Source organism: Bacteroides caccae (assembly GCF_002222615.2).
In the GTDB taxonomy this organism is placed as follows: domain Bacteria; phylum Bacteroidota; class Bacteroidia; order Bacteroidales; family Bacteroidaceae; genus Bacteroides; species Bacteroides caccae.
The window spans coordinates 2,652,889-2,705,878 of record NZ_CP022412.2 but is presented as its reverse complement, the minus strand read 5'-3'; the positions used below and the strand labels follow the sequence as shown (position 1 = coordinate 2,705,878).

Genomic DNA, 52,990 nt, shown 5'->3' with positions numbered 1-52,990 from the left:
TTTTGATATGTAAAGATACAAATAATATATTGAATATCAATATATTACATCTAAAATATCATCTTATTAAACTTTGTTTAACTATTTCATTTTCAGATACTTGGAAGTCAATATATACTTGCTTTTTTCAACTTCTTTGTCGGTATCAATTCCAAGTTGACGATAGAACGAGGAATTTCCGGAAAGACTTTCATTTGCAATTTGCAGTGTTCTGCGTTCTTCTTTGGTGAATCCGATGCGAAAAGTGCAAAAGATCGCCAATGCTTCTTTCAGGCGACCAGAGCGGAACTGGGATATGGCTTTACTTGTTTTCGTTTGCATTGCTGTTTTTAGTAATATCATTGCACCCCATTCAATAGTTTTCATCTACTTTCTTTTCGACACGTTTGACAAACCTACCTATCATCTTTTCCAACTCATATCGCAAATCATCCTTATCTAGATACGAACAGAAGGTCTTAGCATTATCCAATGATTGCAGAATATTACTTACCGCATACTCTTGTTTGTCAGTAAGGCTTAATAATGATATGTTCATACTTGTTCTCCCCATAACTTTTTAGCCAGTTCGTATTTCTTTTGCAGTTCGTTCACCTCTTTCTTGGCATAAGTGAGAGTATACGCATGTTCACGTGGATATTTGCCAGACTTTACACCTTCATGGTATTCTTTAGCTTGTTCCAACTTGTGTTCGTAGAAGTCGATACTTTCTGGCATTGAGAGATTAATCGTATTGGCTCTTTCTTCCCAATATTTGGCTACTCTTTCATGTTCGGCAGCTTTATTACTAAGCTCAACGCTTTTCCCCATGTTATTCCAAGCATCATCTATCATTTTGCGATGTCCTCGTTCGCTATGGTGTCCAACTTTGATAGGCTCACCCAAAGAAAGGAAATCGCGATGTTTATTTGATTTCTGAAAATACTCATTACTTTTTTGTACTGCCGATGACGCCCATTCATGCCTGCGTTCCGCTCTTTGCTTCGCCCATTCCTGAACATTGAATCCGTCAGCTCTTACGATAGAGTAATAGTAAAAACCGTCTTTCTCGAAAATCAGATTGAAAACTATGTTTTCGTTTTCTTTGCCATACTTGGTGGTAACTAGAATTACTTCACCTCTCTTGTGCTTTTCTTCGCACCTTGCCAAAAATACGTTTGGCGCAAATTTGTAATATGTGTTCATTGCTCTTATATATTAAATCGTTATGCTATTTCGAATTTGCAGTTAGGATTATATGTTTCTAGTCTTTTGAGAATGTCTTCTGCACTCTTTTCTAAACCGATAAAAGTGTAGAATGTAGGTTGGGCGTATCTTTCGCCATTCTTCTTGATTGAATAAATAAATGCTCCTTTAGATAAACCTTTCGAATTTGTGTACTTTGTTGCTTTCATTGCTCTTGTCTTTTAATTGTTAGTAATATTGGTTTCTTTTAGTATTGTAAAGATACTCATTATCAGTGATTTAGCCAAATATTTACACAATTATTTTAAGTATAAAACACTCATAATCAAAGATTTAACTTTTGCTTACAATACAACCAACACACACCAAAACAATAGTAGCCTATGCGTTTAACCCTTATTTTTCATCCATTTCTTTGCGCATCTCTGCAATCTATTTAGTATATCCGTTTCCGTTGCGTCAATCTTCTTGTATTTCTCCGGGATGCATGTATTCTTATTTCTAATTATCCTTTCAGTTTTTCTCATGATTTTTTACATTTTTCAGACCATTCGTCAAGTAAAAGTTTGGAAAACTTGTACATTAACACAATTATAAGTACTATTAGTATAAATCCAAATACAATTCTAGCTAACAAGAACTGTTCAACAGACCAACGTATAGCAAAAATCGCAGGTAAAAATAGTGTAGCTATAACACCCGCTATGATCTTATTCTTCATTTCATATCTCCTTCCGACTATTTATCCTGTTCACTTTGATTTTTTTCTTTCTCAAATATTGCCAAGCAGCAATTATTGACCAGAATAGATTGAATGACGTTACAATTACAAGAATACCTGTCAACCATGATATGTTCAAGTGATAAGATATCAGGCAACATATAAATGACAACCAAAACGTTATCTCTTCAAATTGATAATCTTTCATTTTATTCCTCCTTTTTTAATTCTTCACAATGCAACTTATAAGCATAGGCAAACATCTTCAAAGTAATAGGTTCAAAGTGAAAGTCTGCCTGCTTGCCCTCTACCACAACAGAGACACACAAATCTCCATCACAAAAATCGAAATACGCCACAGCATCGTTATCTCCTTTGATAGAAAAGGTTTGTGTCTGTACGCTATCCATGGTTCACCTCCTTCTCTTTAAAGTGTTCGATTAGCTCTTTTACGGTTGCCTTGTGAATGGTATCTGTGTTAACATCAATATCATTGTAAGCCCAATAAGTAGAGAACTTGATTTCCGGACACATAATCCATTTATCCCCATCCGTAAACCATTGGTACTTGTCTGTATCATCCCTGAGTGAAGCGATAGACAAGAAAAGTTCCTCGTTGGCTCCGCAATCAATAGAACGAGATAGTTCTTCCAAATACCCTAAAGGTCTATTTAAATAATATTCTCTATTTACAAATAGATAATTCCCTCTATCATCGTCTATACATTCAGGATGCAAATAATATCCCAACTCTTCCAACTTCTTCCTAAGCTCCGGTGTATTTTTGCGTATAAAGCACGGTGTAGTAAATCCCATAATTTGCTAATTTAATCAATCCATATAACTTTAAGAATTAACACAAGAAAGGACAATCCGATTGCTCCTAATGTAAAAGCACCGAATGTTTTTACAACATTGTTTAGCTTTTGGCTATTCCTAGATTCTTTGTCCCAGTTAACTGCTATTGTTAGTCCTAATTGTACAAATATCATTGTTATTGCTATTGAAAATAACACTTTTAATAAGTAATCCATAGTTATTCCTCCTTCTGTTCACTCACTTCCTTAACAAACTCATCAAACTCGACTTGTAGGCGATTCATTTCTTTTTTCGCTTCAACCACTTCTTCTAGAGTATAATCTTGCTGATTTTCAATCACGCCAAAACATTGAAACACCAAGTCTTTATCTCGCTTTTCAAGAATTTCAGAGAACGGTCTGACAAAGAGAGGATTCTGCAAATCTAACCGTGCTTCTTTTCTTGCGCACTCGGCACGATATTCTATATAATCTTCCTCAGTCATATCGTAATGAGTGAGATTATCCACTATACTACTCCAACGGCAGAGCAATCCGTTAGGTTGTCTTGCTATAAATGATCCCATAATTATTACTGTTTCTTATATGTTTCTTTTAGTATTGTTGGCATAGTTAATCCTCCCATTCTTCGTCTTCGTATTGCATACAATATCCTAATAAGTTCAACTCTGGATCGTCCAATAAACATTCTTCTTGGTGTACACAATTCATGCAGCACCATTCGTCTGATAATATACTCATTGTTATTCGTTTTAACTACTTTGTTACTATTGTTCTATCACCCCTTACTACTTTCATCTTAGGCTTCTTAAACTGTTTGTCGCACGATGTATAAGGAAGCCAATACGATCTATCTTCATAATAATCTAAGTCAATGGGAACAAGATGAAATAATTCGTGATCAAAGTCTAGTCCTATCAACATACATTCAATATCTATTTCTGGGTGCTTTTGGTGCCAGATAATGATTTCGCTATGCCGATAAGAGTAATGAATAAATTGATTGCGAGTCATGATTAAATCATTTTTTGTTTTTAATTGTTACCTTAGTTATTCCCATATTAATCTCCTTTCTCTTTAATCCGTTCTAATACATCTCTGTTGGCTTCAAGTATTTCATCGAAAGAAGGGATAGGCATCCATCCGACAACATCATATACATATCCAAATCCATATATAAGCCAGCTCTTGTTTCTTAAATTGCAACAAGATTCACAGATTGACCCATTATTACGGACAACTAAAACACGTTGTTTTTCTTCCGGCAATCGTTCTTTCACGCTTATCCACGGTGATTGCTTCGACTGCCATTCTGCACCACACTGAAAATCCTCCATACAATTATCATGTCTGGAAACATAGTTATCTGCGTCCACTTCTTTTAGAACGTCTTTTCTGAATTTCGTTTTATGAGTAGCATAATCATACGCTGCTTCTTCTAATGTCTGTTTCATATTATGGTTTATTAGATTAATATTTCTTCCCGTGCATTTTTTCACGGAGTTCGTTATACTTCATTTTCTGCTCGATGTGCCACATAAGGTCAATACTAAGATATTTAGCAAGTCCAAAGATTTCAAGCAGAAGCATTTCTGGTACGACACACGAGCGTATAAAGACTTCATTATTTGAAGTAATAAACTTTATGATATGGAATATTGATTCTGTAAATGATTTATTACAGTAGGTCGCAGAATATTCTGATATTGTTTCCTCGTCGAATGCATCCTCGTCTAAGTCAATTCCTAGAAGTCCATATAAATCAAGCAGGCGTATGCAGGCATCGGCAAGCTCTTCGGCAACTGTACCTTTAATGCAGTAGTCATATACCTGCTTTAAGTTATTCTTTGGATATGATATACCGCAGTTAAATTGCTCTATAAGAGGCTGTTTCCCTTTTCTATCCGCTTCCACAGCCTCCATTAGCTCCGATATTACTAGGCAAAGACAATGTTCATTGCTCAACTCCTGATCGTGAAATCCATGCTCACAAGCGTTTTTGTAGGACTTATCTCTTAATTCGTTTAAATTCATTTCTATTTTATATTGATAAAAGGGCACGATTTCCAAGAGAAGTATAAATTGTCACATTTAAAACTTTATCGTCAAAAATGGAGAACGTGCCCATATTATTATTACTTTTGTTATGTCACATTTAAATATTAATTTATCGTTATGAAATTAACAGAAGAACAAAAATTAAAACTTCAGCAAAACCTAAAAGGAAAAGGAATTTGCTCTAACTGTGGATTTGCTGGCGGCATAGAGCCTCTAAATGCACAATTTCAACTGCAATCCCCTGTAATTAACAATGGAGTGATTGATCTCAATTCACCAGTTAATTCATGGCCTGTTATTGCCGTTAGATGCCCTAAATGCGGATTAATTTCGCTTTTTGACGCTAACTTCCTTGACATTTAACCATTGTAGTACTCGCAATGGTTGCAATCTTTTGGACTGCCGTACTTGTTTTAAACTTGTACGGCTTTTTTCTATATTCTTCATTTCTATTTTGATTTGAATTAAACTTCTTATTCGCAAAGTCCATGATAAAGGCTCATGCAACTATATCCGCCTTCTGGTTCAAACATATCATCCATACCTACATCGTTACGGTTTACATACTCGAAAACTTCCTGTACTGTTGGATAAGTCCTATTCTTGCAGAAGCGATTGGGGATGTAACCGGGTGAGAAGAAAGACGAACCTTTTGGAGTTTCTTCTTTCATCCTTTGCTCTGCATCTATCAAGCGGTTACGCCCGAACTCTTCTTGTGAAATGAGTTTGACTTCCTGCTTTCGACACATAATACAAGGATAGCAACCAACACGGGAAAATCCACGAGAATACAAAGGATTTGGCTTTTGTCCGGCAGATAAGATATGATTTATTACTTCTTGTGCCGACCACTGAAAAATCGGACGGGAAACGCTTGCATCATAGTGTTCACACCATTTAAGTACATCTTTTCTACGATAATCCTGCTTCCATACTTCAACAATCTTTCCTTTGCGATTCTTTTTAATGCGTTCGTAATACTCCCCAAAGTAATTGCATTCATAGGGAAGTTTAGCACGCTCTTCACTTTCCTTTGCCCGGATGCCTTGTATAATCACGCAAGGTTCAGTAAGTGAGAGAATGTAATCAATCATCGGTTTAATTTTCAATTCTGAAGTACAAAACCTTCTTTGGGAAGACGGGAACCGGGAGCGCTTGATAGACATATCTACAAAATCAGTATATTTCTTGCTTCTCAAAACTACTAATTTAACATCAAGCTGTTTGCACACGTCACTAATATGTTGATAGGTTTCGGGATGCTCCCAACCAGTATCACAGAAAACAGCTTCTATTTTATCGGCTCCGTATTTATTGGCAGCTTGGATCAAGCAAGCTTGTGAATCCTTTCCGCCAGAAAAACTTACTATTATCTTCATTTGATTCCTTTCTAAATTTATTTAAATTACACAAATAGCGATTGCTGGATACGTGATAACACAAATTTATTCGCATCAGCAAAGAACTTTTTTTTAATCTCAAATCCGTATGCCCTGCGTCCCAACTGGGCAGCAGCTAATAAGGTAGAACCGCTTCCGGCACATGGATCAATAACGACATCACCTTTGTCGGTGAATATCTCTATCAGCCTACGAAGCAAAGGAACCGGTTTTTGCGTGCTATGAACCTTCGGAGTTTCATTGTCCACCACCCAATCAAAGCAATTGAAGATCATCCGACCATCGTTGTTAAACTTTGGAAGTTTATCGCGGTAAAGCAACAATCCATATTCACAATTGCCGACTATCTTCATATTGGCTTTCAAGACTTGCGCTGAAAAGTTCTTTCTAAATACAAGATTGATGTAATTATTCAGCCCATATCTTTTACCCAGTTCAATATACCGGAACTGGTCTTCAAATTCACAAAATATTATCATGCAAGGCGCCTTGCCTTTTTCCTTGGGTTCCTTTACAAGCATCTGGGAGCAGAAGTGCATAAACTCGGCAGGGCGAAAATCTTTATCGGTATCAAAGAATTCTTTACCCGCTTTATCGCTTTCTCCATTCTTATTATCACCATCCACATACCATGAAGGGTTAGAAGCATAAGCACTATTGCCTAAATTATAAGGGACATCGGCTATAATTAACTGGGCTTTTGGGATTCCATAAGAACGGAAATTTTGGAAATGGTCATTGAATAACTTAGGTTTTATATTTTTATCCATTTTAATCCTCCTGATGTTTTACTCCTGCCATTTAATACTTGAGATATAGCCCCTTTACATAAACCTTTTGATTTTTCTGCTAATCTTACAGATTCAAAAACCTCGCCTGTGTTAACACATTTTACCATTGTATAAGAATGTCTCTTTTGATGTAATTCCCTATATGCATGTTTTAAATTATCACTTCGGCTACACCACTCTAAATTATCAACATGGTTATTGCATTTATTACCATCTTTATGATTAACTTGTTCAAGGTTTAAAGGGTTATTTATAAAGGTTTTTGCAACAAGTCTATGAACTGTGAAAGCCTTAGTTTTATTCCCTATTCTTAGCCAAACGATACAATATCCATTATTTTGAATACCGTATTTAATAATTCTTCCTTTATGTATACATGTATGTCCATTTTTACAATATCTTTTTCTATCAACAGATTTTATTCTACCAAAAGAAGATGCTTGGTATGAATAGTCTGTTTCAGGAATAATTTTCCAAACTTCTTGGAAATGATCATTATATAGTTCTATTTCTTTCATTTCTATTCTGTTTTACTCTATTTGACTTCTACTTTAAACGGAAGAGGATAACCGCCAATCAAACGATTGTAGACATCTTCCCAGCAGTACGGCATATTGGCATTATTTGCCAATTCCTTTGCTATCTCTTGTAACCTTTCTTTGCTCATTACTATTCTGTTATACGCAAATCCTTGATAATCATTCAAGAACTTGCAAGGTTAATTAATTGTATCCATTAAGTAGTCTGATATTGCGTAGACTACCAGATAAAATAAGATGTTAACTCCTAGGAGAAGGAGGATGTTTAGCAACACTCTCATAACTAATCCAGCTCCTCACTACTTTTGAAAATATGAGCGAACGTACTTTTTTCGTCTGATAGATTGAGACCAAGTTGTGACGGAAAACGCTTGATGTAATTATAAAATTCAAACATCTTTTTGTCATCATCTCCGCACCGGTCTACCAATAGACGGATGAAAGCTAGAAGACAATCGGAGTCGTTGCCGAAATTTTCCTGAGTGGAGAACTGGGTTTTGTCAACATCTTGTTTTAATTTACGGATAGCGGCTATTGCAGTGTTGAAATTACGTTTTGCATCGTAACGCAGTTCATAGCCTTGTTTACCCATTTCACTTCTCAAGTCATAGAGAAGGGTTTCTACAACATCTGTCAACACATAGGTTAAGTTGAGTGTTGTATTAAGATTTGTTGTTCCTACTAACATGATTTATTATACATTTATCGATTCCATTTATACGCCATGACTTATGAAATGGCTGCTTTACTTTTGTATATAACCGGCACCGTTTGCATATTGGTTTCAGATGCCTTCCGTCGTAATGAATACCGTTACAGATTACCGGATAACCTTGGAGTATCATCTATTCGGGTATTAGCATTGTCATTTAGTAGGTAGATCACAAGCATAGATTGTGTGAGCCTGTTAAGTACCACTTCTTTTTCTGTTAATTTTTTAATTGTTTTCATTGCTCTTATATTTTTATTTATTGATAAGCATTGACTTAGTCTTAAATCCAGACATTGTATTGACTATTTTCCCATAAAGAAATAAAGCGTTGGAACAATCGATTTCAAGACTAGAATTAGATGATTTTACAATATCACTTCTTAAATCTTGATTAGCGATAAGGAATGCTTCTTTTTGACTTATAGAATCAAAAGTTAATTGAACTGCAATAATTACTCGACAAGGAGCATTTAATTTACTAGCAAAATCCATAGCCGACACTTCGTCATCAAAACTTTTTGGTTTATTGGGGCTATAAACTTTATAAATACATCCCTTAAAATAAGAACAGTTTTTTAAACGTTTAATGTTGCTTGATTTCATAACTTATATAATTTTTAATTTACAGGTATAAAGTTACTCATTTTGCTAATTGTAAACAAACGTTACTTTCCTGATTTATATGGCTTTATATTAAATTAACTTGCTGTAAATCAGCTATTTTCTTCTACTATTCCCTCTAAGGGGGATAAGGTTGAAACTTTTAAATCGGTCAACAAGTCGATCAGCAAAACGCTTTTTAAATTCTTCTGCATCAAGATTACTTGTTATGTGATACATCTTGCCAAATTGTTGGTAAATCTCATATCTTGCATATAAAAATTCATCTATCACACTATTTAGACTAGTGCCATAACTTTTCTGATTCTCCGTTTCCAGTCCTATATCGTTTAAGCAGATATTAAAAGGTTCCGGTTTAAACCCTTTCGATTGTCCTTCATTGAACGTATGTCGGTCGATATGACCATTCATCTTGTAATAGTTCATCATTTGAGTAACCGATAGATTCTCAAAAGTATTCGGGTTATGAGTCAATCGTAAATAATCAGAAAAAATCTGCATAAGCATCGTTTTACCAGTACCGGGTTCTCCGACAAGTAGCAGGTTTTTATGGATTTTGTAATCTTCATCTGGAAAAACTTGTTCTGCATACCGGCATCCATTGAAGTAGTAAAGCAGGAAAGACAACACTTTCGAGTTGTTTTCGTCTACTTCAAACTCTCTGAATTCACGCCCCATATAGTTATTCCCGATATACCTGATAAAATCACGATGGGCATAAAACTCATTGGGATTCGTCAAGTCATATTCAAAATCTTGAAGAATAGTCTTTCTGTGGCGCTCTATCAGATTCCCTATCTGCTCCTTTTTCAGCTTTGCTGCAAACGAATTTCTCTGTTGAACCTGTTGTAGTTGATCCGATAGTTCCTTTTCCTGAATTTCCATTTTTTGCCTTAGAAACGATTTCGTTATACTTCGAGTTAATATTAGCTACGCTAAAGTTATCCAGTAACCAACTATCCTTGACGGAAGTGAGGAACACTTGGAGAGCGTACAACACAGAGGCATCATCAACGGGCATCTGTCTTTGTTCCCGTGAAAATGTTAGCTTACGAAGCAACTGGGACATATTGCCAGCATCTTTGGCAGTCCAGTAATATTCTTCGCCAAAAGTATTTCTGAAATGTTCTTCAAAAGCCTTTCGAGCGTTAGCATTTAGGATATTAGCCCGTTTAGGCTTTGCAGGATTGTCTTTAGCAATCTTTTCTTCAAGTTCCTTAATTCTGGCTAAAGCCTCATTCAAGGCATGATCTTTTTCAGAAATAGCTTTTTCTAAATCCTCAAACCCCTTGGGGGGTGTGGGGGGAATAATAATATTCTCTTTACTTTCCTTTACTTTACTTTGTGTGATTACTTCGGAGTTTATTGGCATTTCTTCCGAATTAATAGCTATTTCTTCCGAAGGAATTACAGTTTCTTCATCAGGAACAATAATAGAGAACTCTTCGACTCTACTTTTCCGCTTCGCTTGTCTGCATATAAAGTTGTACTGTTTCTGAATTCCTTTAGATGTTAAAATCTTCTCCTTATCATATAATTCTTTGGATAATAACCCTAGTGCCATACAGCATTTAATGACCTCAAGTATATACGACTCTTCAAACCCGGTTTGTTCCGATATAATGAAAGCCAACTCTTCATCCCACCTCACGTAGTACCCACTTTTGTAGATAAGACATAGCAGGAGAGCATATACAGTTATAGCCTTGCCACTCTGGTACTTGATTAGTTTCCTTATCTTTATGTCTTGAAAGAAATTTATATCAAAAGGAAAGTAGTCCAGCCCAACTTCTTTATTTCGAGCCATATTAAGTATTCATATATTAAAAACAGCGGCTTTCAAGTTTCTATACCTTTGATGTGGGATTAAGGTATGTACTCCAAGAAAGCCTGTTTAATATCTTGTTTATCATCAAATCCCACTAAGATGATTAATTATTTTTCACGGTGTAAAGCTAAACAAAAGTGACATAAAAACAATCACTTAATATCTATTATTTTTCCGTTATTAACTTTTTTTCTAATATCCAGTCTTATTTAGCCGTAAAGCTTCCTTTTCATAACTCAATAGAGTGCGTAATGCGTCTAACTGATGCGTTGCTGAAGCGTTAAGTCGATCTAGTCGATCAACTAAGAATGATTCGTTTTCTGCAATACTATCAAGTAGGGCATTTTGTACTTTTGCAGACAAACAGTTTTCCTGCGCTATCTTAATAATGGTGTTTTGTATTTCATCCGATTTTCTTTTGCGAAGCATTCTTTTAGCATCTGCAAGCATTTCACCGGTTCTTACTACATATACCATAGTAGCCGCAATCCTTTCCTGTATTTCTGTAGGGTTGTTTTGGCATGTGATATTCAAGAATCCACTTATTTCTTCCATTTCCTTTATGATAGGAAGTAGAGGACAATCATCTATCTTGCATTCTCCTGAAGCATTATTTTTAGGGCAGTATTTACAGTTTATTTCCATAATGATGTAATATTAATCTTTTGATGAAAATTCATATTTGATCTCTTTATCGTCAAGTATGTATTTCTTGAATAACTCATTTACATCTATTCCGTTATGTTCCAGATATAAGATGTATGTATAGAAAAGAGCAGCTGCACTTCCTTCTGTCAAATACATATTCGTTTGGGTAGCGCGTCCGGAACTTTGAGGATTTTCTACCGATAGCAGGTAGGCATCTTCTTCTGTATGCGCAACGGTAACAAGACGGTGATCTGAAAATTCGCACCGGACCATATCTGTGATTGCTACTTTTCTTGCAGATTCATTATCAAATCCAATGGTAATTTCACCAATGTTTTTATTTTCTTCCATAAGAGGTACTATGCTTTTATAGAGTCGTTAATGTATAATACCAACATTTCTCCTAATGGATGAAAACACTTAAGACCATTAAAAACAAGTCCTGCACTCATGCCGCTGTGACCTTGCTTGGAGAACAAAGACCGGCATATTTCAAATCTTTCCAGTTCTTTTTTAGAGGTATCATTCAATACTGCAACCAATTCTAACCAGCAGTCAAGTTCCATGCCATGATAGAGATCATTCAACCTGATAGGAACAATTTCATTCCATAATTCCAAATATCCTTCCGGAATAATGCCTATTGCACGTTTTCTGTAATCTTCGGTTAATTGCGGAATTTTAGCCTTAAACTCCGCTTCTTTACGGTCATACTCTTCGTGTATCTTACGGATATATTCATCGTGTTCCGCTTTTGACTTACCGGTCACTTTAACAAACACTTCATCGAGAGAATCAGTAGAATACAACGTTTTCTCGTTAAATTCACCATAACATGGTGCATTGTCCTGCAATTCTTGATATGCTTTATCAAGATTGATTCCTGGGTAAAATTCAATTTTCTTCATTGTTATATTAATATTATAAGTCAAATAGACTTGTTTGTACTAAAGTTCCTTTTTCTGTTTTTATTTCTCCGTGACATTCATAACGGAAACGAGAATTACCTTCTTTAAAATGAAACTTGTCTTTTTCACATCCCCAATAGTCGAATCTTAGCTTGTAAGCTGCAATCCGGCTACTTTGACTACCCATGTGAGCATCACCGATCTTATAACCGGGGTTGGCATATTGATTGAGTAACCATGCGTATAAAATTACAGGTTTTTGGCAGGGGTGAATCCGCTTTTCATTCAACTTTTTGTTTCCTTGCTGTATAATTGCCTTAGATAAATCCTTTCCGCAATAGGTTCCCTGAATCATGCCTCGCCACATGCAATATACAAGGTCAGTTCTGTTATTCATACTGCAGTATGCTATTTCACAATCGTATTGGTCAGTATCACCATTTAGCTTATCCCAAACAATGCGTCCACCAGTAAAGTCGTAATTAAAGTAGTTTACTCCCCATATTATCTGATTTCGGCTGACCCTTTTTACTTCATCGAAATATTCTGGAGGGGGAACTCGTGAATCCCAGTCTGATTTCGGATAAACGGATTGTTTAACATACAGTATATTACCATTACTTTGTTTTACAGTATTGGGCTTGATCGAAGGATTATCCGCTCCAATTCCGTATGGTGGATCATCTATGAACAAGTCAAAGAAGTTATCTGGGAATTTCTTTAAGAAATCCATTCGGTCTATATTATATACTTCGCTTATTGGCATGGCTATTCCTTCTTCTTTAATTCTTCAATAAGAGCATCAGCAAATATAACTGCGGCACGTGCAATATTAGTTTGAATTTGTCTTTGACCATGCTCTGCTCCCTCACATAAAACCTGATGATAGAAATCTTCATTTGACATTATTGCAGTAACTGTTTCCTTTGCTATTTCATAACGTTTCTGTTCCCAATCAATATTATCAGACATTTCTTGAAGTATTTCAACATCATCAAAACTTAATTCAATAGGATTACCGTAACTATCACACTTATCAAGTGTGACACGTGCGTAATCAGCAATATTGATAATTTCTCCAGTTTCTTTTACTCTTACTTTCATAACTATTCTTTAGTTTTAATATATCCGTTTTCAATACACCAGCAAAGCATCTCGTAGGCTGCGTCAATTAATGAATCTGATTTAAACTCTTTATAGTAATCAAATTCATCAGACATTGAATAGTATATAGACCATACATCACAATCATAAGTGGATATTGTAAGATAATAAGTATCTGTAACTATATTAATTTCTTTCGGCAGTAATTCTATTATGTCCTGAAAGGTATAAGTAGGGACTATTTCCCAAAATGTACTATCTCTTTTTTGATTAATTACATCTTCATATATTTCAAGTTCCCATTCTTCCTTTATATTGCCATAAAAACAGCAATAACACATACTTGCATCACTTGTGTCCAATCTAAGTTCCTGTAAATGTTTCATCTGTTCGACTGATAATACCTGTTTTGATTTCATAATTCATCCTCCAATTTTCACTGTTATTTGATTTTTAAAAATATCATTATCCTATCCCACAATAGTAGATAGCCCTCCCAATAGTCACTAAATCTAAAGTAGTACCAGCTCATTTGTATATACCATATTGGCAGGTAAACAAAAAATAAGGCTAACCATAAAGGGGTAAGCAACAATCTGATTATTAATCTAAGTTTAGCCATAATCAATCTCCTTTCTCTTTAATCCGTTCTAGTACATCTCTGTTGGCTTCAAGTATTTCATCGAAAGACGGAATTGGCATCCAACATATAACCTTAATATCATCTTTCTCGACACTTTTTCCTAAATATGATATATCACTATCAGTAGTCCATATACCATTTTCATACGTGAATACATCTATATACTTACGTGATTCAGCTTCTCTATCATCGTATTTATAGTAATATAAAAATCCGACTAAAACACGCTGACCTTTATCCGGTAATCGTTCCTCAATACTTATCCAAGGAGATTGCTTTGCCTGCCATTCTGCACCAAATTGAAAATCTTCCATACAATCAGATTTCCGACTAACATAGTTATCTGGATCAACCTCCTTTAAAACCTCTTTTCTAAACTTTGTTTTATTAGTAGCATAGTCGTATGCTGCTTCTTCTAATGTCTGTTTCATATTACTCTGTTTTACGATTTTCTCTTAATTTTTCTTCACTGACGGTAGTATTAGAAATTGTATTTGTATTATTGGGTTTGCAATACAAACACATTTGGGTAAAAGGTGAATATACCCTGCCACACTTCGGACAAATCCAACCTTGCTGCCCGAACACTCCGTTATACGGATTAACTGCGCTTGATTCTTGTTTCATAATTTGATATTTTAGTTATTTCTTATGGTTAAGTCGTTTAATAGCGTCCTTTTTGGAATATGCCATAACTTTCTGTCCTTTTATGGTAAACTCTCTTAACTCTTTAACTGATGACTTAACTTTATAGTTAGGATTAAAAGTCATTCCTTCTTTACGATTCACAGAGTATGGATCGTTACTTTGTGCTGCTGCGCACATAGCTGCTGTTGCCAGTAACATTTGCTTTAATTTGCTCATACCATTCTATTATTGCATTGTAAATAAATTGTCGTTCCATCAGTACTGATACAGCCTACTTCAAATTGCGTCCAAGAGTTATCCCAACATTTTGTCCCGGGTGGCACCTGTATGGAGATATAAATATCTTCGTTTCTATCGCATTGATCTAGTGCTTCTTCAAACTTTTCTAAGAATTCATCTAAGCTCATATTACCAATGTTATTTAGAGGTGGGGAGTAATAATTCTGCTATATCTTCTTTCATCAAGCCATGTTCGTCCAGCTTGGCTACGATTTGAGATGCAAATAGTAAATCATATCTTTGTTTCATCTCGTCACCAAACTTTTTAGCTAATTCCGTAATTTTTGCATTAGCATTATGATAGCCACAATTTGCATTAAATTGGCTTTTAATCCAATTTTCAATAGATATTTCTTTGTCAGAATAAGAGCTTTCTCTTATCATTCCTGTTGAAATAACGTCAGCGACAAGTGCTTGTATTTGCTCTCTAAGTGTATCTGATACTTGCTGCTTAACGACATTAGTAATCTCGTTTTCAATATGCGTAAGCATCATTTTTTTTATCTGTTGACAGACATCTATCTTGATTGAGTTTTTTAATTCTTCCTCAAACCCGTTAGAATCTTCGTCTAACCAAAACTCGTCAATTTCTACTGTAAATTTCATATTACTATTATTTATGTTGTTAATAAAATCGTTTTGTACACTATTTTTTTACTCTATATTACCTTGAATAATCAAGGATAATAGTTGTTATTTCAAATCGCATGATTCGCTTAGAACCACTTAAAATCGATAAAACAGTGACAACCATTTTCAGATTGTCACTGTGTCGATTGGCATCAACTTAATGTGTGGGACGAATCCCCTGACACTACTTTCCTACTTAGTTAGCTCCCATTCGACTAGCGTAATCAAAGTGCTCGACCTGATTACGGGAAGAACGAGAAACATTTAAGCTATTCGATAGCTCGATTTTCAACTTTTCGTTTTCAGCTTTTAACCGATAACACTCCGCTCTGTATTGAGAGCATTCTGTGAATGACTTTAACATTGCGAGGTATTGGCTTATTTCTACTTCAATCATTACTTTATAGTTTATATTATTATCTCATTATACTTCCATTTAGACGCTGTGTAGTTCTTATATAGTCATCCAGTAGTTCATGAAGGATGAAATCCGGATAGACGTTTACAACACCAAAACGGTCTATGTTTACCTTATTAACCGGATATCCCCTTTTCTTACATAGGCGTGTGGCATCATTGCCGAGTTTCGCAATGTCACTTACATAAATAGGAAGTTTATGCCTCTGTACGTATGCAGACATAGTGGAACATCCATAATTACCGATACACTTTGAAGACAATTTCTTCATCTCTTCTTCAAGTACGCTTAATCTTAGTTCTGTCGACTTAAGCCTTTTTTCTTGTTCGACATTGGTCTTGGCTAACTGAAATATCAGTTCCGCCTGACTCATTTCAACGGTTGAGTTCAAAATATTGTCCATTACTCTAAATTTTAATGTTCTGATTACTCGGTTATCTCTTTAATTGAAAGTTCAGGGAATCTATCACCTTTAGCGTGCATTGACATTACATACATATAGCAGAAATCAGCTGCCTGTTCGTATGTTTCGAACTTGAATGTTACGCTTGAACCTTTCTTAGAAACTTCGTATTTCATTGTTTTATATTTTAAAGTGTTAGTTATATCTTAATCACCTACGTAGCGTGAACCGAATCTACCAGTACTATTCACATTGTAATAAGCCGATGCAGGAATGTTCTTGTTATTGTAGCCTTCGTGCATTGTAGCCTTAGCAGCTTTGCTCATCGCTTCTTCTCTTTCTGCCAAGAATTTATCAGTTCTTTCCTTTACCGCTTCTACTGTGAAGTTAGCTTGGAGTTTTGCAAGTCTCCATGCTGACTTTAAACATTCACCAAAGGTCTTACCTTGCTTCTTACCTGAATACTTGTAGTTTCTGTGAGCGTTCTTGAATATTTCTGATAAATTGTAGCGTTTCATATATTTAGGAGTTAAATTGTTATTAGTTCTTTTATTTGACGTAAAGATACAGTATTTACTGTATATTACCAAACAAAATAACCATAATATACTATTTCTTTTGCATAAATTAATATAGTATATACTGTATACTTCATAAATAATCTGTATATTTGAAATCAAAAAGATAATTATGAGAATAAAGGAACTTTTAAAAGAGAAACATTACACACAACAAGAACTGGCAGATAAAATGAATGTAAGCCTATCTGCTGTTAGACAAATGGTTGCAGCAGAATCATTGACAACTGCTACACTTGAAAAGATCGCTACCGCCCTCAACGTTCCCATGTGGCAGCTATTCGCGTCCCCGGAAGAGGTGCAGCTTCCCTCAAACGCCCATTCTATCAAATGCCCACACTGCGGGAACGAGTTCCCGGTTAGTGTGAATGTTGAACTTAAAACCAAATAGTATGAAAGAGACCCTAATCGTATTAATGTTTATTGTACCACTCTTTGCAAATGCGCAAGAATATGGCAATTTGGCATCCAAAGATTCACTGAATATAAACACGGATTCTTTACAGTCTGTTGTTGATTCTATTATGGAAGTCAAATTAAAAAAAGAGCAAATAACAACTATTGGTGGAATACCTTTTGGAATTTCCAGAGAAAAAGCCCTACCTGTATTAAGAAACAAATATGGGACAGAAGATTATCTTTCCGACAATAAACACATAGTCTTTAAAAGCATAAAATATGCAGGTGTAGATTTTAACTCCGTATATTTCCTTTTTCAATCAGACGGTATTAATAGCTATTTTAATGCTTGCATATTTATCCTAAATGCAAAAACGAAAAAAGAAGCCATTGACAAACAAGAAGAGATGAGAAATCTTTTATCTAAAAAATACGATTTATCTTCTTTTAAGGATGACCATGGATTCGACTTATACGTTGGAGGTGTATCCCCATTATGGAACGGTCGTTGGAAATCGTTTTTAGAAGGGGGATATGAAGGGGCTGTCCATATAGACATTATAAATTATGACGAAGAATTAGCAAAAAATGCTGGATTTGAATATTCTGTCCGTATAATTTATGGCCCTTTCAATTATGTAAAAGAGGAATTTTGAGCCTGAATGTCTTAGAAATAACAGCCGAGATACTTTCTCTTATCGTTTCTGTTATTGCCTTATTTATAAGCTGTACCGCAATGTATAGATGAATATAAGGGATGCATTTGGCACCCCTTTATTTATATCAACTACCCAATATCCCTATATTTTAGATGGGAAGAACATTAGGATATTTCCGGTAATACAATTTAGTCAATGTGGATTTAAGGCTATTATAGTCTTTGATAAAACCTAAATCTATCCATTGGGCTATCTGTAATTCCAACTCATACAATTCACGAATTTTAGCTTCATCGCCAATTTTATTACGCATTTCTGATTCATGCTTACCGTAGACTATGATGTTTAGAGACTTGGCCAAGTCCTTGACTTTTTGTTTGAATAGGTCATCTGGCAAAATAGAACTGACCGCTTTACACATGGATGGGTATGCATCACCAGCAAGATTGCGGAATTTTATCATTTCATCATAGACAAATTTGAGAACATCATATTTAAAAGACGGATTTATCCACATTGCAAAATCAATAAAAAGTAGTGGATGCATCCAGGTACCCGCATTATCCCCCTTATTTGCCCTTGATTTATGATAGGGGTAATTACCCCTATCATAATTTTCTCTTTCCATTATAGTGTAAATGAACTCTTTAGTGGAAGCTAAGCCGAAGTAGTCATTAACTTCCTTCTTCATACCTTTCAATTGATTCCACTGTTTCAATAAATTTGTAGCATTGAAAAACGCATCTTTAGTTCTCTGAATTACTTTAAAATCACCCATTGGGCGAATCATAATTTGGTTCGTTTTCATAATAAAGTCTTTTCGTTCGAGGACGTACCGCACTTCTTCATGCGGAGATAAAAAGGCGAAAGCCATGCAGGGGGTTATGACCTACACAGCTTTCTATATCTTAATCCTCTGATTAATTCTAATTTTAATAAGTATAACCCAACGCATTGCAAATATAATAATAATTTTTAAAAGTGATTATACGATCAACAATCAACGTATTCTTTTAACTATTTTGTGATTTGATTCTCAAATGAAATTGTTAACTTTGCATTAGAATGCATATATTTGAATACGCATTCACATAAATAAGTAACCAAGAACCCTAAACAAAATGACAAAATTTGAACAACAAAGAATTATAGAAATAGTGCTTTATATCCTTAATAAAACTGGGGGTATGGACTATTATCATCTGTTCAAGATATTATATTTTGCCAATCAACGAAGTTTGGTTGACTGGGGACAACTGATGATAGCGGATAAATTTTGTGCTCTTCCCCATGGACCAGTACCAACAATCTTGTATAGTACAATACAGGGGCAAAAAAGTGTTCTTTCAAAAATGAAAGACGATGTTTATGTCGTAGATTACTATCTATTATCCAAACGTGAACCGGATATGGATTATCTTTCACAATATGATAAAGATACGTTAGATTTATGCATCTCCAAATACGGGAAAATGAGTTTTAAGGAGTTGGAAAGAACTTCTCATACAACTTGTTGGCAAAAAGCGAGAGACAAAAAGGGGAATCATGTTATTGATCCGGGGGATATTGCCCTTGACGGAGGAGCTAATGATGAACTTGTAAAATATATTAATGATTCAATAGCATTTGATGAAACCTTCGGAAATTAAGATAGGAGATGTATTTTACGTTACGATGAACAAGGCCAATGGAGTAGTACCAAAACCTGGAGATACCAGCCGTGATAAATTTTTTGTAGTACTTGGTTTTGATAACGATGGAAACGTTTATGGTGGTGTCATTTTTAACTCCTTTATTAATATGAATCTGCCACCTAATGTACAAGCAATGCAGCATCTTATAAAAGGGGAAAGTTATAAATTCCTTTCATATGACAGCTACATAGATTGCTCTTCAATTAAAATAGTGAAAAAGAACAAGCTTCTTAAAAGTACTAGTTTAGGCACATTGGATGAGGAAGATATTACCCTTGTTTGTGATAAGATAAAGAGTAATTCTCGAATCAATAAAGCCGAATTAAAAAGATTCGGACTAATTGATAAATAAAGCCAGACATTACATCTGGCTTTATTTATTCCAATGCAGTAATAAGGCAGATTAAAAGCTGAAAACAAAATGTCAAAGAACGATTTGCCGAATAGGAGTTGAGCCAATCAGCACAGGGTTTATTTTTCAAAATCAATTTGCGCAGACAATATTTCTAACAAAGCCTGCAATTGTCCAACGATGTAAGGCTTTATATCCTCACTACAATTACTTGTAAATGCAACAAGCTTTTCTGATAGATTATGCCATTCTTGCAACTCATTTGGTTTCATAGGTGTCAATCTTTAAAGTTTGTGAAACAGACATAACTACATGTTATTCAAATAATCAGTTACCACTTTAATGAAATCGTCAAGAGAACGACAGACAACATATTTATAGCCGTCAGCAGTTATCTTAGCTTCCCATTCTTTTTGAGATTCACGCTGAACTCCCTTTTTAGTCTTGGTTTCGATTAGCAGTGCTCCATAAAACCGGTTGCTTTTCAAGAGTATTAGGTCAGACACTCCTGGAAGCACTCCTTCGGCTTTTAACTTTGCTCCAGTAACAGCGTCTCTTCTTCCACCATTTGGAACGGAGAAAAGATTATGGCGCATGGATGGATATTGTAGTCGGAACCAATTGACCATCGAAACTTGTATCTTATGCTCTTCATCTTTGGGCTTTCTGCGAATATTGGTTCCACAATATTTAGCTTTCATTTCTTCGTATGTCATAATACCCTAGCAAGTTTAAAATCAAGCAACATCAATAACTCATTGAATTTCTCTTTATACCAAAGAGGCTGTGTTTCTTTTGGATTATTAGGGTTGACTTGGTTCTCACCATACGACCGACCGGATTCGGTTATTGATTTGAAATGCTTATCTTTGCCTTTTGATGATTTCCTTTTAATATCACATAAGATACCTTTCTGAATCGCTCTTTGATTAAACGCTTGTGCGCTGATGGATAAACCCGTTTCTTTGAGCAATTCAGTAGCGGATTTAAGTATCCCATGTGACAGAGTATAATCAGGTGTCGGAAGTCCAAGAGGTGCAGCTACTTTACTAATTAAAGACAATTTAGAAGAATCATTTAGATTAAGCACTTCACTTACGCCTTTTACCCATTCAAGGCCAACGCGGACTTTAGTTGTTAGTGATGGTTCACGTTTGGGTTTGTTCTGGTTTTCGATTACTTTCCGGACGCTTTGGTGGAACACTTGACGATAAACCTCAAACACAGGACGGACTTTTCTCGCGATGAAGAACTCCATGCAGGAAACTGTAAGTTTGTACTCATTTGTCGGTCTGCCGCCTTTTGGGTTTCCCCCATTTTTGGGGGAAACTTGATAATCAACACCTTCAATAAACTGACCACCATCTATCAACTCTCTAACGGCATGGTCTTTTCTTGGATAAACCAACATCCAAACTTCATCGAGATTGATTGGAAACTCATTGTCAGATTTTGACAGTTCAAGAACTGCGTTAAAATAACGCTTGATTTCGCTTTCGCTACTCTCTTTAGATAAGATTAAATTCGTTGCCATATATTTTAACTTTGGCTATTATTTATTTCTGGACGCTTCCAAAACTGGAAGGTTTGTTTCCGTTGGTATGTATATCACAGTTTTATCATTCAGATTGCTTTGCTGACGTACCCACAAATATTGAATATATGCAGGGGTAATACTTCCATTCTCAATTTTAATCGCTTCGGCAGCACCTTTGGCGCGTTCGATTTCTGCTTGAGCGTTCAGTTTTTCAGCTTCCAGATTAGCTTTAGCTTCTTCAATCTTTATTTTACGGTTTTGTTCAGCTTTAGCAAATTCTGCCTTTCCAGACATTTCTTGTTGCCAAACGTTATAATAAGGGATGGCAACAAAACATCCCGCAACAATTGCGGCAAATATGATAGCCGCCAGAATTCCAAATTTATTCATAATTTCTAATATTGGGTTTTATAGAGCCGCCCAAGGCTCATTTCTGTATTGTAGTTAATTTGTAGTAGATAGCTTATCACATAGAGAGGAACAAATAACACTCACCGTTCCTCTCTTTTAAACTAATCTTCAATTATCGCCCAATCTGGCAAATATTCTTCACTGTTAATCATCTCCATTTGTATCTGATTTATTGTTAGGGATTACTTTTGTTTTACCTCCAGTTTTATCAACGATAACCGGTTTGCCACCTACTGTAGTTTCGGTACATTGCCCTTCAGGGAACTTATCAATAAAGCGAACTACTTCTTTATCTTCTGTTATATTACTTCCCTCTTTGGCTTCAAAAGGGAATACGTCTACAATAGGGGTTTCAGCTACCATGCCGATCTGATAATCTGCCATGGTTCCTTTCATGCCCTCATCCAGCTTTTTCACAGCATCACGCAAGTCGGCAGCTTGTACCAATACTTGAGTGGAAGTCTTTTTCTCAGCACCGCTTTTTTCATCGAGGGTGATAAATACTAATTTGCATTTAAACCAACGGTCTGCTGATTCCTCTTCACTGGGAAATAGCTCGCTGTAATTGGCACGTTTAATGTCTGATACTGTAAATTCTCCTGTTATAAATGGAGTCATCTCCTCGATAATACGTGCTTCTGCTTCTGTAAAGCTGAGTGCATCTACCAGATAAGGTTCTGTTATTTTTTTCTGCATTCCGTTTTCCATTACTTTCTCGTAACGGATTTTACATTCAAACCATGTGTGCATTCCCATAATTATTTATCTTTTTTAGGTTCGTCAATATATTTATCCGCAAAACGGTCAAGCACCTTGATATACTTGTCCGGAAGCTTCTTTGCCGTATCATTGACCCTGATATAGTCAATCGTACCACCGATACCATAGATATAAAGCAGCTCCTTGGTCGTCGGAATAAAAATACTCGCCATCACTGCTATTACACCACAGACAACAAAGCGCTTTAACCATTTGAAGAATGTGAGTGCGTCGTTCTTATCCTCGATTACATCATCTCCTGATATCAACAAAACAAACAGCATGACTAAGACAATTACCAAAGCTACAATCCATACGAGTGTCAATACAGTGGACAGGTTACCAATTACGGTCATCCAATAAATTCCATTCATAATGTAAAAAATTAAATTATTAATACTTTCGTCATATATATTTCTTTCTATTCTATTTTGTACCAATCCTTGAATTTTCTTCAAGGATTGGCAAAGATTTATTGCTAAATTTATCTCCCAAACACTTCTTTAAACTTACGATCTAAAGCATCCAATATTCGCATCCTCACAGCAGGATCAGCGGAAAGATTATCAATTGAGTAAATCCTTGAAATCAATTTATCACGAGAACCACAGAAACAACCACATGTATAAAACGGAGCAACATTGGGATAATTATGTTTGTACCATAAGTGATTTGTACCCTTGATAGCCACATAGGTCTCTGTGATTATAAACTCCTCATTGGATGATGTATACCCCGGAGTGTTGGGATTACCCGCGGCACTACTGCGGACAGCCCAGTCGCTATCTTTCGACAACTCGACAAGGGTGTCAGCCGGAGTGTTGGGATTACCCGCGGCACTACTGCGGACAGCCCAGTCGCTATCTTTCGACAACTCGACAAGGGTGTCAGCCGGAGTGTTGGGATTACCCGCGGCACTACTGCGGACAGCCCAGTCGCTATCTTTCGACAACTCGACAAGGGTGTCAGCCGGAGTGTTGGGATTACCCGCGGCACTTCTGCGGACAGCCCAGTGGCTATCTTTCGACAACTCGACAAGGGTGTCAGCCGGAGTGTTGGGATTACCCGCGGCACTACTGCGGACATCACAGTGGCTATCTTTCGACAACTCGACAAGGGTGTCAGCCGGAGTGTTGGGATTACCCGCGGCATTTCTGCGGACATCACAGTCGCTATCTTTCGACAACTCGACAAGGGTGTCAGCCGGAGTGTTGGGATTACCCGCGGCATTTCTGCGGACATCACAGTCGCTATCTTTCGACAACTCGACAAGGGTGTCAGCCGGAGTGTTGGGATTACCCGCGGCATTTCTGCGGACATCACAGTCGCTATCTTTCGACAACTCGACAAGGGTGTCAGCCGGAGTGTTGGGATTACCCGCGGCACTTCTGCGGACAGCCCAGTGGCTATTTAAAATTTCATTCTTTTCCATTGTATATTTTATTTTTTAATTTTTTACTTAGTTTTTTAGATTGTCTTGCTTTATCAAATTCGCAAGGCTTCTTACAATATTTATCAATTAGCTCTGCACTCTTATCAAGGAGCCGAATAATAGTCTGTACATCTGTTTTGCATACTTCCATTGTCTTTAAGTATATGTTTGCGAATCCAAGAGAAACCACCATATATCCATTTATTTTGTTTACACAATAATATCCTATCAGCTTTGGGATAGAATATAACCCACCCAAATCCTTTTTTAGAAACAATGAATTCGAATCCAAAATCATTTCGTTGAATAACGTCATATCCTAAAGATTTGATAGCGGGAAGGATTGTGTTTACAAACTGACTATAACGTTCTTCTCTTCTCTGTTTTACAAATTGTCCGTATTCTTTTCCAGCTTCACTCATGCTAATTCTATTTTGTCAAAATCAATACCTTTTGCATTCATAAAATCACCAAGAGCAATGATGTTTTCACGAGTAGTGGTAACCTTGAATGCTCTCGTTAATAATTCAGGTTGTTGCGATATGGATTGACTAAAAGGTACTTGTTCGTCAGCTTTTTGATTTGCTATTGCAAATGGATTGATCGGACGTGATTTGACTTGCTCTACTTCAACAGCTTTACGAGCTTCTTCCGCTTGTTGCTTTTCTTGTTCCGCTTTAATCTTAGCTTCTTCTGCTACCTTAGCTCGTTCGCGTTGTTCTTTCAGGCGGTTTGCGTATTGAATAGTAGAAGTGATATTAAGCGTGTCCATATAATAAGTGCGGAGAACATCATAGTCTTCACCAAAACCTTTCAGCGTAGATAGCTCGTTTTCAACCTTAGCAAATATGGCATCAATATCCGAACAAACAGACTTCATGCTCGCGGATTTGTTGAGCCACTCTGATTTAAATACCTTGTTGAAGTCTACAAGGTTTGCGTTCATTCCATCAAAGTAAGTCTTGATAGTAGATTTCTTCCTGTCCTTGTATTGCTGCTCGTTTTGTTTGACCACTGTGTCAATCTTGGCAGAACATTCACCTATGAGCTTTACCGTTTCGTTTACTACCTCCTTGAATTCTCCAAAAGGTTTCATAAACTCCTTCTCTATTTCAAGACGTTTGGAGTTAAGATCTTTAGCAGCTTTGTTGAGAGAGGCTTTATCTCTCTTTGCCTGATCGATATTGTCATCCGTATAATTGGATATATCATACTTTGGCAAATTCGCCATTACAATATCTCGGATTTGCTTTGCGTTGGTAGTAAGACTACCTAACGTCTTTTCACTTACAACCAGTTCTAGGTCTCTTTCTTGGATTGCTAATTGTGTATTCATTGCTCTACATTTTTAAGTTTCTACTAAATTTGTCAGCTATGCGTTCTATGGTATCTGCATTTTCTTCGGAAAGCCATTCTTTAGCGACATTCCAAGCTATACTTTTAGATGCTTTGAAATTGTCAATGCGTGTAGAATGATGCGACAAACGCCCTTCGGTAGGCTTCAATCCTCTGTCGTGAAGTTCGCATAAGCCATTGTGAAAGAACGAACAATAATCATCGCCCGATGCAATTTGGATCATAGGAACTGGGAAATTAATAACTCCCATTATCATTCCGGCTCCCCAAAGAGTGGGGAGTAACCGGTCTGAATAACCTGCATCTATTAATTTTTCAATATCCTGCGGAGTTCCTAAACATGGAGTATGGCATTGCATTTTACATAATGAACATTTACATTCACATGGCTTTCTACCTGTCTTTCGTATAATTCGCTGGAGTTGAGTCTCTTTTATTAACAGGTCATTCATTATTCTATATCAGCTATTTGGTTAATAATGTCGTCCGCCATTCTAATACGATTCTCCATTTCTGCAAAGACCCTTTCATCAGGTAGTATGTGTACAATATGAATAGGATCTATTTGAAAAGGATTATAAACTACAAAATCAGTACCTTGAGCTCCGGTGCACATCATGTGAGCACAACATTGGTAGAAGTATTTAGGATTCATTTCTAACAATGAGTCATTGTCATGAACATCAGATTTGTATCTCATAAATTTGCCTTGATCAAGACATTTGATTTCCAAACATAATTTGATTTGGCTATCTTCATCATAAAAGAAACCATCAGGACTACTTGCGAAATTAGGAATAGTAGGATGTTTACATGAACCGACTTCTATAATATGCAAGCCAGTTTTTTTAGCATAAAGATTACGAGCATATTCCTCTTGCTCATTACCCCACTGCATTGCTTTGGAGTTTACATTTACTTGTTGCAAGTATATCTCGAATGTATAATCATCATTTATAATATCGGGATCCATAAATCTTTCACCTGCAATTTGATAAATATAAGTTTTGGCGGCATCTGAAAAGCAGCCATTACGACCACTCTTCATTAATACTCCGCATTCACTTCCTGTGATACATCCTAATCTTTTTCTGTACCATTCAATTGTATGTTGTGCTTCCATTATAATAATGTTTTTTGAGCCGGTTTGTCATTCGTGTTATTTTGAGGCTGATTTACTGGTTGCTCCGTTTTTGGTTGTTCTTCTACTCCTGCATTCTTAAGAGCAATTTCCGCAAGTTTGTTGGCTTTAGATTCTTTGTCTGTGACATCTTCATATTCAGCAAACTTAACTTCTTGTTCTTCTTGCGTGTACATTGCACCAAGTTGGGCTGGAAAAGCTTCACGTAATGCTTGGACTTTAGCAATCTTGGAAATCATGGTGGATTTTTTTTCATTCCATATAGATTGCTTTTTGTCGTATTCGGCAAGATTGACTTTCGCTATAATCGGAAATCTGCGGTCAGACCGGTAAACTTCGCACCACCCACCTACAAGTATATCAGTCTTTTCATTATAAAAACAGCCTTCCACCTCTACAATTTTGTTGTCTCTAATAATAATGATACCCGCCTTGAAACCTTCATATTTTTCACTAGCGTCAGCACGTTTAAAAAATGCTTCCTTGCTAACAATCATCTGTGCCGGCTGTTGTCCGAATTTAACAAGAAATGCTTCGTTCAGGAATGGATTAAGCTGGTTAAATTTACAAATACTAATAAACTGAACAATATCTTGATCGGATACCTGTCCGTTACCTTTAGTTAGATAGTTACGTACAATATCAAAAGATAATGCCACGTCGTTACCTGCAACTTGATAAATAGTTTTGCCTTTACCAAATATTGCCAATGCATCATTTTCCTGTTTTGTTAATTTGTTTTCCTCCATTGCTCAAATATTTTAAAGTTTAACAATATCTCGCCAACCCTTGCATTATGCAAAGGTCAGTTCTCTCTTCTTCTAAGCTTTTTTCTGTATATCCTGATGAAATGCCTGAAGCATGCAATTTTAACCTATTGTTGATTTCTTTTTTGACATCGGATATATCTTCCTTTATAAGCTGGATTATTTCTTCTTTCGGTGAATATCCATATTCAGGAAGATATTCAAGGTTACTATATTCCACCTTTTTTAACTCAGATTCTAATTGCTGTAATTCATCATTCATGGAATTCTGATTTGAAAGTTTCATACGTGATACCGATAGCATCAAGTATTTCTCTTAATCTTCTGTTTTCTTTTTCCTTATTTTCAAGAAGACATTGTTCATACATAATTTTATATGTAAGTGAAGCTAAGTCTTCATGACTCATTGATAGTAATTCTTCTTTTGTTTTCATTGCTCTTATGTACACTTTATATGTACTTTACTTTTAGTTTCACATCTATCGGTTTATCTTTCATAGAAGAGAAAGCATTGAGTATTTTGTCTTTCGTCAATCTGATCGGAATGTCTATAATCCTCTTATCTACAATTGTAAGAGGAAGTTTTCTTCCGCTATATGTTATCAGAATAATTTCTTGAATTATATACGGAGATTTACTCGTCTTCATGCTCGAATCTTTTATTGTGTTTTTCGATATACACCGAGAGATATCCGAAAATTCCCAATGAAATCCAAAAGGAAATATTATATGGATTTTCCGCAAGTACCACTATCGCTATAAATGACAGAACCCAAAGTGTTAAAACTGCATCTTTTTTCATAACTAATTGATTATCTTTTAATTACTATGTAAAACTACTTTATTTTTTACTTTAAAACAAATAATTGACTTGTAAAATATTTGTCTTTAACTTGATATAACTTTTTGATTATCAGTTATTTTAAAGTTGCATTTTTTATAACATCATAGGCATTGCAATACCATCTACCATTTTGTCGATTAGGAGGTATTTTTTCTGCACGAATATCACCAGACCCCACTAATCTGAATAACCGACCTCTCCCCCCAACTATATCAGCCGCTTCTCGCTGTCCGAAGGTTTTGTCATTTAGTACAATTTTCAAAACGTCCTCATTAATCATATTGTCTAATCTTTAAAAAGGTTGTTCTTGTGCGCGTATTGAATAAATTCTGATTTCTCATGAATACCAAGTTTGATATATACAGACTTGATATGATTCTTTACAGTATGAGGAGAAAGGTAAAGTTTGTCTGCTATCTCTTCGTTATTAGCTCCTTGGTATACCATTTGCATCACTCTCATTTCTGCATCTGATATACGGCTGTAAAATTGTGGACAGCATATAATACCTTCGTACTTACATTCTCCACGCATAGGACATTTTACGCGTTCGAAGTTGAATCCTCCCTTTTTATCAATATCACGACTTGTGTTATCCAATTCTCCAAAATTACATTTGCAAAAACGTCTAACTATAAGGTACTGGAAGTATGGAATGTTTTGAGAACTCTTTTTATAACATTCCATCAATGAATTATAAGCATCCGAGTAACATTCACGTATACGATCTAATATACTTTTTATTAATCCTATATCTTTATCTGTTACAGGTTTATTGCTTCCGTCAGGGAACAAACACCAAAGTTCATCTTCAAATATGTAGAACTCTAAATCTTTCATTGCTTAATCATTTTGTTTAGACCATAATTCTTCGGGAGGTATCCCTGTTATTTCGGAAAGTATTGAAACATGAGAGGGCTTATTAGGTTTCATACCATAAATAACCCAGTTTCTAACAGCAGTGAAAGATACTCCAGTCCGTTTCATTATCTCGTTGATAAATTCTGTTTTGGGATGAGTAGATTCCGGTAGATTTTGATAATAACCTTTTAAGGTCATTTTATGACCTTCATTAGGAAAAACTCTTGTTTTTAATTCATCTTTCATTATCTTTGCAGTGTTATATAATTAATAGTAATGCAAATATATCCATTTTATGGATAAAAAGGATGTTTATACGCTTAAATATCCTTAAAATGGATAATAATTTTATTCGTATGGATAAAGAGCAAGAAAGCAGGCTGAAGCAGTTCAGGATTTACATGAATATGACGCAACAGCAAATGGCTGATTTACTGAATGTTGGTCAGAATACTTATTCAAGAATAGAAAATGGTATCACAGCTTTCAAAGATGTATACAAGAAAATAATAGAGGATAAGTATCACTTGACAACAGGATGGCTATCTGGTGCCGATGTACCTATGTTAAAAAAATACGATGCTGTGGCCGGTATTATAGGGAAAAGTATTCCTGAAAGTAACAGAGACCAATTAAAAGAGCAGATATTGGAAGAACTTGTAACACAAAGGCTAGAGGGTAAAAATGAATCTATTTCTATGAGTCGAGAGGTGTTTGAGCAAATATCAAGATTGACAGAAACGGTGTTGTCTCAACAAAAAACAATTGAATCTATGCAAGAGCAAAATAGAAAATTTCTTGTCCAGCAGAGGGAGGATGTAAGATGTGCTCATGTAAGTGGGTCGGATATTTCAACAAACGACATAAAGAACCAAAATATAAATAAGGAATGAAAATATCAGAAGAGGGGATAGCTATAAGTCAACGTTTCTTTAAAGCAATAGCAATATTAAAGGAGCAAAAAAAGATTAGAGGATTACAGACTTTCACAAGAAAGCACAATCTGAATCGTTGGAACGTAAACCAAGTTAAATTCTATCCAAATAGAAGCGTATTAAAACCCGAATGGATTGTTTACTTACACGAAGATTATAATATATCTGTTGAGTGGATCATACTTGGAAAAGGTAATATGTTTGATGAGTAAATGTTCAAAAACTTATCCTTAACATTAATTCATTTCAAGTTAACTATTTTATTATCAAACCGTTATTCTATATTTTGGAGAGACATTCGTAACGCGTAGGTCGCCAGTTCAAGTCTGGCTAGCGGCTCTTGATAATAAAGCGTTAACTATCATCATAGTTAACGCTTTTTTCATAATATTGAACTGCATCTGATGAAACGAAATCAAAACAGGAAATTATTCAAAAAGAAATCACGTTCTAATTATAAATTAGGATGTATTATCGCTATTGTTATACTTATACCTGTTCTTTATGGTGTCTATTTGTATTGCCAACAGTTTAATACCCAAACGCAAAAAAGCAACGAACCACAAGTTAATACATCTTCTCAAATTCCTTCCGGCAGAAATTTGGAGATCCCTGTCTCATTAGCTCCCAAACAAGAGCAAATCATTCGACATACAGGATATACCGTTTCTTATAATAAAGATTTAAAACTTCCGAATTGGGTATCCTATGAACTTACCCGACAAGAAACCAAAGGAAAAGAAAAAAGAAGTAACCGTTTCATTGCCGATCCATTAGCAATAGGGACTATTGCAACAAATGCGGATTATACACGTTCAGGATATGATAAAGGACACATGGCGCCGGCTGCAGATATGAAATGGAGTCCGAAAGCGATGAAAGAGTCGTTCTATTTTAGCAATATGTGCCCACAACATCCGCAATTAAATAGAAGAGGCTGGAAAAATCTGGAAGAAAAGATCCGGGACTGGGCTATTGCAGACAGCGCTGTCATCGTTATTTGCGGACCTATCATAGAAAGAGAATCGAAAACAATCGGAAAAAATAAAGTTGCAGTACCCCAACAGTTTTTCAAAGTAGTCCTCTCTCCCTTTGTCAAACCCATGCGAGCCATTGGTTTCTTATTCAATAATGAACAAGCAACAGATCCTCTTCACTCATATGTAGTTACCATAGACAGTATCGAACGACTTACACACATGGATTTCTTTGCAACTCTACCTGATGAAATTGAAAACAAAATAGAAGCCGAAGCCAATTATCACCAGTGGCCGAATTAACTATCTGTTTGGTAAACAGCAAGTAACCCATATATCTTTTCTTATTAGTTCCACATGTGGCACTAATAAGAAATTGCAATTCAACCAAAACAATCTGCCGATCCGGCTCTTTAAATATAAAGAAAAACTAAATAAATTCTATTCCTTTTCAGCGATTCATCACAGAAAGAAATCACTCCTATCCAAATTCTTCCTATCTTTGGCACAGCAAAAAAATAACGTCTCATAAGATGAAGAAAAGAAAGATTTTATTGACAATTCTGGTCGGAGCCATTTTCCTATGCGCCATTGCAGGAGGCACTGTTTATTACTATCTGTTTGCTCCTCAGTTCCACCCCTCCAGAACCGTGTATATTTATGTAGATCGGGACGACACGGCCGACTCCATATTTAATAAAATAAAACGTTCAGGACATATAAAGAACTTCACCGGCTTCTATTGGATGTCTAAATACAAGAATTTCAATCAGAATATACATACCGGACGCTATGCTATTCGCCCGAATGACAATGTATACCATGTGTATAGCCGTTTCTCCAGAGGCTATCAAGAGCCTATGAATCTCACTATTGGAAGTGTACGGACTATAGACCGCCTTGCACGGAGTATAGGTAAACAGCTTATGATAGATTCTATCGAAATAGCTCGTCAACTATTCGACTCTACCTTTCAGTCCAAATTGGGATATGACAGTAAAACGATTCCATGTCTTTTTATTCCGGAAACTTACCAGGTATATTGGGATATGAGCGTAGACGATTTTTTTCAGCGCATGCAAAAAGAGCATGAACGCTTCTGGAATAACGAACGGCTAGCTCGGGCTACGGCAATCGGAATGACTCCGGAAGAAGTCTGCACACTCGCTTCAATCGTAGAAGAAGAGACCAATAATAATGAAGAAAAACCGTTGGTAGCAGGTCTCTATATCAACCGTTTACAAAAAGATATGCCTCTACAGGCAGATCCTACCATAAAATTCGCCTTGCAAGATTTCGCCTTAAGACGTATCACTAACGAGAATCTTAAAGTAAATTCACCGTATAATACTTATACAAATACCGGATTACCCCCCGGTCCCATCCGCATTCCTACTAAAAAAGGAATAGACAGCGTATTAAACTATACAAAACATAACTATATATATATGTGCGCGAAAGAAGATTTCTCAGGAACTCATAATTTTGCCTCCAATTATGCCGACCACATGGCAAATGCAAGAAAATACTGGAAAGCACTGAATGAAAGAAAGATTTTCAAGTAATTCTGTGATAAAACGAACTGAAAAGGCTATCTTTGCGCGATATAATAACAAACTGTGATCAACACTAATAAAAGAAATATATGAGCAAGCAACTCTTACTTGGCGACGAAGCCATTGCACAAGCTGCATTGGATGCCGGACTTTCAGGTGTTTACGCCTACCCCGGTACTCCTTCAACTGAGATTACGGAATATATTCAAATGGCCCCTATAACGACCGAACAGAATATACACAACCGTTGGTGTACCAATGAAAAAACAGCTATGGAAGCTGCGTTGGGTATGTCTTTCGTTGGTAAACGGGCATTAGTTTGTATGAAGCACGTAGGTATGAACGTAGCTGCCGACTGTTTTGTCAACTCTGCTATTACAGGCGTGAAAGGCGGACTGATTGTAGTAGCAGCCGACGACCCAAGCATGCATTCTTCTCAGAACGAACAAGATAGCCGTTTTTATGGGGACTTCTCCCTTATACCGATGTATGAGCCCAGCAACCAGCAGGAAGCATACGATATGGTATATGACGGATTTGAATTTTCAGAGAAACTAGGCGAACCGGTTTTAATGCGTATGGTAACCCGCTTGGCGCACTCTCGCTCCGGAGTAGAGCGCAAAGAACAAAAACCACAGAACGGTATATCTTTCAGTGACGATCCCCGTCAATTTATCTTATTACCGGGAAACGCACGCAAACGTTATAAAGTTCTGCTCGCACGCCAGGATGAATTCATCAAAGCTTCCGAAGAATCACCTTACAATAAATACACAGACGGCCCTAACAAGAAATTAGGAATCATCGCCTGTGGCATCGGTTACAATTACTTAATGGAGAATTATCCTGAAGGCTGTGAGTACCCTGTACTTAAAATTGGTCAGTACCCATTACCTAAAAAACAAATCCTTCAGTTGGTTGAATCTTGCGACGAGATTCTTGTTCTGGAAGACGGACAGCCGTTTGTAGAAAAACAGTTGAAAGGTTATCTGGGTATTGGAATTAAAGTAAAAGGACGCTTGGACGGCACATTGTCTCAGGACGGAGAACTGAATCCTGACTCCGTAGCACGTGCAGTAGGAAAAGAAAATAAATCAGAATTCGGCATTCCTTCTGTTGTAGAAATGCGCCCGCCCGCACTTTGCGAAGGTTGCGGACATCGCGATATGTACATCACATTAACCGAAGTTCTCAAAGAAGAATACCCGTCTCACAAAGTATTCAGCGATATCGGCTGCTATACATTAGGGGCTAATGCACCATTCAATGCGATTAATTCATGTGTAGACATGGGGGCATCCATTACTATGGCGAAAGGTGCTGCCGACGGAGGACTCTATCCGGCTGTAGCTGTAATCGGAGACTCTACATTCACTCATTCAGGAATGACGGGATTATTGGACTGCGTGAATGAAAATGCCAATGTCACGATTGTCATCTCTGACAATGAAACAACCGCTATGACAGGCGGCCAGGATTCCGCCGGAACCGGACGTATCGAAGCGATATGTGCAGGTCTCGGAGTAGATCCGGCTCATATCCGTGTAGTGGTTCCATTGAAAAAGAATTATGAAGAAATGAAACGTATCATACGTGAAGAAATCGAATATCGTGGTGTATCCGTCATTATTCCACGTAGAGAGTGTATCCAGACATTAGCACGCAAAAAAAGAAGTAAGTAAGCCATGAAAAAAGATATTATATTATCAGGAGTAGGTGGACAGGGTATTCTGTCTATCGCTACAGTAATCGGCAAGGCCGCCTTAAAAGAGGGTCTGTACATGAAACAGGCAGAAGTACACGGAATGAGTCAGCGCGGTGGAGATGTTCAATCCAATCTCCGTATTAGCGACCAACCGATTGCTTCGGATTTAATTCCTTCCGGAAAATGTGATCTCATCATTTCACTGGAGCCAATGGAAGGGTTGCGTTATCTCCCCTATCTCAGCCCCGAAGGCTGGTTGGTTACCAATGAAACTCCGTTTGTCAACATTCCCAATTATCCGGAGGAAGATAAAGTAATGGCAGAAATCAACAAACTGCCACATAAGATTGTGTTGAACGTTGACAAAGTAGCCAAAGAAGTAGGTTCCGCCCGCGTTGCCAACATTGTCTTACTGGGAGCAACAATTCCATTCCTCGGCATTGATTACGAGAAAGTGCAAGACAGCATTCGTGAAATCTTTCTGCGCAAAGGAGAAGCAATTGTAGAAATGAATCTTAAAGCATTGGCTGCCGGCAAGGAAATTGCAGAAAAACTAATGTAATAATTGTCACTACCATGAATACACAGTACTGGGAAGAAGAAATAGAAACCATGAGCCGCGAGAAGTTGCAGGAACTGCAACTTCAACGGCTCAAGAAAACAATCAACATAGCCGCTAACGCACCTTATTATAAGGAAGTTTTTAGCAAGCATAACATTACTGCTGACAATATACAGTCCTTGGATGATATCCGTAAAATTCCTTTTACTACAAAAGCAGATATGCGCGCTAACTATCCTTTTGGGTTAGTAGCCGGTGATATGCAGAATGACGGTGTACGTATCCACTCTTCCAGTGGTACAACCGGAAATCCAACCGTCATTGTTCATTCACAGCACGATCTTGATTCGTGGGCTAATTTGGTAGCCCGCTGTCTATATACCGTAGGAATTCGTAAAACAGATGTCTTCCAAAACAGTTCAGGATATGGTATGTTCACAGGCGGACTAGGTTTCCAATATGGCGCCGAACGACTCGGATGTCTAACAGTCCCTGCGGCAGCCGGAAATAGCAAACGCCAGATCAAGTTCATCAACGACTTCAAGACTACTGCCCTGCATGCAATCCCCAGCTATGCAATCCGCTTGGCTGAAGTCTTTCAAGAAGAAGGACTCGACCCCAAGGGAACAACATTGAAAACACTCGTTATCGGCGCCGAACCCCACACTGATGAACAGCGTCGTAAAATAGAACGAATGTTAGGTGTGAAAGCATACAACAGTTTCGGCATGACAGAGATGAACGGTCCCGGTGTCGCTTTCGAATGCCAGGAACAAAACGGAATGCACTTTTGGGAAGATTGCTACCTGGTAGAAATCATTGACCCCGAAACCTGCGAGCCTGTCCCTGAAGGAGAAATCGGCGAACTGGTACTTACAACCCTTGATCGTGAGATGATGCCGTTAATTCGCTATCGCACACGGGATTTAACGCGGATTCTTCCCGGCAAGTGTCCGTGCGGCCGTACACACATTCGTATCGACCGTATCAAAGGACGTAGTGACGATATGTTTATCATTAAGGGAGTTAATATCTTCCCGATGCAAGTCGAGAAAATTCTGGTACGGTTCCCCGAATTAGGTAGCAATTATCTGATTACGCTTGAAACCGTAAACAATCAGGATGAAATGATTGTCGAAGTTGAACTAAGTGATCTTTCGACAGATAACTATATAGAACTGGAAAAAATCCGCAAGGATATTACCCGTCAGTTGAAAGACGAAATACTAGTGACGCCCAAAGTGAAACTAGTGAAAAAAGGCTCCCTTCCGCAAAGTGAAGGAAAAGCCGTCCGGGTGAAAGACTTAAGAGACAATAAGTAACTATTTAAACTGTATATGTGCTAATATACCACTACCGCTTTCTTTATCATGCGGAATGGAATATTAGCACATTATTAATTAACATCATATATAGTATGCAATTACTTAAAAAAAGAATCCTGCAAGACGGAAAATGCTACGAAGGAGGTATCCTTAAAGTAGACGGTTTCATCAATCATCAAATGGACCCCGTCCTGATGAAATCAATCGGGGTTGAGTTTGTCCGCCGTTTTGCAGCTACAAACGTAAATAAAATCATGACAATTGAAGCCAGCGGTATCGCCCCAGCTATTATGACAGGTTATCTAATGGACTTGCCAGTCGTGTTTGCCAAGAAGAAATCACCCAAAACAATCCAGAATGCATTAAGCACAATTGTACATTCATTCACTAAAGACCGTGATTATGAAGTCGTTATCAGTTCTGATTTTCTCACTCCCGATGACAATGTTCTCTTCGTAGATGACTTCCTCGCATACGGGAACGCCGCATTGGGTATTCTCGACCTCATCAAACAATCCGGAGCAAATCTAGTAGGAATGGGCTTTATTATCGAAAAAGCCTTTCAAAACGGCCGTAAAGTACTGGAAGAACAAGGCGTTAGAGTAGAAAGCCTGGCTATCATCGAGGACTTGTCAAACTGTTGCATTAAAATCAAAGACGAATAGATTTATCAGGGTTGAAATATTGCCCTTTGTTTCTCGTTCTTTTCCCATATTGCACCGCTTGCTGAGGGCAAACGTGATAACACGCCAAGCAAGAGGTGCAATTCTTTCCCCAAACAGGTCTCCCCTTCTGAAGTTTCACATTATCTACCGGACAAACCTTCTCGCAACGCTTACATGAGATACAACTATCTGTTGCATAAAAATGTTTAGGAGACATTTGAAAACGATTAAACAAAGGATTTATAATTCTCGTTTTTAGAAAAGGCAGGCTTCCTTCGTGACAAGAAAAAATCTTCTCTCTCCTGCTTATCAATGCATTTATTTCAGTAAGCCGTGGAACTGCATTTGCCAACTTAATCCTCTCCAACTCCTTAGTATCCACATCAAAACCGGGAAGCAACACATAATTATTGGGCATAGTAACAGAAAAACCGGCATGACACAGCAACCCCTTATCATTCAACGCTTTCACCAACACTTGTTGAGTAAGTCCCGTATCATCCCCACAAGAACAAACAAAAAACAAATACTGATTCTGGTATTCTTTCAAAGAAATTCGATTGATAAAGCGCAGTACAATTTCAGGAGGAGCCCATGAGTAAATCGGAAACACAAAACCAATCTTTTCATCTTTCTGCAAATCGAACTCCAGCGCCTCATTTTTCAACGCCTCAGGGATAAAGACCAAATCTTCATTTTGTCCTTTAGAGAGCTGATTTGCAATCCATTCAGAGTTACCTGTACCGGAGAAATAAAATATCATAGGAGAGTATATAAAAAAGCCGTACCGACGATGTGATGAAACTCTGATAGAACAAGATTTGAGTGCCCGTCCCCTTTGTAATCCACCGGCTTAAAGCTGTCCCGAAGGATGTGGCCCGCCATTGAAGATCGAAGCTTTCTCGGTATATCAGATTAATTTGAAGAGTTTCCCGATCCAGTCGATACGGCTAATATTTTTGTATCACAAATATAATAAGAATCCCGGAGAATAGCAAGAAAAAAAAGGATTTTGTTTGCCTACTAACATTTTTTTCATTCCCTTTTATCTGCCTAACAAAAGAAAAATGTCAGTTACCGGTTAAGTAACTGACATTTTGTAAATCATAAACTGTTGAAACTTAAGCAGCTTTTGCTTTTGCAACTACAGCTTTGAAAGCTTCCGGGTGATTCATCGCTAAATCAGCCAAAACCTTACGGTTTATTTCGATACCGGCTTTGTGCAGACCGCCCATCAATTTAGAATAAGACATTCCTTCAAGACGTGCAGCAGCGTTGATACGTTGTATCCAAAGAGCGCGGAAGTTTCTTTTCTTATTTCTACGGTCACGGAACGCGTAAGTCAAACCCTTTTCCCAAGTGTTTTTAGCTACGGTCCATACATTCTTTCTTGCACCAAAGTAACCTCTGGTCAATTTCAAAATTTTCTTTCTTCTTGCTTTTGAAGCAACATGATTTACTGATCTTGGCATAGTTTTACTGTTTTTGAATGTTAGCGCCGCTACTTCACGCAGCGAACTTCAAGCTAATGCATTCGGTTAATACTTTAATAATACTTTGTACGCTTTTGATTACTTCATTGCTAAGAGTTCCTTAACCTGGCTTACATTTGTTGTATCAACAGTTGTAGAGTAGCACAGATTTCTTTTTCTCTTTTTGGTTTTCTTAGTCAAAATGTGACTGTGAAAAGCGTGCTTTCTTTTGATTTTACCTGTTCCGGTAAGGGTAAACCTTTTTTTAGAACCGGAGTTAGTCTTCATCTTTGGCATCTTACTTGTTTTTAAATTATTAAATATATAATGGTAACGCACTATACCTGCGCGTTACGCACCTTTTCTTATTCCGCGTCCGTTTTCGGCATTTCCGCTTTCTGTGCAGGAGCAGCAGGTTTCGCAACAACAGGCTTTTTCGGAGCTTCTTTCTTTTTCGGTGAAAGCTGAATAGTCATACGCTTTCCTTCGAGTACCGGCATTTGATCTACTTTCGCATAATCTTCCAAGTCATTGGCAAAACGAAGTAGCAAAACTTCACCTTGTTCCTTAAAAAGAATAGAACGGCCCTTAAAGAACACGTATGCTTTTACCTTATCTCCGTCTTCCAAAAATCCCTTGGCATGCTTCAACTTGAAGTTATAATCATGGTCATCTGTCTGAGGTCCGAAACGGATTTCCTTTACATTGACCTTCACCTGCTTCGCTTTCTGTTCCTTCTGACGTTTCTTTAACTGATAAAGAAATTTAGAATAATCAATAACACGACAAACAGGGGGTTGAGCATTAGGAGAAATTTCCACTAAATCCAACTCTTTCTCTTCAGCCAGTTTCAAGGCCTGAAAGATAGGATATACTTTTGGTTCAATATCGTCGCCCACAATGCGGACTTCTTTGGCACGAATCTGTTCGTTGATTCTGTATTGCCCTTTTAGAGTGTCATTCTTCATTAAAAACGTTTACTTCCTAGTTTGATCTTTTTATTGTTCTACTAAATATTTATCATGAAACGGCTGCAAAGTTACCATTTATTTATCATATTCTGAACTTCTTCGTTCAAAATTTTAGCAAATTCTTCAAATTTCATGGTTCCCTTGTCACCTTCGCCCTGTCTACGAACAGAAACTTCTCCGTTTTCTGCTTCTTTTTCGCCTACAATCAGCATATAAGGGATGCGTTTCATCTCATTATCACGGATCTTACGCCCGATTTTCTCATTACGATCATCTACAATCGCGCGAATCTCGTGTGTTTTCAAATACATCTTTACCTGCTCTGCATAATCGTTGAACTTTTCACTAATCGGCAGAATAACTACCTGTTCAGGAGTCAGCCACAACGGGAACTTACCGGCAGTATGCTCAATCAATACAGCAACGAAACGTTCCATAGAGCCAAACGGAGCGCGATGAATCATAACCGGACGGTGCTTCTGGTTATCAGAACCCATATATTCCAGTTCGAAGCGTTCCGGCAAGTTATAATCTACCTGAATAGTCCCTAACTGCCAACGACGCCCAATCGCATCTTTTACCATAAAGTCGAGCTTAGGGCCATAGAAAGCAGCTTCACCATATTCAATCTTGGCAGGTAATCCTTTTTCTTCACAAGCTTCAATAATAGCTTGTTCCGCCTTCTCCCAATTATCATCGCTACCGATATATTTCTCACGGTTCACTTTATCACGCAGTGATATCTGAGCTTCAAAATTCTGGAAGTTCATAGAACGGAATACAATAGAGATAATATCCATCACACGGAGGAATTCATCTTTCACCTGGTCCGGACGGCAGAAAATATGCGCATCATCCTGTGTAAAACTACGCACACGAGTCAATCCATGCAACTCACCACTCTGCTCATAACGGCAAACAGTACCAAATTCAGCAATACGCAACGGAAGATCCTTGTAAGAGCGCGGGAAGTTCTTATAAATCTCGCAGTGATGCGGGCAGTTCATCGGTTTCAGGAAATATTCCTCACCTTCTTCCGGAGTATGGATAGGCTGGAATGCATCCTTACCATATTTAGCATAGTGGCCGGATGTCACATACAATAGCTTATTACCAATCGGTGGAGTTATTACTTCCTGATAGTCATAACGAGTCTGAATGCGACGTAAGAAATCTTGCAGACGCAAACGCAATGCAGTACCCTTCGGGAGCCACATCGGGAGCCCCTTACCTACCGTTTCAGAGAACATGAACAATTGCATTTCCTTACCAATCTTACGGTGGTCGCGTTTCTTGGCTTCTTCCAGTAATGCCAGATACTCATCCAGCATTTTCTTTTTCGGGAATGTGATGCCATAAATACGAGTTAGCATCTTACGGTCTTCATGTCCACGCCAATAAGCACCCGCTACCGAAGTCAACTTGATAGCCTTAATCGGAGCAGTCGTCATCAAGTGAGGGCCACGGCAAAGGTCAGTAAATGCACCTTGTGTATAAGTAGTGATATGACCGTCTTCCAATTCGGAAATCAATTCACATTTATATGTTTCGCCACGGTCGCCAAACATTTTCAAAGCATCCGTTTTTGCAATGCTTTTTCTAACAACCGCCTCTTTCTTTGCAGACAGTTCTAACATTTTAGCTTCAATAGCAGGAAGATCGCTTTCCTTAATCACCGCTTCTCCCGGATCCACATCATAGTAGAATCCATTTTCGATAGCCGGTCCGATACCGAACTGGATGCCCGGATAAAGTTCCTGTAATGCTTCGGCCAACAAGTGAGCACTTGTGTGCCAGAATGCATGTTTACCTTCTTCATCATCCCATTTATAAAGTACAAAATCAGCATCTTCATTAATAGGACGTCCTAAATCATAAGTCTCGCCGTTCACGCCACATGCCAGTACATCCTGTGCCAAGCGCGAGCTGATACTTTCAGCAATCTGTAAACCGTTTACTCCTTCGTTGTACTCACGAACAGAGCCATCGGGAAATGTTATCTTTATCATAATATGATTATGTTATATTTTCACAATTTGAACGCAAAAGTAACTAAATCTTTTGAGTTTTCTATTTTTTATCAAAAAAATGTTATTCCGTTTGATCTGTAAAACGTTTGATTACATTATAAGCGGAAACGATACCCAATTCTCCGGCTTTGCTCAAATCAGAAATACCCAGTTTATTATTACCCAAGAAGATATGAGTAAGTCCGCGGTTGAAATAAGCGTCAGCAAAATCAGGATTCAGTTCAATAGCCTTATTATAATCTGCAATAGCCGACCGATAATCCTTCAGCATGGCAGACACATTGGCACGATTATAATATGCATAAACAAAATCCGGAGCAAGATTAATCACCTTATCCAAATCTTTTCTTACCACCTCATAATCTACCGCAGTTATCTCTTTACGTGCATTATCACCAGGAACATCTGTATCGGCAGTTTGTTCAGCCTTCTGATATTCCAACTGCTTGCAACGGATAAGCGCACGCATAAAATATGCAGGGAAGAAATCACCGTCCAACAAGATTGTCTGTGTCAAATCGGAAACTGCACTTGAGAAATCCTGTACCAAATAAAAATCAATTGCACGGGCAAAACGTTTTGAAGCATTCTTCTCATCATCCACGATAGCTGATGTATGCGTATCAATCAAAGCAAAATGGAATTTCACTTGTTCTTCTGTCAACGGAGCTTCCATATTCGTAATACGAAGACGCTTTGGAAGTACACCCGAGCGATTCAGCTCTTCCACATATTTGTGGAAATTCACCGACCGTTTCACATCACTCATCTTCTCATAATAAGTCAAAGCGAACATAGGCTCCAGTGTAATATTCACATTCTTATCCTGCACACGTCCACGATAATCACTTGTATAGCGCTGTTCAGCTTCAGAATCATCAGCTATCACTATCTTCCGATAGTTATTCATATTCTTATCTGATTTCTTACGGGTTCTATCTTTATCATCCCCTTCACTGTCCTGATCCGGATTCTGGTTTTGGGCTACATCTTTATTCGTCACTCCGTTCTGTTTATCCAGTTGAGCCTTCAAGAGTTTAAATTCATCCTGTTCAGCACCCTTCCGGTCCCCTATTTTCTTTCGGGCTTCAGCACGCTGATAATATCCGGCAAGGAAATTCGGGTGTTGGTTGATAACAGTTGAATAATCCTGTATAGCTCCACGATAATCTCCCGTCTGTGCACGAAGCAGACCACGATTAAAGATTGCCATCATATTATCCGGCTCCATTTTTATAACAAAGTCGAAATCTTCAATAGCACGGTTATCATCTCCTACCCTTGCACGCAACAAACCACGGTTATAGTGCCCGATAAAATTATTCGGATCAATATCCAATGCCAAGTCATAATCGCTCATGGCTCCCCTCAGGTTATTCTGATGAAATCTGGCCAATGCGCGATTAATATAATTCCCAGCATTCTTAGCACTCAAATGAATAGCACGATCGAAATCAGATTCCGCTTCCCCGTATTTTGACTGTTGCAACTTGACGATCGCTCTTGCTGCCCATGCGTCCGGATCGTATTTATCCAGTTCAAGAGCTTTATTGAAATCATTCAATGCGGCAATAGTGTCTTTTTGCTGTAAAGAGACCTCTCCTCTCATCAGGTAAGCGCGAGTATAACGCGGAGATACTTTCAGCAAATTCTCCAAATCTTCTTTTGCCGAATCATAATCTTTCTTCTGAATATGTGATAATGTCAGATTATGCCACAAAGTAATGTTCTCCGGATCATAATGCAGCGCTTTCTGATAGTCTTCAATAGCACCGTCAAATTTACTCTGCCGGATTCTCGCCAGACCACGAATCTGATAAGCACCAACCACAAACGGATTACGTTGAATAGCCGCGTCACAATCCGCTTCCGCTCCCTGAAAATCTTCCAGATTCAGCTTGGCCAGTGCTCTGAAGAAATAAGGTTCATACAGATAAGGCTTAGCATTAATCACCTGGTTAAAGTACTGGATAGAAAGTACATAGTCCTCAAAATAAAGAGCGTTCCGGGCTATGGTCATCACCCGGTCCGTATTTATCTGAGCACACACCAATATGGGGAACAGCATTAAAACTGTTAGTATTTTTTTAATCATCGACATTTTATACTTGTAAACGAAGCAAAAATAATGCTTTTCGCTTACTTAACAGGGATATAAACGTTTTTTATCTTTATTTCACCTGTTTCATCTTATAGGAACTACGTGCTTTCCCTTTCAACATCGTATTCAATTTACCTTTTATCATTTGTTTACGAAGTGCAGAGATATGGTCGATAAACATTTTACCGTCCAAATGGTCGAATTCATGTTGCATCACACGTGCCAGATAACCTTCCACTTCTTCTTCATGCTCCACAAAATCCTCGTCCATATATTTCACACGAATTTTATTTCCTCTTTTCACGGTCTCATGAATACCGGGAAGACTCAGGCAACCTTCTTCCATACTCACTTCCTCACCTCCTATTTCCAAAATATGAGGATTAATATAAGCTTTATTAAAACCTTTAAATTCCGGATAATCTTCTGAAAGAGGGTCCAATGTAATCGTAACCACACGAATGGGCAAACCGATCTGCGGAGCAGCCAATCCTACGCCATCGGCATGCACCATTGTTTCAAACATGTTCGCTATCAATTCTTTCAGATTCGGATAATCCGGGGTAATGTCCTCTGCCACCTTTCTCAATACAGGCTGGCCATATACATAAATAGGTAAAATCATATTTTTATACTCTACTAAAAATTAAGTTATTCTATGTTCTTCTACTAAAAACGTTTACTCTCCAAATATGTTTGCAAAATAATAGTCGCACTTATTTCATCCACCAACGCTTTATTCTGGCGATCTTTTTTCTTCAGCCCTGCTTCCTGCATTGTGCGATGCGCCAGAACCGATGTGAAACGTTCATCCACATATTCAACCGGAATATCCGGGAAGCGTTTTTTCAATGAACGAACAAAGGGTTCTATGTTTTTCATATTTTCCGAAACCTCATTGTTCATTTGCCTGGGTAAACCGACAATGATCCGTTCTACCGGCTCTTTTGCGATATAATCACCGATAAAATTCAGAAGTTCATGCGTCGGCACTGTTGTCAGGCCATTGGCAATCAACTGCATCGTATCGCTGACAGCTATCCCCGTACGCTTTCTTCCATAATCTATTGCTACTATCCTGCTCATGGGGCACAAAAATACAAAAAAAGACGCTTCCTATGAAAGGAAACGTCTCTTTTATTCTATTATTTAGATGTATATTATTCTTCAACAATAGCTACACGGCTCAGTTTAGCGTCATCATAGAACATATTGCCTACGCCACCCTTGTAGTCAACCTTCAACTGAGAAGCAGGAACTCCGAATTCGTTAACCATCAGGTCGCGAACAGCTTCAGCTCTCTTCTTACTCAACTTCATGTTGTATTCAGCAGAACCAGTACCCTTGTCAGCATATCCTGTTACAGTAAATGTCTTGTCAGGATTAGCCTTGATACCCTTAGCCATAGCTTCGATATTCATGTATTCTCTCTTGCTGATATTGCTCTTTCCGATGTTGAATACAACAACAAGACGTGGAACAAATCCGCCTTCTTTCTTAACGATAACTTCCGGTTTCTTGTTACGTGCTTCAACCAAGTCACGTTTCAGAGATTCGTTTTCACCTTTCAAAGCATTTACTCTGTCTCTCATGTCATTCAACTGGCTTTCCGGAACCATTGGTACAGTAGGAACAGCATTCCAGCCGCGTTTCTTGAACTTATAAGTAACACCTACTGTCACGCCACCCATTCCTTCTTTGCTAGCGCCACCAAATGCATTTTTCATCAAAAGGCCACGCAATTCTACATTAAGGTCTAAAGCAGGAGACAAGCGGAAACGGTTGATCAAACCGGCATTTATACCCAAATTCTTCTCACGAGGTTCTGACCATGACACAGCCAAACCAGCTCCTACATAAGGAATAAATGAATAAATACGATCTTCATTGTATCCGCACAACATGTTAGAAAGGTTGAACAGAACATCACCATGGAAATTAGCCATATTCCATTTCTGTTTGTAATATCCGTTAGAATATGTACCACCTTTTGCATACCTAGCGTCAGCAGAAGGAGCTGCCCCCTTAGCTTGAAGACCATTGTATGCAAGACGCAATCCGATTCCCGGAGTAAACCACTTACCTACGGCAATATCAAGTGCCGGAGCAAGACGTTTTCCGAAATCAGCTTTACCGTCATTGTCGCCAAAATACATTTGTGCGCCAATACCACCACTAATAAACCAGTTAGCACCGAAGCGATTTGTTTCTACGGTATAGCTCTTCGCTGCATTTTCTTTTTCCTGAGCAGGCAGACATACAGAGGCCGCTGCCAATAAAATAAACAATAAACCCTTTTTCATCTCAATTTATTTTAGTAAATAATATATTTCTATATTTTGTCTTACAGGAAATCAACCGACTCCCAAACGTCTCATGCCTGACAAAGAGACAATAAGCAACTTCCTTTTCTTGAAATTTAATGCAAATATAGATATTTAATATAACACAAGCAAAAAAACGCGTAAAAAATCATTCCCACACAAAAAAATAAGGAATGATAAAAGTGTTATATAACTCCGAAAGAAGACGAAAGGCATTTATTACCAAAGAATTAAAACAAAAAAAAATAGCCGGCGATAATTGCATCACCAGCTATTTTATTTCTTTAATATTATATCTAATAAACCAGTTTCACATTATCAACCCATAATGAATTACCCGGCGAACCGATATAAGCTCCTCCATGACTGGACGTAAACTGTATATATATATGTGTAGGCACATCATCTTCATTTCCCCAGGCAACTTCATGAATAGGAACGCTTTCCCCTTTACTGTTTACCGTATAGTTTTCGGTAACTTGTAATCGCATCATATGCGCTTTATATTCAGGGCGCCCTGTAATATCACCATACATAATCTCATACGAAGCATTATTTTTCCAGTCGGTAGAATGATAATAATAAGTCACCATAGTCCCTATCCGTTTGGCATAAACATTTCCGTTCGCATCTTCCCAACGTTTTTGCAAAAACAGAATAGCTGCCGGATAATCTTTTCCGGGCACATCCGTAATCTTACTGAAACCGGTAGCACGGATACGATTCTCCCTGTCCGACATCTTCACTTTATAATCAAATTGAAGTGCCACCGGTTTTTTAGTAAACGGCACGCCACATTGCAACATCTTCTGCGGATTCTTAGTACCCTTAATAGGTTCATGCACCGTCCCTGTAAAAATAGAACCTGCCGCCAACACAGTGATATTAACAAGCCCCAACACTTTCACACTTTCCATGCGTGTATCCAGACGTGCACAATACCCTTCTCCCCTTTTTTCCGGGAAAACAGACGTATTTGTTTTTGTAATTCCCGCTACCTTTGCCATTACATTCGAAGTACCCCACGGTGAACCACCCATGTTTTTATAAACCTGATCTCCTTGAATTACAGCCGTCGGTGCAATCTCATACACATTCTTCGTATTTCCTCCGATAATTCCCGATTCCTTTATCTGCCGGTCTACCCATTGGTCCATATCTCCAAAAGGAAACATTTCCACTTTATGCTGTGCCAGCAAAGACAAGGAAGAAATAAATGCGACAAAAGTTGTCACCACCAGGCGATGAACGATTTTCTGAATCATTAATACCTTTCCTTTCTTTTATAAATTATAATCCCATTGTTTCAAAGCAAAACCCCAGTTTTCTTCTACCAATCGAATTGTCCGGTCATCATATTTATATTTATTCTTTTTATATCCTTTCTTACCGCCGACATATTTTTCAATATCTCCACGCGCTTCGGCAAATCCGGGAATAGAGAGTGACTTATAAATATCCTCCGTCATTCCCATTGCATCGGCTTCGAAATCCTCAAACTTCACTTCCCTCAGATTACCCTCAGGAATAAACTGCTTGTCCGATTCATATTTATGATAGAGTTTCGCATAGATAGAAAGGATATTTTCCTCTAATTGTTCATTTCCGATATCCTGCAATTTTAACGGTTGGATCGTATTTGTAAAGAAACTGCGTGTAGATTCAAATACCGTATACGGATTGCGCATCAGATAAATAAACTTAGCATTCGGGAACATTTTCACCAGTTCCCTCACTCTACCGGTATGAGGCGGATTCTTGCTAAGGAATTGCGTACCATGAGTATTCCACAAAGAAACCTTTATCAACTTCGTAAATACTTCTTCAAACACCTTCAACTCCGCATCCGAGATATTGTCAAACAACAGATACTTGTCAGCATATTCCTGTTGATATTTCGGCAAGAACCAAAAATTATAATAAGTATAAGGCATCATGTTTGCCAGTGCAAATTCTTCTTCCTGCGGCAGGTCTACTGCCAGCTCCATGTTGTCCGTCGGACGTTTATCCGGCATCAGCCAACTCATATTCTTCTTGAAGAAAGGCTGTCCCCACATCATCAAATGAGGAAACACGGTCTGATAGGTCGTATTATAGCCAAAATGCTTATCACAGGAGAATACATTATGCACAAAAGTAGTTCCGCTCCGCCAGTGCCCCAAAATAAACACCGGATCATGCTCCAGCGGTTGATTCGCCAACAACTTCTCATAACGTTTGTCCTGCAATGAGGCCAATGGAGAAAGCAATCGGCATACAGCCTTTGTCAATCGGTACTTACCCTTATAGGCTGCATCAATTTCACGACCGGCAGTAATTGCTTTAAAAGTTTTCCAGTCGGCACCTACCAATGTATTGATCGGAAGTTTATTAAATTCGAGTAATCCCATACTTTCTTATTTTATTATTTTCACGGCAAAACCCTGGCGTTCCAGTTCTTTCACCGCCTTTTCTACTGCTTCATAATGTTCGGGGGCGATTCCCAACTTCGACAGATCCAATACAGGAATATCATCCGTATTGCTCATATCCTTCATTTCCACCCGATCGATAATCATACCTACCGCAGAAGTATTGTTGGTAATCGGGTCGATCAGGATAAATGAGCCACATGATTTATTCTTCTTATAAGGATCAAAGAATAACTCTTTCGCGGTTGTCAGCACCACGCAGGCAATCTGATTCAATTGCAAAGGCAGAGTCTCTTTTGTCAACTGTCCATTGTCCGGCGACAGATGTTCCATTGTGTTCACATCCACCTTATACTTAATCGTATCAATGCGCGTACGACTCAGATTTGTTGTCTGTTTGATAAAGAACGATTTATTTATATCCATTGGCTCCTCATCCATCCATACCAACATTGCTTCAAAGTTACGGTCAACAATCGGCAAGTTATCGGGATGTACCAGCATTTCACCACGGGATACATCAATTTCATCTTCCAGTGTCAGTGTAACCGACTGTGGAGGGAAAGCATAGTCCAACTCACCGTCATAAGTCACGATACTCTTCACTTTGGACGTCTTTCCTGAAGGCAACGCCATTACTGTATCCCCCTTACGAACAATACCCGAAGCCACCTTACCACAAAAACCTCTAAAATCCAAATTCGGACGCAGCACATACTGCACCGGGAAACGAAAATCCTCCAAATTATGGTCATTGTCAATATGAACAGTTTCAAGGAAATCAAGTAAAGAAGTCCCCTTGTACCACGGAGTACGCTCCGACTTATCCACTACATTATCACCGTCCAATGCGGAAAGCGGAATACAGTTTACATCAGGGATTCCCAGTGGAGATACAAATTTCTTATACTCCGCAACAATCTCATTGAAACGCTCTTCCGAAAAATCCACCAAGTCCATTTTATTGACCGCCAATACCACATGTTTGATACCCAGTAAAGACACCAGGAAAGTATGGCGGCGAGTCTGTGTAATCACTCCTGTGCGTGCATCCACCAGAATAATTGCCAGATTTGCCGTAGAGCCGCCGGTAATCATATTACGGGTGTACTGCTCATGTCCCGGAGTGTCCGCAATGATAAATTTACGTCCATTGGTGGAGAAGTAGCGATAAGCCACATCAATTGTAATACCTTGTTCGCGTTCAGCCTTCAATCCATCGAGCAGCAATGCATAGTCGATATGCTCACCTGCATTTCCTACACGTTTACTGTCGCGTTCCAGCGCATCCAACTGGTCCTCATACAATTTCTTGCTGTCAAACAGCAAGCGACCGATCAATGTCGATTTTCCATCATCCACCGAACCGGCTGTCAACAGCCTCAGCAAGTCTTTCTGTTCATCTTTATCCAGAAAAGCCTTTATATCTAATTTATTATCTGCCATCACTAATTACAATTAAAAGTATCCTTCACGTTTCTTCTGTTCCATACTCGCGTCCTGATCAAAGTCAATCACACGAGTCGTCCGTTCACTCTTGGTAGTAGTCATCATCTCCTCCACGATTTCTTCAATCGTAGCGGCACCACTTTCCACAGCACCCGTCAGCGGCCAACAACCTAATGTACGGAAGCGAACCATCTTCATTTCAATCCGGTCGCGATATTTTTCCGGCAGACGATCATCATCCGCCATTATCAGGTTGCCATCCATTTGCACCACCGGACGTTCTTTCGCATAATATAACGGAACAATCGGAATATTCTCCAAACGGATATACTGCCATATATCCAATTCCGTCCAGTTGCTCAATGGGAACACACGGATACTTTCTCCTTTATGTACGCGGGCATTATAAATATCCCACAATTCCGGACGTTGATTTTTCGGGTCCCACTGGTGAAACTTATCCCGGAAAGAGAAGATACGTTCTTTCGCACGCGATTTTTCCTCATCACGGCGTGCACCGCCAAAAGCAGCGTCAAACTTATACTTATCCAGTGCATGAAGCAACGCCTGTGTTTTCATCAAGTCCGTATGCACTTTACTTCCATGTGTAAAAGGTCCTACCCCTGCATGAAAAGCCTCCATATTACTTTCTACGATCAGGTTCCATCCATATTTCTTCGCATACTCATCACGGAACTGAATCATCTCCTTGAATTTCCATTTCGAATCAATATGCATCAACGGGAATGGTACTTTACCCGGATAAAACGCTTTTTCAGCCAAGCGTACCATTACAGAAGAATCCTTTCCAATACTATAAAGCATCACCGGATTCTCAAATTCCGCCGCCACTTCGCGGATGATATGAATAGACTCGGCTTCGAGTTCTTTCAAGTGGCTTAATTTATATTCTTCCATTACTAAAATAATGATTTTATTCTTCTACTAAACACTTCTTTTTACTTTGGGCAAAACCAGCTCCAACAAGCAATTCACCGATTCTTCCAGTGTCAGTTTGGAAGTATCCAATGACAATGCCGGATGTTCGGGAACCTCAAACGGTGCAGAAATTCCGGTAAAATTCCGGATTTCCCCCTTACGTGCCTTGGCATAAAGCCCTTTCACATCTCGTTTCTCGCACTCCTCCAACGGGGTACTCACAAAAATCTCCAGAAAGTCATCCTTACCGATAATATTTGCAGCCATTTCCCGGATATCGTTATTAGGACTGATGAATGCCGCAATTGTAATAATGCCACTATCCAAAAAGAGCTTTGAGACCTCAGCTATGCGACGGATATTCTCCACCCGGTCAGTTTCGGAAAATCCGAGGTTATTATTGATACCACTACGAATATTATCCCCGTCAAGGATACGGCAAAGCAATCCTCGCTTATGAAGTTCACGCTCCAGTGCGATAGCAATCGTACTTTTGCCCGATCCGCTCAATCCGGTAAACCAGATCATCACACTATGTTGCCCCAAAAGTTCCTCTTTGTCCTGCCGTGTCATCATGCGGTCAAATATAGGATATATATGATTCTTTTCTTCCATTTATAAATTCGTTTTATTAAAAGTTCCAGATCATCGGAATCAGAATAACAGAGATTATAAAGGTTATGATATTGAGCGGCAAACCGATACGAACAAAGTCCATAAATTTATAGTTGCCGATACCTTGCACAATCAGATTAGTCTGATAACCGATAGGTGTAGAGAAACTGGCTGAAGCAGCCATACAGATCACAACAAAGAAAGGCGTCGGACTGACTCCCAACTGCGCTGCAATCGACAGGGCCAATGGGAATGCCAATGCTGCCGCCGCATTATTCGTAATCAACTCCGTAAACAGGTTCGTGATGATAAACAACATGGCAAGCAACACGTGCGGACCGTAATCATCGCTCAACCCGATAATGAACTTCGCAACACTATCAGCCACTCCCGAATTCACCATAGCCTTACTGATTGCAAATGCACAAGCAATCGTAATCAAGATATCCCACGAAATGTATTTTGTATATTTACGGGCAGGAAACAGGTTCGTCCACGCCATAACAATGGTGGTGATAGACACAAAAAAGAACATATCCAGTTTGATATCCGGAAACATCTCTTTTGTCACCGGCAATTCACCGATCGTAGCACCGACAATCATCAACACCAATAAAATCAGAGCTAGCCAGCGTTTTTTCTTTCCTGCGGTATCAGGGTCATTTCCGTTTGTCAGCAACACAAACACAGAAGACTCCCCCCATGTAGGAATAAAGGTATCATCAGCCATTACAACAAGCGTATCTCCTTCACGTAGCACCACTTCATTCAGATTAGTTACGAACCGCTGTCCGCTACGTGTCTTGATCTCCTTTACTTCCGCTCCATAATGACGCTGGAAATTAAAATCACTCAACTTCTTATTGATACCGGGGAAACGTGCCCCTAACACCGCTTCCACCCGATGCAATTTCTCCCCCTCTTCCATTTCCTCATCCGGCACAGCCGTATCAGGACGAGCATCCGGCAAAAGTCGTTTGGAGAAAAGGAAAAGATAAACAATTCCGGCAACAGCAATAAAAATGCCGACCTTTCCCAGTTCGAACATGGAGAAACCTTCAAAACCGGCTTCTAAAATCATTCCGTGCACTACCAGATTGGTAGAAGTACCGATCAACGTACAAATACCACCAAGAATAGTCACATAAGAAAGAGGAATCAGGAATTTTGTTGCCGGGAGATTAACCGATTTCGCCCAATGTTTGATAATCGGGGCGAAGATAACCACAACAGGAGTATTATTCAGGAAAGCGGAAATGAAAGCCACCGAAGGTAAGATACGCAACTGTGCTTTAAACACCGACGTCTTGCCCTGTGGAAGCAATTTCTTTATCACTTGCCCTAATGTACCCGATTGGCGGATACCTTCACTTACCAGAAACAGTAGGGCAACGGTAATCATGCCCTTATTACTGAACCCTTCCAGCATTTCTTTCGGGGTCAGAATACCGGCACACAAAAACAAGACCACTACCGAAAAAAGTATCATGCCCGGACGCATTTTGTCAGCGACCAAAGCAGCTACCATTCCTAATAACGACAACAGTACAAATACAATTTCAAATGTCATATAAACATTAATTAGTGTTTTCTTTTTGGCTCGACGATAAACCACGGATTCAATAAATCCTCCTTGTTATATCGTAGAGGTTCGTCCTTTCCGGCTTGATACACTTCCATTCCGGCGGCACGCGCTATCGCATGTCCGGCAGCTGTATCCCACTCCATTGTCGGAGCGAAACGCGGATACACATCCGCACTACCTTCTGCAACCAGACAGATTTTAATGGAACTTCCACTTGATATCAG

Annotated in this window: 79 protein-coding genes (1 of these 79 cut by a window edge); 13 read left to right on the top strand and 66 right to left on the bottom strand. The window is 38.2% G+C overall.

The annotated features are described in order from the left end of the window. Positions 1-81: 81 nt before the first annotated feature. The 11 genes from CGC64_RS10795 to CGC64_RS10735 all read right to left on the bottom strand — a co-directional run bounded on the left by CGC64_RS10795 (position 82) and on the right by CGC64_RS10735 (position 4,758). Positions 82-366, bottom strand: a complete 285-nt coding sequence (locus CGC64_RS10795; protein WP_005676543.1) for a hypothetical protein — start codon at positions 364-366, stop codon at positions 82-84. Beyond that, positions 353-538, bottom strand: coding sequence for a hypothetical protein (locus tag CGC64_RS10790; RefSeq protein WP_005676544.1), 186 nt, complete (start codon positions 536-538; stop codon positions 353-355). Before CGC64_RS10790 ends, CGC64_RS10795 begins: the two co-directional genes overlap by 14 nt. Next, positions 535-1,185, bottom strand: a complete 651-nt coding sequence (locus CGC64_RS10785; RefSeq protein ID WP_005676545.1) for a DUF3560 domain-containing protein — start codon at positions 1,183-1,185, stop codon at positions 535-537. Before CGC64_RS10785 ends, CGC64_RS10790 begins: the two co-directional genes overlap by 4 nt. Positions 1,186-1,205: 20 nt before the next feature. Next, a complete protein-coding gene (locus tag CGC64_RS10780; protein WP_005676546.1) occupies positions 1,206-1,394 on the bottom strand; it encodes a hypothetical protein in 189 nt (62 codons plus the stop codon). Positions 1,395-2,115: 721 nt separating this feature from the next. After that, entirely contained in the window at positions 2,116-2,316 is a 201-nt protein-coding gene (locus CGC64_RS10765; protein ID WP_005676549.1) for a hypothetical protein, read from the bottom strand. Continuing rightward, a complete protein-coding gene (locus CGC64_RS10760) occupies positions 2,309-2,722 on the bottom strand; it encodes a hypothetical protein (protein WP_005676550.1) in 414 nt (137 codons plus the stop codon). Before CGC64_RS10760 ends, CGC64_RS10765 begins: the two co-directional genes overlap by 8 nt. Before the next feature lie 11 nt (positions 2,723-2,733). Next, the gene (locus tag CGC64_RS10755) at positions 2,734-2,940 is read right to left on the bottom strand and encodes a hypothetical protein (protein ID WP_005676551.1); all 207 of its coding nucleotides are present in this window, start codon (positions 2,938-2,940) and stop codon (positions 2,734-2,736) included. A gap of 2 nt (positions 2,941-2,942) precedes the next feature. Next, positions 2,943-3,290, bottom strand: a complete 348-nt coding sequence (locus CGC64_RS10750) for a hypothetical protein (protein ID WP_005676552.1) — start codon at positions 3,288-3,290, stop codon at positions 2,943-2,945. A 46-nt stretch (positions 3,291-3,336) separates the two neighbouring features. Further along, positions 3,337-3,465 (bottom strand): hypothetical protein, encoded by a 129-nt coding sequence (locus CGC64_RS19255; protein ID WP_259346922.1) that lies wholly within the window; start codon positions 3,463-3,465, stop codon positions 3,337-3,339. A 320-nt stretch (positions 3,466-3,785) separates the two neighbouring features. Further along, positions 3,786-4,178, bottom strand: coding sequence for a DUF551 domain-containing protein (locus CGC64_RS10740; protein ID WP_005676554.1), 393 nt, complete (start codon positions 4,176-4,178; stop codon positions 3,786-3,788). A gap of 16 nt (positions 4,179-4,194) precedes the next feature. After that, complete coding sequence (locus CGC64_RS10735; RefSeq protein WP_005676555.1) at positions 4,195-4,758, bottom strand: nucleoside triphosphate pyrophosphohydrolase family protein; 564 nt, start codon at positions 4,756-4,758, stop codon at positions 4,195-4,197. Positions 4,759-4,899: 141 nt separating this feature from the next. On the opposite strand from CGC64_RS10735, the gene CGC64_RS10730 reads away from it, so the two are divergent. Further along, entirely contained in the window at positions 4,900-5,145 is a 246-nt protein-coding gene (locus CGC64_RS10730) for a hypothetical protein (protein WP_005676556.1), read from the top strand. A gap of 110 nt (positions 5,146-5,255) precedes the next feature. On the opposite strand, the gene CGC64_RS10725 is transcribed toward CGC64_RS10730, so the two are convergent. From CGC64_RS10725 to CGC64_RS10625, 20 genes are all read right to left on the bottom strand, one after another. Next, the gene (locus CGC64_RS10725) at positions 5,256-6,161 is read right to left on the bottom strand and encodes a phosphoadenosine phosphosulfate reductase family protein (RefSeq protein ID WP_005676558.1); all 906 of its coding nucleotides are present in this window, start codon (positions 6,159-6,161) and stop codon (positions 5,256-5,258) included. 26 nt (positions 6,162-6,187) lie between these two features. Further along, positions 6,188-6,952, bottom strand: coding sequence for a DNA-methyltransferase (locus CGC64_RS10720; RefSeq protein WP_005676559.1), 765 nt, complete (start codon positions 6,950-6,952; stop codon positions 6,188-6,190). Then, positions 6,937-7,491: an NUMOD4 domain-containing protein gene (locus CGC64_RS10715; protein WP_005676560.1), complete on the bottom strand. Its 555-nt coding sequence runs from the start codon at positions 7,489-7,491 to the stop codon at positions 6,937-6,939. Before CGC64_RS10715 ends, CGC64_RS10720 begins: the two co-directional genes overlap by 16 nt. 17 nt (positions 7,492-7,508) lie before the next feature. Further along, positions 7,509-7,640: a hypothetical protein gene (locus CGC64_RS19250; protein ID WP_005676561.1), complete on the bottom strand. Its 132-nt coding sequence runs from the start codon at positions 7,638-7,640 to the stop codon at positions 7,509-7,511. 155 nt (positions 7,641-7,795) lie between these two features. Beyond that, positions 7,796-8,200: a hypothetical protein gene (locus tag CGC64_RS10710; RefSeq protein WP_005676563.1), complete on the bottom strand. Its 405-nt coding sequence runs from the start codon at positions 8,198-8,200 to the stop codon at positions 7,796-7,798. Positions 8,201-8,476: 276 nt separating this feature from the next. After that, positions 8,477-8,827, bottom strand: coding sequence for a hypothetical protein (locus CGC64_RS10705; RefSeq protein WP_005676564.1), 351 nt, complete (start codon positions 8,825-8,827; stop codon positions 8,477-8,479). A 114-nt stretch (positions 8,828-8,941) separates the two neighbouring features. Then, positions 8,942-9,523 carry an ATP-binding protein gene (locus CGC64_RS10700; RefSeq protein ID WP_005676565.1) on the bottom strand — a complete coding sequence of 194 codons (582 nt, stop codon included), beginning with the start codon at positions 9,521-9,523 and terminating at the stop codon, positions 8,942-8,944. Positions 9,524-9,593: 70 nt separating this feature from the next. Further along, positions 9,594-10,652 carry a DUF4373 domain-containing protein gene (locus CGC64_RS19140; RefSeq protein ID WP_005676566.1) on the bottom strand — a complete coding sequence of 353 codons (1,059 nt, stop codon included), beginning with the start codon at positions 10,650-10,652 and terminating at the stop codon, positions 9,594-9,596. A 213-nt stretch (positions 10,653-10,865) separates the two neighbouring features. Beyond that, positions 10,866-11,228 (bottom strand): hypothetical protein, encoded by a 363-nt coding sequence (locus CGC64_RS10690; protein WP_032855069.1) that lies wholly within the window; start codon positions 11,226-11,228, stop codon positions 10,866-10,868. Positions 11,229-11,330: 102 nt separating this feature from the next. Continuing rightward, positions 11,331-11,672 (bottom strand): hypothetical protein, encoded by a 342-nt coding sequence (locus CGC64_RS10685; RefSeq protein WP_005676568.1) that lies wholly within the window; start codon positions 11,670-11,672, stop codon positions 11,331-11,333. A gap of 8 nt (positions 11,673-11,680) precedes the next feature. Beyond that, positions 11,681-12,229: a hypothetical protein gene (locus CGC64_RS10680; RefSeq protein WP_005676569.1), complete on the bottom strand. Its 549-nt coding sequence runs from the start codon at positions 12,227-12,229 to the stop codon at positions 11,681-11,683. Positions 12,230-12,242: 13 nt separating this feature from the next. Then, the gene (locus tag CGC64_RS10675) at positions 12,243-12,995 is read right to left on the bottom strand and encodes a DNA methyltransferase (protein WP_005676570.1); all 753 of its coding nucleotides are present in this window, start codon (positions 12,993-12,995) and stop codon (positions 12,243-12,245) included. Positions 12,996-12,997: 2 nt separating this feature from the next. After that, positions 12,998-13,333 (bottom strand): hypothetical protein, encoded by a 336-nt coding sequence (locus CGC64_RS19135; protein ID WP_005676572.1) that lies wholly within the window; start codon positions 13,331-13,333, stop codon positions 12,998-13,000. A 2-nt stretch (positions 13,334-13,335) separates the two neighbouring features. Next, complete coding sequence (locus CGC64_RS10665; RefSeq protein WP_005676573.1) at positions 13,336-13,752, bottom strand: hypothetical protein; 417 nt, start codon at positions 13,750-13,752, stop codon at positions 13,336-13,338. A gap of 205 nt (positions 13,753-13,957) precedes the next feature. Further along, the gene (locus CGC64_RS10655) at positions 13,958-14,407 is read right to left on the bottom strand and encodes a DUF551 domain-containing protein (RefSeq protein ID WP_005676574.1); all 450 of its coding nucleotides are present in this window, start codon (positions 14,405-14,407) and stop codon (positions 13,958-13,960) included. Between the two features lie 211 nt (positions 14,408-14,618). Continuing rightward, positions 14,619-14,840, bottom strand: a complete 222-nt coding sequence (locus CGC64_RS10645; protein ID WP_005676575.1) for a hypothetical protein — start codon at positions 14,838-14,840, stop codon at positions 14,619-14,621. Positions 14,841-15,041: 201 nt separating this feature from the next. Further along, positions 15,042-15,509: a hypothetical protein gene (locus tag CGC64_RS10635; RefSeq protein ID WP_005676577.1), complete on the bottom strand. Its 468-nt coding sequence runs from the start codon at positions 15,507-15,509 to the stop codon at positions 15,042-15,044. Positions 15,510-15,949: 440 nt separating this feature from the next. Next, positions 15,950-16,354, bottom strand: a complete 405-nt coding sequence (locus CGC64_RS10630; protein ID WP_005676579.1) for a hypothetical protein — start codon at positions 16,352-16,354, stop codon at positions 15,950-15,952. Positions 16,355-16,377: 23 nt separating this feature from the next. After that, a complete protein-coding gene (locus CGC64_RS18825; protein ID WP_005676580.1) occupies positions 16,378-16,530 on the bottom strand; it encodes a hypothetical protein in 153 nt (50 codons plus the stop codon). A gap of 30 nt (positions 16,531-16,560) precedes the next feature. Beyond that, positions 16,561-16,872, bottom strand: a complete 312-nt coding sequence (locus CGC64_RS10625; RefSeq protein ID WP_005676581.1) for a hypothetical protein — start codon at positions 16,870-16,872, stop codon at positions 16,561-16,563. Between the two features lie 172 nt (positions 16,873-17,044). Between CGC64_RS10625 and CGC64_RS10620 the strand changes: the two genes are divergently transcribed. After that, complete coding sequence (locus CGC64_RS10620; protein WP_005676582.1) at positions 17,045-17,323, top strand: helix-turn-helix domain-containing protein; 279 nt, start codon at positions 17,045-17,047, stop codon at positions 17,321-17,323. Between the two features lies 1 nt (position 17,324). After that, on the top strand, positions 17,325-17,987 hold the full coding sequence (locus CGC64_RS10615) for a hypothetical protein (RefSeq protein WP_105094978.1): 663 nt from the start codon (positions 17,325-17,327) through the stop codon (positions 17,985-17,987). Positions 17,988-18,138: 151 nt separating this feature from the next. On the opposite strand, the gene CGC64_RS10610 is transcribed toward CGC64_RS10615, so the two are convergent. Continuing rightward, positions 18,139-18,798 carry a KilA-N domain-containing protein gene (locus CGC64_RS10610; RefSeq protein ID WP_032854998.1) on the bottom strand — a complete coding sequence of 220 codons (660 nt, stop codon included), beginning with the start codon at positions 18,796-18,798 and terminating at the stop codon, positions 18,139-18,141. A 313-nt stretch (positions 18,799-19,111) separates the two neighbouring features. On the opposite strand from CGC64_RS10610, the gene CGC64_RS10605 reads away from it, so the two are divergent. Beyond that, entirely contained in the window at positions 19,112-19,639 is a 528-nt protein-coding gene (locus CGC64_RS10605) for a Panacea domain-containing protein (protein WP_005676585.1), read from the top strand. Then, positions 19,620-20,036 (top strand): hypothetical protein, encoded by a 417-nt coding sequence (locus CGC64_RS10600; protein ID WP_005676587.1) that lies wholly within the window; start codon positions 19,620-19,622, stop codon positions 20,034-20,036. Before CGC64_RS10605 ends, CGC64_RS10600 begins: the two co-directional genes overlap by 20 nt. A gap of 119 nt (positions 20,037-20,155) precedes the next feature. Here CGC64_RS10600 and CGC64_RS18820 read toward each other — a convergent pair whose 3' ends face one another. The 18 genes from CGC64_RS18820 to CGC64_RS10520 form a co-directional block, all read right to left on the bottom strand. Beyond that, positions 20,156-20,308, bottom strand: a complete 153-nt coding sequence (locus CGC64_RS18820) for a hypothetical protein (RefSeq protein WP_005676589.1) — start codon at positions 20,306-20,308, stop codon at positions 20,156-20,158. Positions 20,309-20,344: 36 nt separating this feature from the next. Continuing rightward, complete coding sequence (locus CGC64_RS10595; RefSeq protein ID WP_005676591.1) at positions 20,345-20,752, bottom strand: VRR-NUC domain-containing protein; 408 nt, start codon at positions 20,750-20,752, stop codon at positions 20,345-20,347. After that, positions 20,749-21,570 carry a hypothetical protein gene (locus CGC64_RS10590; protein ID WP_005676592.1) on the bottom strand — a complete coding sequence of 274 codons (822 nt, stop codon included), beginning with the start codon at positions 21,568-21,570 and terminating at the stop codon, positions 20,749-20,751. The genes CGC64_RS10595 and CGC64_RS10590 overlap by 4 nt, the downstream gene beginning before the upstream one ends. A gap of 18 nt (positions 21,571-21,588) precedes the next feature. Then, positions 21,589-21,963 carry a hypothetical protein gene (locus CGC64_RS10585; RefSeq protein WP_005676593.1) on the bottom strand — a complete coding sequence of 125 codons (375 nt, stop codon included), beginning with the start codon at positions 21,961-21,963 and terminating at the stop codon, positions 21,589-21,591. 165 nt (positions 21,964-22,128) lie between these two features. After that, positions 22,129-22,734, bottom strand: a complete 606-nt coding sequence (locus tag CGC64_RS10580) for a DUF4494 domain-containing protein (RefSeq protein WP_232286812.1) — start codon at positions 22,732-22,734, stop codon at positions 22,129-22,131. Positions 22,735-22,742: 8 nt separating this feature from the next. Further along, positions 22,743-23,117 (bottom strand): hypothetical protein, encoded by a 375-nt coding sequence (locus tag CGC64_RS10575; protein ID WP_005676595.1) that lies wholly within the window; start codon positions 23,115-23,117, stop codon positions 22,743-22,745. 110 nt (positions 23,118-23,227) lie between these two features. Then, positions 23,228-24,175: a HEAT repeat domain-containing protein gene (locus CGC64_RS10570; RefSeq protein ID WP_089421607.1), complete on the bottom strand. Its 948-nt coding sequence runs from the start codon at positions 24,173-24,175 to the stop codon at positions 23,228-23,230. Between the two features lie 104 nt (positions 24,176-24,279). Continuing rightward, entirely contained in the window at positions 24,280-24,597 is a 318-nt protein-coding gene (locus CGC64_RS10565; protein ID WP_089421571.1) for a hypothetical protein, read from the bottom strand. Beyond that, entirely contained in the window at positions 24,594-25,511 is a 918-nt protein-coding gene (locus CGC64_RS10560) for a DUF1351 domain-containing protein (RefSeq protein ID WP_005677921.1), read from the bottom strand. The genes CGC64_RS10565 and CGC64_RS10560 overlap by 4 nt, the downstream gene beginning before the upstream one ends. Before the next feature lie 4 nt (positions 25,512-25,515). Beyond that, positions 25,516-25,983, bottom strand: a complete 468-nt coding sequence (locus CGC64_RS10555) for a hypothetical protein (RefSeq protein ID WP_005677920.1) — start codon at positions 25,981-25,983, stop codon at positions 25,516-25,518. After that, on the bottom strand, positions 25,983-26,654 hold the full coding sequence (locus tag CGC64_RS10550; RefSeq protein WP_005677919.1) for a lambda exonuclease family protein: 672 nt from the start codon (positions 26,652-26,654) through the stop codon (positions 25,983-25,985). Before CGC64_RS10550 ends, CGC64_RS10555 begins: the two co-directional genes overlap by 1 nt. After that, complete coding sequence (gene bet / locus CGC64_RS10545; protein WP_005677918.1) at positions 26,654-27,421, bottom strand: phage recombination protein Bet; 768 nt, start codon at positions 27,419-27,421, stop codon at positions 26,654-26,656. Before bet ends, CGC64_RS10550 begins: the two co-directional genes overlap by 1 nt. Positions 27,422-27,440: 19 nt before the next feature. Then, a complete protein-coding gene (locus CGC64_RS10540) occupies positions 27,441-27,701 on the bottom strand; it encodes a hypothetical protein (RefSeq protein WP_005677917.1) in 261 nt (86 codons plus the stop codon). Further along, positions 27,694-27,873 (bottom strand): hypothetical protein, encoded by a 180-nt coding sequence (locus CGC64_RS18815; protein WP_005677916.1) that lies wholly within the window; start codon positions 27,871-27,873, stop codon positions 27,694-27,696. The genes CGC64_RS10540 and CGC64_RS18815 overlap by 8 nt, the downstream gene beginning before the upstream one ends. Before the next feature lie 16 nt (positions 27,874-27,889). Beyond that, positions 27,890-28,087: a hypothetical protein gene (locus CGC64_RS10535; protein WP_005677915.1), complete on the bottom strand. Its 198-nt coding sequence runs from the start codon at positions 28,085-28,087 to the stop codon at positions 27,890-27,892. 269 nt (positions 28,088-28,356) lie between these two features. Further along, positions 28,357-28,563 carry a hypothetical protein gene (locus tag CGC64_RS10530; protein WP_005677912.1) on the bottom strand — a complete coding sequence of 69 codons (207 nt, stop codon included), beginning with the start codon at positions 28,561-28,563 and terminating at the stop codon, positions 28,357-28,359. 5 nt (positions 28,564-28,568) lie between these two features. Continuing rightward, the gene (locus tag CGC64_RS10525) at positions 28,569-29,123 is read right to left on the bottom strand and encodes a response regulator transcription factor (RefSeq protein ID WP_005677911.1); all 555 of its coding nucleotides are present in this window, start codon (positions 29,121-29,123) and stop codon (positions 28,569-28,571) included. Between the two features lie 3 nt (positions 29,124-29,126). Beyond that, on the bottom strand, positions 29,127-29,390 hold the full coding sequence (locus CGC64_RS10520) for a hypothetical protein (RefSeq protein WP_005677910.1): 264 nt from the start codon (positions 29,388-29,390) through the stop codon (positions 29,127-29,129). 89 nt (positions 29,391-29,479) lie between these two features. On the opposite strand from CGC64_RS10520, the gene CGC64_RS10515 reads away from it, so the two are divergent. The 8 genes from CGC64_RS10515 to xpt all read left to right on the top strand — a co-directional run bounded on the left by CGC64_RS10515 (position 29,480) and on the right by xpt (position 36,869). Further along, positions 29,480-30,037, top strand: coding sequence for a helix-turn-helix transcriptional regulator (locus CGC64_RS10515; RefSeq protein WP_157448286.1), 558 nt, complete (start codon positions 29,480-29,482; stop codon positions 30,035-30,037). Then, a complete protein-coding gene (locus tag CGC64_RS10510) occupies positions 30,034-30,291 on the top strand; it encodes a hypothetical protein (RefSeq protein ID WP_005677908.1) in 258 nt (85 codons plus the stop codon). Before CGC64_RS10515 ends, CGC64_RS10510 begins: the two co-directional genes overlap by 4 nt. Positions 30,292-30,483: 192 nt before the next feature. Next, positions 30,484-31,359 (top strand): DNA/RNA non-specific endonuclease, encoded by an 876-nt coding sequence (locus CGC64_RS10505; RefSeq protein ID WP_005677907.1) that lies wholly within the window; start codon positions 30,484-30,486, stop codon positions 31,357-31,359. Positions 31,360-31,589: 230 nt separating this feature from the next. Next, the gene (gene mltG / locus CGC64_RS10500; RefSeq protein ID WP_005677906.1) at positions 31,590-32,621 is read left to right on the top strand and encodes an endolytic transglycosylase MltG; all 1,032 of its coding nucleotides are present in this window, start codon (positions 31,590-31,592) and stop codon (positions 32,619-32,621) included. An 80-nt stretch (positions 32,622-32,701) separates the two neighbouring features. Next, complete coding sequence (locus CGC64_RS10495) at positions 32,702-34,294, top strand: thiamine pyrophosphate-dependent enzyme (RefSeq protein WP_005677905.1); 1,593 nt, start codon at positions 32,702-32,704, stop codon at positions 34,292-34,294. A 3-nt stretch (positions 34,295-34,297) separates the two neighbouring features. Beyond that, positions 34,298-34,879, top strand: coding sequence for an indolepyruvate oxidoreductase subunit beta (locus tag CGC64_RS10490; RefSeq protein WP_005677904.1), 582 nt, complete (start codon positions 34,298-34,300; stop codon positions 34,877-34,879). Between the two features lie 14 nt (positions 34,880-34,893). Continuing rightward, positions 34,894-36,201 carry a phenylacetate--CoA ligase gene (locus CGC64_RS10485; RefSeq protein WP_005677903.1) on the top strand — a complete coding sequence of 436 codons (1,308 nt, stop codon included), beginning with the start codon at positions 34,894-34,896 and terminating at the stop codon, positions 36,199-36,201. 95 nt (positions 36,202-36,296) lie between these two features. Next, positions 36,297-36,869, top strand: a complete 573-nt coding sequence (gene xpt, locus CGC64_RS10480; protein ID WP_005677902.1) for a xanthine phosphoribosyltransferase — start codon at positions 36,297-36,299, stop codon at positions 36,867-36,869. Here xpt and CGC64_RS10475 read toward each other — a convergent pair. The 16 genes from CGC64_RS10475 to cysQ all read right to left on the bottom strand — a co-directional run. Beyond that, positions 36,856-37,632 (bottom strand): EFR1 family ferrodoxin, encoded by a 777-nt coding sequence (locus CGC64_RS10475; RefSeq protein ID WP_005677901.1) that lies wholly within the window; start codon positions 37,630-37,632, stop codon positions 36,856-36,858. The two genes, xpt and CGC64_RS10475, sit on opposite strands and share 14 nt — an antisense overlap. 358 nt (positions 37,633-37,990) lie before the next feature. Then, on the bottom strand, positions 37,991-38,341 hold the full coding sequence (rplT, locus tag CGC64_RS10470; RefSeq protein ID WP_004297540.1) for a 50S ribosomal protein L20: 351 nt from the start codon (positions 38,339-38,341) through the stop codon (positions 37,991-37,993). Between the two features lie 99 nt (positions 38,342-38,440). Next, the gene (gene rpmI / locus CGC64_RS10465; protein WP_004326827.1) at positions 38,441-38,638 is read right to left on the bottom strand and encodes a 50S ribosomal protein L35; all 198 of its coding nucleotides are present in this window, start codon (positions 38,636-38,638) and stop codon (positions 38,441-38,443) included. A gap of 68 nt (positions 38,639-38,706) precedes the next feature. After that, positions 38,707-39,309 carry a translation initiation factor IF-3 gene (gene infC / locus CGC64_RS10460; RefSeq protein WP_005677896.1) on the bottom strand — a complete coding sequence of 201 codons (603 nt, stop codon included), beginning with the start codon at positions 39,307-39,309 and terminating at the stop codon, positions 38,707-38,709. Between the two features lie 71 nt (positions 39,310-39,380). After that, positions 39,381-41,321 carry a threonine--tRNA ligase gene (thrS, locus tag CGC64_RS10455; protein ID WP_005677895.1) on the bottom strand — a complete coding sequence of 647 codons (1,941 nt, stop codon included), beginning with the start codon at positions 41,319-41,321 and terminating at the stop codon, positions 39,381-39,383. 82 nt (positions 41,322-41,403) lie between these two features. Beyond that, complete coding sequence (locus CGC64_RS10450) at positions 41,404-43,437, bottom strand: tetratricopeptide repeat protein (RefSeq protein WP_005677894.1); 2,034 nt, start codon at positions 43,435-43,437, stop codon at positions 41,404-41,406. Between the two features lie 76 nt (positions 43,438-43,513). Next, positions 43,514-44,068, bottom strand: a complete 555-nt coding sequence (def, locus tag CGC64_RS10445) for a peptide deformylase (RefSeq protein ID WP_005677893.1) — start codon at positions 44,066-44,068, stop codon at positions 43,514-43,516. 44 nt (positions 44,069-44,112) lie between these two features. Then, a complete protein-coding gene (gene ruvX, locus CGC64_RS10440) occupies positions 44,113-44,529 on the bottom strand; it encodes a Holliday junction resolvase RuvX (RefSeq protein WP_005677892.1) in 417 nt (138 codons plus the stop codon). Between the two features lie 74 nt (positions 44,530-44,603). Further along, on the bottom strand, positions 44,604-45,746 hold the full coding sequence (locus tag CGC64_RS10435; protein ID WP_005677891.1) for an OmpA family protein: 1,143 nt from the start codon (positions 45,744-45,746) through the stop codon (positions 44,604-44,606). A gap of 317 nt (positions 45,747-46,063) precedes the next feature. Next, positions 46,064-47,032, bottom strand: a complete 969-nt coding sequence (locus CGC64_RS10430; protein WP_005680643.1) for a PCMD domain-containing protein — start codon at positions 47,030-47,032, stop codon at positions 46,064-46,066. Between the two features lie 18 nt (positions 47,033-47,050). Next, positions 47,051-48,157: a sulfotransferase family protein gene (locus CGC64_RS10425; protein ID WP_005677888.1), complete on the bottom strand. Its 1,107-nt coding sequence runs from the start codon at positions 48,155-48,157 to the stop codon at positions 47,051-47,053. Between the two features lie 6 nt (positions 48,158-48,163). After that, positions 48,164-49,624 (bottom strand): sulfate adenylyltransferase subunit CysN, encoded by a 1,461-nt coding sequence (cysN, locus tag CGC64_RS10420; RefSeq protein ID WP_005677887.1) that lies wholly within the window; start codon positions 49,622-49,624, stop codon positions 48,164-48,166. 12 nt (positions 49,625-49,636) lie between these two features. Then, positions 49,637-50,545 (bottom strand): sulfate adenylyltransferase subunit CysD, encoded by a 909-nt coding sequence (cysD, locus tag CGC64_RS10415; protein ID WP_005677885.1) that lies wholly within the window; start codon positions 50,543-50,545, stop codon positions 49,637-49,639. 27 nt (positions 50,546-50,572) lie between these two features. Next, positions 50,573-51,181 carry an adenylyl-sulfate kinase gene (gene cysC / locus CGC64_RS10410; protein WP_005677884.1) on the bottom strand — a complete coding sequence of 203 codons (609 nt, stop codon included), beginning with the start codon at positions 51,179-51,181 and terminating at the stop codon, positions 50,573-50,575. A 16-nt stretch (positions 51,182-51,197) separates the two neighbouring features. After that, positions 51,198-52,751: an SLC13 family permease gene (locus CGC64_RS10405; RefSeq protein WP_005677882.1), complete on the bottom strand. Its 1,554-nt coding sequence runs from the start codon at positions 52,749-52,751 to the stop codon at positions 51,198-51,200. Positions 52,752-52,762: 11 nt separating this feature from the next. Beyond that, positions 52,763-52,990 carry the 3' portion of a 3'(2'),5'-bisphosphate nucleotidase CysQ gene (gene cysQ / locus CGC64_RS10400; RefSeq protein WP_005677880.1) on the bottom strand. 597 nt of this gene lie beyond the right edge of the window, so only the last 228 of its 825 coding nucleotides appear in the window; its start codon lies off the right edge, out of view; the stop codon is at positions 52,763-52,765.

Bases quoted from the DNA above. Each gene is read 5' to 3' on its own strand.
- CGC64_RS10795 (WP_005676543.1), bottom strand. From the start codon at position 366: ATGAAAACTATTGAATGGGGTGCAATGATATTACTAAAAACAGCAATG.
- CGC64_RS10790 (WP_005676544.1), bottom strand. From the start codon at position 538: ATGAACATATCATTATTAAGCCTTACTGACAAACAAGAGTATGCGGTA.
- CGC64_RS10785 (WP_005676545.1), bottom strand. From the start codon at position 1,185: ATGAACACATATTACAAATTTGCGCCAAACGTATTTTTGGCAAGGTGC.
- CGC64_RS10780 (WP_005676546.1), bottom strand. From the start codon at position 1,394: ATGAAAGCAACAAAGTACACAAATTCGAAAGGTTTATCTAAAGGAGCA.
- CGC64_RS10765 (WP_005676549.1), bottom strand. From the start codon at position 2,316: ATGGATAGCGTACAGACACAAACCTTTTCTATCAAAGGAGATAACGAT.
- CGC64_RS10760 (WP_005676550.1), bottom strand. From the start codon at position 2,722: ATGGGATTTACTACACCGTGCTTTATACGCAAAAATACACCGGAGCTT.
- CGC64_RS10755 (WP_005676551.1), bottom strand. From the start codon at position 2,940: ATGGATTACTTATTAAAAGTGTTATTTTCAATAGCAATAACAATGATA.
- CGC64_RS10750 (WP_005676552.1), bottom strand. From the start codon at position 3,290: ATGGGATCATTTATAGCAAGACAACCTAACGGATTGCTCTGCCGTTGG.
- CGC64_RS19255 (WP_259346922.1), bottom strand. From the start codon at position 3,465: ATGAGTATATTATCAGACGAATGGTGCTGCATGAATTGTGTACACCAA.
- CGC64_RS10740 (WP_005676554.1), bottom strand. From the start codon at position 4,178: ATGAAACAGACATTAGAAGAAGCAGCGTATGATTATGCTACTCATAAA.
- CGC64_RS10735 (WP_005676555.1), bottom strand. From the start codon at position 4,758: ATGAATTTAAACGAATTAAGAGATAAGTCCTACAAAAACGCTTGTGAG.
- CGC64_RS10730 (WP_005676556.1), top strand. From the start codon at position 4,900: ATGAAATTAACAGAAGAACAAAAATTAAAACTTCAGCAAAACCTAAAA.
- CGC64_RS10725 (WP_005676558.1), bottom strand. From the start codon at position 6,161: ATGAAGATAATAGTAAGTTTTTCTGGCGGAAAGGATTCACAAGCTTGC.
- CGC64_RS10720 (WP_005676559.1), bottom strand. From the start codon at position 6,952: ATGGATAAAAATATAAAACCTAAGTTATTCAATGACCATTTCCAAAAT.
- CGC64_RS10715 (WP_005676560.1), bottom strand. From the start codon at position 7,491: ATGAAAGAAATAGAACTATATAATGATCATTTCCAAGAAGTTTGGAAA.
- CGC64_RS19250 (WP_005676561.1), bottom strand. From the start codon at position 7,640: ATGAGCAAAGAAAGGTTACAAGAGATAGCAAAGGAATTGGCAAATAAT.
- CGC64_RS10710 (WP_005676563.1), bottom strand. From the start codon at position 8,200: ATGTTAGTAGGAACAACAAATCTTAATACAACACTCAACTTAACCTAT.
- CGC64_RS10705 (WP_005676564.1), bottom strand. From the start codon at position 8,827: ATGAAATCAAGCAACATTAAACGTTTAAAAAACTGTTCTTATTTTAAG.
- CGC64_RS10700 (WP_005676565.1), bottom strand. From the start codon at position 9,523: ATGGGGCGTGAATTCAGAGAGTTTGAAGTAGACGAAAACAACTCGAAA.
- CGC64_RS19140 (WP_005676566.1), bottom strand. From the start codon at position 10,652: ATGGCTCGAAATAAAGAAGTTGGGCTGGACTACTTTCCTTTTGATATA.
- CGC64_RS10690 (WP_032855069.1), bottom strand. From the start codon at position 11,228: ATGGAAGAAATAAGTGGATTCTTGAATATCACATGCCAAAACAACCCT.
- CGC64_RS10685 (WP_005676568.1), bottom strand. From the start codon at position 11,672: ATGGAAGAAAATAAAAACATTGGTGAAATTACCATTGGATTTGATAAT.
- CGC64_RS10680 (WP_005676569.1), bottom strand. From the start codon at position 12,229: ATGAAGAAAATTGAATTTTACCCAGGAATCAATCTTGATAAAGCATAT.
- CGC64_RS10675 (WP_005676570.1), bottom strand. From the start codon at position 12,995: ATGCCAATAAGCGAAGTATATAATATAGACCGAATGGATTTCTTAAAG.
- CGC64_RS19135 (WP_005676572.1), bottom strand. From the start codon at position 13,333: ATGAAAGTAAGAGTAAAAGAAACTGGAGAAATTATCAATATTGCTGAT.
- CGC64_RS10665 (WP_005676573.1), bottom strand. From the start codon at position 13,752: ATGAAATCAAAACAGGTATTATCAGTCGAACAGATGAAACATTTACAG.
- CGC64_RS10655 (WP_005676574.1), bottom strand. From the start codon at position 14,407: ATGAAACAGACATTAGAAGAAGCAGCATACGACTATGCTACTAATAAA.
- CGC64_RS10645 (WP_005676575.1), bottom strand. From the start codon at position 14,840: ATGAGCAAATTAAAGCAAATGTTACTGGCAACAGCAGCTATGTGCGCA.
- CGC64_RS10635 (WP_005676577.1), bottom strand. From the start codon at position 15,509: ATGAAATTTACAGTAGAAATTGACGAGTTTTGGTTAGACGAAGATTCT.
- CGC64_RS10630 (WP_005676579.1), bottom strand. From the start codon at position 16,354: ATGGACAATATTTTGAACTCAACCGTTGAAATGAGTCAGGCGGAACTG.
- CGC64_RS18825 (WP_005676580.1), bottom strand. From the start codon at position 16,530: ATGAAATACGAAGTTTCTAAGAAAGGTTCAAGCGTAACATTCAAGTTC.
- CGC64_RS10625 (WP_005676581.1), bottom strand. From the start codon at position 16,872: ATGAAACGCTACAATTTATCAGAAATATTCAAGAACGCTCACAGAAAC.
- CGC64_RS10620 (WP_005676582.1), top strand. From the start codon at position 17,045: ATGAGAATAAAGGAACTTTTAAAAGAGAAACATTACACACAACAAGAA.
- CGC64_RS10615 (WP_105094978.1), top strand. From the start codon at position 17,325: ATGAAAGAGACCCTAATCGTATTAATGTTTATTGTACCACTCTTTGCA.
- CGC64_RS10610 (WP_032854998.1), bottom strand. From the start codon at position 18,798: ATGAAAACGAACCAAATTATGATTCGCCCAATGGGTGATTTTAAAGTA.
- CGC64_RS10605 (WP_005676585.1), top strand. From the start codon at position 19,112: ATGACAAAATTTGAACAACAAAGAATTATAGAAATAGTGCTTTATATC.
- CGC64_RS10600 (WP_005676587.1), top strand. From the start codon at position 19,620: ATGAAACCTTCGGAAATTAAGATAGGAGATGTATTTTACGTTACGATG.
- CGC64_RS18820 (WP_005676589.1), bottom strand. From the start codon at position 20,308: ATGAAACCAAATGAGTTGCAAGAATGGCATAATCTATCAGAAAAGCTT.
- CGC64_RS10595 (WP_005676591.1), bottom strand. From the start codon at position 20,752: ATGACATACGAAGAAATGAAAGCTAAATATTGTGGAACCAATATTCGC.
- CGC64_RS10590 (WP_005676592.1), bottom strand. From the start codon at position 21,570: ATGGCAACGAATTTAATCTTATCTAAAGAGAGTAGCGAAAGCGAAATC.
- CGC64_RS10585 (WP_005676593.1), bottom strand. From the start codon at position 21,963: ATGAATAAATTTGGAATTCTGGCGGCTATCATATTTGCCGCAATTGTT.
- CGC64_RS10580 (WP_232286812.1), bottom strand. From the start codon at position 22,734: ATGCACACATGGTTTGAATGTAAAATCCGTTACGAGAAAGTAATGGAA.
- CGC64_RS10575 (WP_005676595.1), bottom strand. From the start codon at position 23,117: ATGAATGGAATTTATTGGATGACCGTAATTGGTAACCTGTCCACTGTA.
- CGC64_RS10570 (WP_089421607.1), bottom strand. From the start codon at position 24,175: ATGGAAAAGAATGAAATTTTAAATAGCCACTGGGCTGTCCGCAGAAGT.
- CGC64_RS10565 (WP_089421571.1), bottom strand. From the start codon at position 24,597: ATGAGTGAAGCTGGAAAAGAATACGGACAATTTGTAAAACAGAGAAGA.
- CGC64_RS10560 (WP_005677921.1), bottom strand. From the start codon at position 25,511: ATGAATACACAATTAGCAATCCAAGAAAGAGACCTAGAACTGGTTGTA.
- CGC64_RS10555 (WP_005677920.1), bottom strand. From the start codon at position 25,983: ATGAATGACCTGTTAATAAAAGAGACTCAACTCCAGCGAATTATACGA.
- CGC64_RS10550 (WP_005677919.1), bottom strand. From the start codon at position 26,654: ATGGAAGCACAACATACAATTGAATGGTACAGAAAAAGATTAGGATGT.
- bet (WP_005677918.1), bottom strand. From the start codon at position 27,421: ATGGAGGAAAACAAATTAACAAAACAGGAAAATGATGCATTGGCAATA.
- CGC64_RS10540 (WP_005677917.1), bottom strand. From the start codon at position 27,701: ATGAATGATGAATTACAGCAATTAGAATCTGAGTTAAAAAAGGTGGAA.
- CGC64_RS18815 (WP_005677916.1), bottom strand. From the start codon at position 27,873: ATGAAAACAAAAGAAGAATTACTATCAATGAGTCATGAAGACTTAGCT.
- CGC64_RS10535 (WP_005677915.1), bottom strand. From the start codon at position 28,087: ATGAAGACGAGTAAATCTCCGTATATAATTCAAGAAATTATTCTGATA.
- CGC64_RS10530 (WP_005677912.1), bottom strand. From the start codon at position 28,563: ATGATTAATGAGGACGTTTTGAAAATTGTACTAAATGACAAAACCTTC.
- CGC64_RS10525 (WP_005677911.1), bottom strand. From the start codon at position 29,123: ATGAAAGATTTAGAGTTCTACATATTTGAAGATGAACTTTGGTGTTTG.
- CGC64_RS10520 (WP_005677910.1), bottom strand. From the start codon at position 29,390: ATGAAAGATGAATTAAAAACAAGAGTTTTTCCTAATGAAGGTCATAAA.
- CGC64_RS10515 (WP_157448286.1), top strand. From the start codon at position 29,480: ATGGATAATAATTTTATTCGTATGGATAAAGAGCAAGAAAGCAGGCTG.
- CGC64_RS10510 (WP_005677908.1), top strand. From the start codon at position 30,034: ATGAAAATATCAGAAGAGGGGATAGCTATAAGTCAACGTTTCTTTAAA.
- CGC64_RS10505 (WP_005677907.1), top strand. From the start codon at position 30,484: ATGAAACGAAATCAAAACAGGAAATTATTCAAAAAGAAATCACGTTCT.
- mltG (WP_005677906.1), top strand. From the start codon at position 31,590: ATGAAGAAAAGAAAGATTTTATTGACAATTCTGGTCGGAGCCATTTTC.
- CGC64_RS10495 (WP_005677905.1), top strand. From the start codon at position 32,702: ATGAGCAAGCAACTCTTACTTGGCGACGAAGCCATTGCACAAGCTGCA.
- CGC64_RS10490 (WP_005677904.1), top strand. From the start codon at position 34,298: ATGAAAAAAGATATTATATTATCAGGAGTAGGTGGACAGGGTATTCTG.
- CGC64_RS10485 (WP_005677903.1), top strand. From the start codon at position 34,894: ATGAATACACAGTACTGGGAAGAAGAAATAGAAACCATGAGCCGCGAG.
- xpt (WP_005677902.1), top strand. From the start codon at position 36,297: ATGCAATTACTTAAAAAAAGAATCCTGCAAGACGGAAAATGCTACGAA.
- CGC64_RS10475 (WP_005677901.1), bottom strand. From the start codon at position 37,632: ATGATATTTTATTTCTCCGGTACAGGTAACTCTGAATGGATTGCAAAT.
- rplT (WP_004297540.1), bottom strand. From the start codon at position 38,341: ATGCCAAGATCAGTAAATCATGTTGCTTCAAAAGCAAGAAGAAAGAAA.
- rpmI (WP_004326827.1), bottom strand. From the start codon at position 38,638: ATGCCAAAGATGAAGACTAACTCCGGTTCTAAAAAAAGGTTTACCCTT.
- infC (WP_005677896.1), bottom strand. From the start codon at position 39,309: ATGAAGAATGACACTCTAAAAGGGCAATACAGAATCAACGAACAGATT.
- thrS (WP_005677895.1), bottom strand. From the start codon at position 41,321: ATGATAAAGATAACATTTCCCGATGGCTCTGTTCGTGAGTACAACGAA.
- CGC64_RS10450 (WP_005677894.1), bottom strand. From the start codon at position 43,437: ATGATTAAAAAAATACTAACAGTTTTAATGCTGTTCCCCATATTGGTG.
- def (WP_005677893.1), bottom strand. From the start codon at position 44,068: ATGATTTTACCTATTTATGTATATGGCCAGCCTGTATTGAGAAAGGTG.
- ruvX (WP_005677892.1), bottom strand. From the start codon at position 44,529: ATGAGCAGGATAGTAGCAATAGATTATGGAAGAAAGCGTACGGGGATA.
- CGC64_RS10435 (WP_005677891.1), bottom strand. From the start codon at position 45,746: ATGAAAAAGGGTTTATTGTTTATTTTATTGGCAGCGGCCTCTGTATGT.
- CGC64_RS10430 (WP_005680643.1), bottom strand. From the start codon at position 47,032: ATGATTCAGAAAATCGTTCATCGCCTGGTGGTGACAACTTTTGTCGCA.
- CGC64_RS10425 (WP_005677888.1), bottom strand. From the start codon at position 48,157: ATGGGATTACTCGAATTTAATAAACTTCCGATCAATACATTGGTAGGT.
- cysN (WP_005677887.1), bottom strand. From the start codon at position 49,624: ATGGCAGATAATAAATTAGATATAAAGGCTTTTCTGGATAAAGATGAA.
- cysD (WP_005677885.1), bottom strand. From the start codon at position 50,545: ATGGAAGAATATAAATTAAGCCACTTGAAAGAACTCGAAGCCGAGTCT.
- cysC (WP_005677884.1), bottom strand. From the start codon at position 51,181: ATGGAAGAAAAGAATCATATATATCCTATATTTGACCGCATGATGACA.
- CGC64_RS10405 (WP_005677882.1), bottom strand. From the start codon at position 52,751: ATGACATTTGAAATTGTATTTGTACTGTTGTCGTTATTAGGAATGGTA.